The sequence below is a fragment of the Lysobacter zhanggongensis genome (assembly GCF_046638635.1).
Taxonomy (GTDB): Bacteria; Pseudomonadota; Gammaproteobacteria; order Xanthomonadales; family Xanthomonadaceae; genus Novilysobacter; species Novilysobacter luteus.
Genome location: NZ_JBJXHK010000019.1, coordinates 1 through 41,892 on the forward strand (window position 1 = coordinate 1; position 41,892 = coordinate 41,892).

Genomic DNA, 41,892 nt, shown 5'->3' on the forward strand with positions numbered 1-41,892 from the left:
GTCCGCGACCGCCCGGGCGAACGAGGCCAGCGCGGCGAATGCTTCCGCCGGGTCGCCCGGACGCTCACGGCTGTTGCCGAGCGACGGCAGCGCGGCCGCCAGCGTCGTCCACGGCGCCGGTTGGCGCTGCAACGCGGTGCCGAGTGGATGCCGCCGCGCACCGCGGGTCCAACCGACCAACTCTTCCTGCCACCAGCCCAGCTTCGCTTCCCCGGGGATGGGATCGGTCCCGCCCCAGGCCGCGTCGGTGAGCTCCTGCAGCAGCGCCGCCCAGGCCGAAGCGAGCTCGCGCTGCCCGGCGGGGACGAACACTTCCACGACCGCCCACTCCGGCCAGCGTGCGCGCCATTTGTCGATGAAACCCGCCAGCGCGGCGCCGGGTTCCTCGCGCACATCGATCGGCACGGCCCCGGACTCAGACATGGCAGCGAGGCCAGGCCATGGCGTTGCATAGATCGTGCGGGCGGTCGACGAGGACATCGCCCTGCCAGGCGAACGGATCGTCCTCCGACAGGCGGTAGCCCCATAGTGCGACCACCGACGGCATCCCGGCGGCGCGCGCGGCGACGATGTCGCGCTCGTCGTCGCCGACATAGATGCACTGCGCGGGGGCGAATCCGATCCGCTCGGCCGCGACGCGCAGCGGCAGCGGGTCGGGCTTGCGCGCCGGCAGGCTGTCGCCGCCGATCAGCACCCTGCAGCGGTCCTGCCATCCCAGCATGGGCAGCAGGGGCGCGGCCAGGTACTCGGGTTTGTTGGTCACGATGCCCCACACGCAGCCGGCCTGTTCCAGCCGGCCGAGCATGGTTTCGATGCCATCGAACGGGCCGCAGTGCCGCCCCAGCTCACTCTGGTAGACATCGAGGAACTCGGGGATCCAGCCTTCCCGCGCCGCGGGGTCGAGGTCCGGGAACGCGGCCTGCACCATCGCCCGCGACCCCTTGGACACATGGGGGCGCAGTTCGGACAGGAGCATCGGCGCAATTCCGCGCGCCGCGCGCATCGTGTTCACGGCCGCGAGCATGTCGGGGGCGCTGTCGAGCAGGGTGCCGTCGAGGTCGAACAGCACCGCGCCGGGGAATCGGTCGGTCATGGAGGGGGGATCACTCGGGCTTGCGGGCGCAGGCCAGATAGTTCACGTCGGCGCGCGGGATCAGCCGCGCGCTGTTGCGCCAGGGCTCGTACATCAGGCCGCTGACGTCCTCGAGCTGCAGCCCGGCGTCACGCAGCCAGCCGGCCAACTCCGACGGGCGGATGAAATCGCGATAGCGATGCGTGCCCTTCGGCAGCAGGCGGGCGATGTACTCGGCGCCGACGATCGCCAGCGCGAACGCCGCCGGGGTGCGGTTGAGCGTCGACAGGTACAACCGACCGCCCGGCCGGAGCAGTTCGGCGCAGGCGCGGATGATCGCCGCCGGGTCGGGCACGTGCTCGAGCATTTCCATGCAGGTGACCGCGTCGAACGATCCCGGGGCTTCCGTGGCCAGCGCTTCGACCGGCTGCTGGCGGTAATCCACCGATACCCCGGTTTCGAGCCCGTGCAGCCGCGCGACCTTCAGCAGCTCCGGCGACAGGTCGATCGCGGTCACCACGGCGCCCTCGCCTGCAAGCGCCTCGCTCAGCAGCCCGCCGCCGCAGCCGACGTCAAGCACGCGTGCGTCGCGCAGCGTGGTCCGACCGGTAACGTAGGCCAATCGGACCGGATTCATCGCGTGGAGCGCCTTCTGCGGCCCCTCCGGGTCCCACCACCGCTGCGCCAGCGCACCGAACTTGTCGAGCTCGGCCTGGCTGAAGTTCTGGTTGGCGAACGGTGCTGCGGTCATGCTGATTCCCCTGCTTCGGGATGCGGTACGGGAGGAAGCGTGGCGTCAGGCGCGGACCGCGGCGATACGGTCCCGCCACTGCCGCGCGTTGGCGATCAGCTGTTCGATGTCCAGGTCGACCAGCTGGCGGTCACTCAGCTTCGCCCGCCCGCCAATCCAGACGTCGGTCACCTGGTGGCGGCCGGTGGCATACACCAGTTGCGAGACCACGTGGAACAGCGGCTGGCTCTCGAGCTGTCCGAGGTCGACACATGCCAGGTCCGCCTTCTTGCCCGGCTCGATCGAACCGATCGACCGCTCCAGGCCCATCGCCCGGGCACCGCCCAGGGTCGCCGCGCGCAAGGCGCTGGCGGCGCTGAAGGCCGCCGCGTCGCCCGCAACGGCCTTGGCCAGCTGGGCGGCGGTGCGCATCTCGCCGAACATGTCGAGGTCGTTGTTACTGGCGGCGCCGTCGGTCCCGATCGCGATATTGACGCCGGCCTGCTNTGTTACTGGCGGCGCCGTCGGTCCCGATCGCGATATTGACGCCGGCCTGCTCAAGCCGGCCGACCGGGCAGAACCCCGACGCCAGCTTGAGGTTGGACTCTGGACAGTGCACGACGCTGACGCCGCGCCGGGCGCACAGATCGATCTCGGCGTCGGTCAACGCGGTCATGTGCACCGCCATCAGGCGGTCGTTCACGAGTCCGAGCCGGTCCAGGCGCGCAAGCGGACGCTGGCCGTACTTTTCGCGCGATTCCTCGACCTCGTGGGCGGTCTCGTGGGTATGCAGGTGGACCGGCAGGTCCAGCTGGTCGGCGAGCATGCGGATGCGTTCGAAGCTCGCATCCGACACCGTGTACGGCGCATGCGGCACGAAGGCCATCGTCACCAGCGGGTCGTTGCGCCACTGGTCGTGGACTTCGCAGGCACGGTCGAAATACTCGTCGTCGGTGCTGGCCCACGCGGTCGGGAAGTCGATGACCGGAAGTCCGACAACGGCGCGGAAGCCGTGGCGCTTGTAGGTCGCCGCCTGCGCGTCGGGGAAGAAGTAGTTCTCGTTGGCGCAGGTGGTGCCACCGCGCAGCATCTCGGCGATCGCCAGGGTCACGCCGTCGCTGACGAACTCAGGCCCGATCACGGCCGCTTCCACCGGCCAGATGTGCCCCTGCAGCCACTCCATCAGCGGCAGGTCGTCGGCCACGCCGCGCAGCAGCGACATCGGGTTGTGGGTGTGCGCGTTGACCAGACCGGGGATCAGCGCCGACTGCGGGCGCGACACCGTGCGGGCCGGCTGGAACCGCCCCCGCGCCTCTGCGGTCGGCAGGACCGCGACGATGACGCCGTCGGTCACCGCCACGGCGTGGTCGTCGAGGACCACGCCGTGCGGCTCGACCGGCACCACCCAGCCCGCCTCGATCAGCAGGTCGCAGGGCTGGGGGTTGGAGGGCGCCATCACTTGACCCGGCTGACGTACTCGCCGGACCGCGTGTCGACCTTGATCACCTCGTCCTGGCCGACGAACAGCGGCACGCGCACGACCGCGCCGGTCTCCAGCGTCGCCGGCTTGCCGCCGCCACCGGAGGTGTCACCACGCACGCCCGGGTCCGTTTCGGTGATCTTGAGTTCGACGAAGTTCGGCGGATTGACGAAGATCGGCACGCCGTTCCACAGCGTCACCACGCACTCTTCCTCTCCCTTGAGCCACTTGGCCGCGTCGCCCACGCCGTTCCGGTCTGCCTGGACCTGCTCGAAGCTGGTCGGGTCCATGAAGTGCCAGTGCTCGCCGTCGGCGTACAGGAACTGCATGTCGGTATCGATGACGTCGGCGGCCTCGACCGAGTCGGTCGCCTTCATGGTGATTTCCTGCACCCGGCCGCTCTTGATGCTGCGGTACTTCATGCGCGTGAACGCCTGACCCTTGCCCGGCTTGACGTACTCGGTGTCGGTGATGATGCACGGGTCGTTGTTGACCAGGATCTTCATCCCGTTCTTGACGTCGTTCATGCCGTAAGTGGCCATGCTGGAGCTCCTGGGTGTAGATGAATGTGTGGAGACGGTGCCGTGCCGCCCGGTGCCTGTCGCGGGCGGCTAGAATGACGGGCTGCCTCCGCTCCGACCGGAGCGCAAGCAGCACAGGACCCGAATGATACCCGCAGCCCCGGCCCGCCCGCAGCCAGTCCCCCTGCCCTCGCCACGCTGGCAACAGCTCTGGCGTGAGGCGGTGCGCGACCCGGCGGAGCTGCTCGCCATCCTCCGGCTGGACCCGGCTGGTCTGGGGGTTTCCGACGCCGCGCTGGCCCAGTTTCCATTGCGGGTGCCGCGCGGCTTCGTCGGCCGGATGCACGTCGGAGACCCCGACGACCCGTTGCTGCGCCAGGTCCTGCCACTGGACGCGGAGATGCGGCCGATGCCGGGTTTCAGCCTGGACGCGGTCGGCGATGGCGCCGCACGTTCGGGCCACGGGGTGATCCAGAAGTACCGCGGCCGCGCCCTGCTGGTCGCCACCGGCAGTTGTGCGATCAATTGCCGCTACTGCTTCCGGCGCCACTTCCCGTACGCCGAGGAGACCGCCGCGGCCGGCCATTGGCAGCAAGCGATCCGTCTGATCCGCGCCGACACCAGCATTGACGAGGTCATCCTGTCGGGCGGCGACCCGTTGTCGCTGGCGACCACCAAGCTTGCCGAGCTGACCGACGCGCTGGCCGACGCCACCCACCTGCGCCGGTTCCGCATCCACACCCGGCTGCCGGTGGTGCTGCCCGAGCGGGTCGACGATGCGCTGCTGGCGTGGATCGGCGACCTGCCGTGGCCGGTGACGGTGGTGCTGCACGCCAACCACGCCAACGAGTTCGACCCGGCCGTGGACGCCGCGATGGCGCGCCTGCGCGGCACCGGTGCGACCCTGCTGAACCAGGCGGTCCTGCTGCGCGGGGTCAACGATTCGGTCGACGCCCTGTCGGACCTGTCCACGCGTGGCTACGAGGCCGGCGTGCTGCCGTACTACCTGCACCAGTTGGACAGGGTCCAGGGCACCGCCCATTTCGAAGTCGACGACGATCGCGCCCGCGCCCTCCACGCCGGGCTGGCGGCCAGGCTGTCGGGCTACCTGGTGCCGCGCCTGGTCCGTGAAGTGGCCGGTGACAGCGGCAAACGACCGCTCTGGTGACGGGCCTGGCCGTTTCCCGCCCCACTTGACGTAGCAACCCTTGAAGGGCGTCACGGACCGCTGCCCCGGCAATCTGTCATAAGCAGTAGGGTGGGAGCGCATTCCGGCGCAGCCGGTGGTGGGGACACGCCACGGCAATCGAGGCGTGCCACCGCGACCCGGCGGCACGCAAGGGGGAGAACATGCTTACATATGCACGTGGCGACGCTGCCGTCGCGGACACGTTCATGGCGGCTCCGTCGCGGACCGCCATCCGCCCTGTGCCGTCCGCCCCACCCGCGAATCCGGACGGAGACCTTATGCAATCTGCGAAAGACATGGTGTTGCGGCTGCTGATCGTGGACGACAGTGTGGAGGCGGCCGAAGCCATCGTCAGTGGACTGCGCAATGCCGGCATCGCAGTCCGGCCCAACCGGCCCGAAAGCGAACAGGCGCTGGACGACCTGCTGTCCGGTCCGCCGGTCGAGCTGGTCCTTGCCGCCGAAGATTGCCGCACCCTGCCGCTGGCCGCGGTCATGCAGCGCATCGATGCCACCGGCAAGGACCTGCCGGTGATCCTGCTGGCCGACGCGGTCGACGACACCCTGCTGCTCAACGCCACCGCCGCCGGCGTGGCCGGCATCGCCCTGCGTCGCAGGATCGACCAGGTCGAGGCGGTCGTGCGCAAGGAATGGACCGCGCTCGAAGCACGCCGCGCGCTGCGCAAGCTCGAGTCGCAGGTGCGCGAGAACGAGCGCCGCTGCGATGCCCTGATCGACTCCTCGCGCGACCCGATCGCCTATGTCCACGAGGGCATGCACATCCGCGCCAACAGCGCGTACCTGGAGCAGTTCGGGTTCGACTCGTTCGAGGACATCGAAGGCATGTCGCTGCTCGACATGGTCGCGCCGCAGCACGTCGACGATTTCAAGCAGCTGCTCAAGCGGCTGAGCAAGGGCGAGGCCCCACCGCCGCGACTGGAGATGGAGGCGCGCACGCTGGATGGCGAGAGCTTCCCGGCGGTGATGGAGTTCGCGGCGGCCAGTTACGAAGGCGAGGCCTGCCAGCAGGTGATCCTGCGCCGGCAGGAGTTCGACCCCGAGCTCGCCCGCGAGGTGGAGGAGCTGCGCCAGCGTGACCAGGTCACCGGCCTTCTCAACCGCTCGACGTTCCTGCGCCAGCTCGAGGATGCGGTCAGCGACGCCGCCCGCGACGGCGGCCACCACGCGCTGCTGCTGGTCGAGCCCGACCATTACGCCAAGCTGTTGCAGGACTTGGGGCTGCACGCAGCGGACGATCTGATCGCCGCCTGTGCGCGACGCCTGCAGGGTGCGCTGGGGCGGGACGACGTCGCCGCGCGCTTCGCCGAACACCAGTTCGCGGTGCTGCGCCGCGGCAGCGACTACCACGGCACCGTCGCCCTCGCCGAAGCCGTGCGCGCGGCCTTCGCCGCCGCGGTGCTCGAAGTCGACGACCGATCGCTCAATGCCACCGCCAGCGTCGGTGGTGTCCAGATCGGCCAGAAGATCGCCAGCGTCACGGCGGTGCTGGCCAAGGCCCACGATGGCGTGCAGTCGGCCGGAGGCGTCGGCGGCAATCGGATCGAAATCTTCGACCCGGGCGCGGTCGACCGCGCCGAGGAAGAACGCGTCGAGGCGTGGGTCAACCGTATCCGCGATGCCATCGACGGCGACGGCTTCGTCATGCATTACCAGCCGCTGATCGGCCTGCACGGCGCGCCCGACGAGATGTACGACGCCTACCTGCGCATGCAGGGCGAAGGCGGCGAACTGGTCCAGCCGCTGACCTTCCTGCAGATTGCCGAGGAACACGGCCTCCTGTGGGAGATCGATCGCTGGGTGGTGGGCCGCGCCATCGCCGACATCGGCGAGCGGCTGCGCGGCGGCCACCGGACCACCCTGCTGGTGCGCATCAACGAGGTGTCGCTGCAGGACGATAGCCTGCTCCAACACATCCGCGAGCAGCTGGCCAAGCACGGTGCCGAAGGCCACCTGCTGGTGCTGCAACTGCCCGAGTCGAAAGTGTTCACCCACCTCAAGGCGGCGCAGGCGTTCCAGGAACGTGCCGCCGCGCTGGGCGTCCGGGTCGGCCTGGAGCAGTTTGGCAGCGGCCTGAACTCGTTCCAGCTGCTGAGCCACTTCAATGCGGACATGCTCAAGCTCGACCGCGCCTTTACCGAAGAGCTGGCCACCAGCCCCGAGCACCAGGAGCGCATCCGCGAGATCGCCAGCAAGGCCCGCGAGCTCGGCAAGCAGACGATCGCCAACTTCGTCCAGGACGCCAGCAGCATGACGATCCTGTTCGGCGCCGGAATCGACTATGCCCAGGGCCACTTCCTCGCCCAGGCCGGTCCGCAGATGGATTACGACTTCAGCTGAGGCAGTAAGCCTGGCAAGAGAAAAGCCCGCCGGATGGCGGGCTTTCTGTTGACGCCGCGACGGTCAGGCCGCGGTGCGTACCGAGTCCGACATCCGGCCCAGCGCGGAGATGCGCTCCTCCAGCGGCGGGTGGCTCATCATCAGCCGGCGCAGGCCGTGGCCGACCGCACCGCTGATGCCAAACGCGGCGACCTGCTTGGGCAGCGTGCTCTCGCCGTAGGTCTTCGACAGCCGCTGCAACGCCGCGATCATCTTGTCGCGACCGGCCAGGCTGGCCCCGCCCGCGTCGGCGCGGAACTCCCGGTGCCGCGAGAACCACATCGCGATCATGCTGGCGAACAGGCCGAACACCATGTCCAGCACGAACACGATGATGTAGTAGCCGAAGCCCGGCCCGCCCTCGCGGTTGCCACTGATGTAGCTGTCGATCACGCGGCCGACCACCCGCGCCAGCACGATCACGAACGTGTTGAGCACGCCCTGGATCAGCGCCATGGTGACCATGTCGCCATTGGCGACGTGGCTGACCTCGTGGGCGAGTACTGCCTCCGCCTCGTCGCGGTCCATCGCCCGCAACAGCCCGGTCGAGACCGCCACCAGCGAGTTGTTGCGGCTCGGGCCGGTGGCGAACGCGTTGATCTCCGGCGCATCGTAGATGGCGACCTCGGGCATGCGGATCCCCGAGTTCTCGGCCTGGCGGCGGACGGTGTCGACCAGCCACTGCTCGGCCTCGTTGCGCGGCTGCTCGATCACGTGGGCACCGGTGGACCGCTTGGCCATCCACTTGGACAGCATCAGCGAGATCATGGAGCCGCCAAAACCGAACAGGGCAGCCATCACGATCAACGCGCCGTTGTTGCCCAGGCTCACGCCGAACACGCCCTGCAGCACGCTCAGGACGATGCCCAGCAGCACCATCACGGCCAGGTTGGTTGCGAGGAAAAGCGCGACGCGCTTGAACATGTCGTTACCCTTGCGCGCACCATGCGCGATTGGAGTGAAAGTGTGGCAGGCTCGGCGGGAATTCAAGATGACCGGCGGCTGCCGGAATCGGCAAACCGCACCCGCGTCGCCACCGCCACACCGCCCACGTGCCCTTGTCCGACCCCAACGACCACCCCGCCGGCATCGTTCATCGCGGCCGGTTCGCCCCGTCGCCCACTGGCGACCTCCATGCGGGCTCCCTACTGGCCGCGCTCGGCAGCTGGCTGTTCGCGCGCCGTGCCGGAGGCGAGTGGCTGGTCCGGATCGAAGACCTGGACCCGCCGCGCGAGGTCGCCGGCGCGGCCGACCGGCAACTCGCCGCGCTGCAGGCGTTCGGGCTCGAACCGGACGGACCGGTGGTCCGCCAGAGCGCCCGCGGAGCGCTGTACCAGGACGCGCTGGAGCGGCTGATGTCATCCGGCCACGCGTTCGAATGCCACTGCAGCCGCGCGGACCTGGCCGCGATCGGCGGCATCCACCACCAGTGCGTCGCGGCCCGTCGTCGCGCGCGCCCGGCTGTGCGATTCCGTGTGCCGGCCGGCTCCCGCGTGGCCTTCGACGACCTGGTCCGCGGGAGGCAGGTGCAGGAGGTGTGGGCCACGGTAGGCGACTTCGTACTCCGCCGCGCTGACGGCTACTGGGCCTACCAGCTCGCCGTGGTGGTGGACGATGCCGACCAGGGCATCACCGACGTGGTCCGCGGCGCGGACCTGCTCGATTCCACCGGCCGGCAGATCCTCCTCCAGCGCGCGCTCGGGGTAACCGTGCCCCGCCATGCGCACCTGCCGCTGGTGACCGGTGCGGACGGACAGAAGCTGTCCAAGTCCGAGGCGGCGTGGCCCGTCGACCCGGCCGACCCGCTGCCGGCGCTGCGACATGCCTGGGCGGGCCTGGGCCAGGACCCGGCCGTGCTGGCGGAGGCGACCTCGGTCGGGGGGTTGCTGGCCTGCGCACGGGCCGGGTTCCGCCCCGAATCGATCGGCACAAGGCCAGTGGGCCCTGTCGTCGACATTGGCCGGGGTGCTCTCCCGTCCTGACCTCCGCAGCGCGCAACGGACAATTCACAAAGCGGGGCTAGACTGCCTTCGGGCACGGGGAGGGAGAACGACATGCAGTCTCGCGTTGCACTGGTCACCGGTGGCACCGGTGGCATTGGCACCTCGATCGTGAAGCGGCTGGCCGCGATGGGCCACCGCGTCGCGACCAATTACCGCGACGAATCCCGTGGGCGCGAGTGGCAGGCGCGGATGAAGGACGCCGGCGTCGACGTCGCGATGGCGCACGGTGACGTGTCGTCGCCGGAGGACGCCGAGCGGCTCGTCCGCGACATCGAACAGCAACTCGGCCCGGTCGAGATCCTCGTCAACAACGCCGGCATCACCCGCGACTCGACCTTCCACAAGATGACGCCCCAGCAGTGGAACGACGTCATCTGCACCAACCTCAATTCCTGCTTCAACGTCACCCGTCCGGTGATCGAAGGGATGCGCGCGCGCAAATGGGGCCGGATCGTCCAGATCAGCTCGATCAACGGCCAGAAGGGCCAGTACGGGCAGGCGAACTACGCCGCGGCGAAAGCCGGCATGCACGGGTTCACGATCTCGCTGGCGCAGGAAAACGCGAAGTTCGGCGTGACCGTCAACACGGTATCGCCGGGCTACATCGGCACCGACATGGTGATGGCGGTACCCGAGGAGGTGCGCAACAAGATCGTCGCGCAGATCCCCACCGGCCGCCTCGGCACGCCCGACGAAATCGCCTACGCCGTGGCGTTCTTCGTGCCCGACGAGGCTGGATGGATCACCGGCGCCAACCTGTCGGCCAATGGCGGCCAGTACATGGGCTGGTAGTGCCGCCACAAGTTGCAAAGCGGCGGCGGCGTGGGCCATGCTGCAGAGCATCATGAGACAGGGCACCCGCTCCATGGGCCAGACGCGCGTCATCAAGAAATACCCCAACCGCCGTCTCTACGACACGGAGATCTCCAGCTACATCACCATCGAGGACGTACGCCAGCTGATCGTCGATGGCGAGGAGTTCGAGGTGCGTGATGCGCGATCAGGCGAGGACCTGACCCGCCAGGTGTTGCTGCAGATCATCGCCGAGCACGAACAGGACGGCGAGCCGATGCTCTCTACCCAGTTGCTCAGCCAGATCATCCGCTTCTACGGCGACTCGCTGCAGGGCTTCATGGGGACCTACCTGGAGCGCTCGATGCAGGTGTTCCTCGACCAGCAGCAGCAGTTCCGTCAGCAGATGGGCGGCATGATCGGCCAGACGCCCTGGACGATGATGAACCAGCTGACCGAGCGCAACCTGTCGATGTGGAAGGAGTTCCAGCAGAACCTGACCGGCGGCGTCGGCCAGAACGCCGCCACCGGCAAGAAGCCCGAAGGCAAGCGCTAGGCCCTACTGCAGCGTCTGTCCCGCGCAATTGCGCTGATGGAACTCGAGCGCCTGCGGCATCAGTGACTGAAGGGTCTGGATGCGGTTGGCCGGATCGGGGTGGGTCGACGCGAACTCGGGCGGCTGCTGGCCGCCACTGGAAGCCGACATCCGCTCCCACAACGGGATCGCCTGCCGCGGGTCGTAGCACGCCGCCGCCGCCAGCATCAGCCCGACCTGGTCGGCCTGGGTCTCGTGGCTGCGCCCATACGGCAGGATGAAACCGTACTGCGCGCCAGCGCCCAGCGCGGCCATCACCGCCTGTTGCTGCTGGGGATCCATCCCGCCGATCGCCATGCCGGCGGCCATCTGCCCCATCTGCACGAGCTCCTGCTGGGCGATTCGCTGCGAACCATGGCGCAGCAGTGCGTGGGCGATCTCGTGCCCCATCACCACCGCCATCGCATCCTCGGTCTGCGCCACCGGCAGCAGGCCGGTATAGACCGCTATCTTTCCGCCGGGCAGGACGAACGCATTGGCCTGGTCGGACTGGATCACCGCCACGTCCCATCGAAAGTCCTGATGGATGGTCGGCGCTTCCTGCTGGTGCATCGCGGCCAAGTCTGCAGTGACCTGTGGCACTTTGGTGATCAGGCGTTGAGCGATGGCCCTGATCTGCTGGCTCACCTGCGCCTCGGGCGACATCAGCGCACCCTGCGCCTGGGCATCGCCCAGCACCTGCTGGAACGCCTGCGCACCCAGTTGCACCTCCTCCTCCGGGGTGGCGCCGTAGTGCGCGGTCTCGCCCGTGTACGGGTCGACCTTGGCGCTGCCGAACCACTGCCAGGCGGCGTAGCCGGCAAACAGCAGCAGGATCCACCAGCGGATGCCGCCACCGCGCCGACGGCCGGTGGCAGGTTGACGGCGGCGCAGGCCGCCCAGGGAACCGATCGCCATCTACCGCTCCTCCCATGCCAGCCCGGTGAGGGCGCATGACTGTCCTTCAGATTTCGCGTACGACGCGGAAGCCGACGCGCGCATTCGTGGTGTTGGCATCGCTGCCCAGCCGCCATGCCGAGCGGGTCTGCGCCGGCGAACTGGCCCACGAACCACCCCGCACCACCCGCGTCCTGCAGCCCGGATTGAACCAGGCCCTGCCGTCGGCGGGTGCGCGCCGGTAGCTGTCATGCCAGCAGTCGGCCACCCACTCGCTGACATTGCCCGGCACATCGTGAAGGCCGAATGCATTGGCCCGGTACGAGCGCACCGGCGCAGGACCCCACGCGCCATCGTCGAGTCCCTTGAACGCGTTGCGCCACTGCCGGCCACTGGGCGAGGTGTCGCCGCCACCAGTGAAGTTGCCAGTCCCCTCCGGCGGCGCGCCATCACCCCAGGGAAAGCGGCCCTGGCTGCCGGCGCGGAGCATGTACTCGAACTCGGCCTCGGTCGGCAGCCGGTAGGTGTGGCCGGTCTGTTCCGAAAGCCATCGCGCGTAGGCGTCGGCGTCGTGAGCACTGACGTGCACCACCGGCAGGTGGTCGGCGGCCGGCTTGCCGGCGTAGTCCGAGCGCCAGTCCACGCCGCTGCGCCGGACCAGGTTGCCGCTGCGCTCGTCGTAAGCGGTCGAATAGCCGCGCCGGGTCGCGCGCGGCTCGTAGCCGGTGGCGGTGATGAACTGGCGGAACTCGCCCACCGTGACCTCGTTGCGCGACACCGCAAGGCCCCGCTCGAACCGGATCGTGCGGGTCGGCTGTTCGGCGTCGCTGGCATCGCGTTCGCCGTCGGCGGCGCCCATGCGGAATGCGCCGTGGGGAATCACCACCATCTCCGGTCCGCGACCCGCCCGGTCGAGCGCTTCGGTGAATGCCTGGCCGGGCCGGAACAGACCGTAGTGCGTGGCCATCTCGATCCGCTCACGCAGGTCGACCGCCGCCGAATCGCCCGGTGGCGCGATGCGCAACAGTTCGGCCAAGTGTTCGCGCGCGGTGTCGATGTCGGCGCCGTTGGCTAGTGCCGCCACGCCGAGGTCACGCAGCTCACGCACGCGGGCGCCGCGATGCCTGGCCAAACGCAGGCGCGCCTGGTCGACGGTCTCCAGGCCGGGCCGGACCTGTGCGGCGCGATCCAGCCATCGGGTCGCCGCGTCGTAGTCATCCCGCTCGGCCGCCAATTCGGCCTGCCGGATGATCGCGCTTTCGGTCGCTGCCAGCCCTTGCTGCGCACGGGCGTCGCCTGGCCTGAGCTCGAGTGCGGCCCGGAACTGCGCGACCGCACCATCGCTGTCACTGCCACCGTCAACGTCGATGCCGAACCGGCGCTGGTTGAGCGCCTGCTCGCCCCGCAGGTTGGCCTGTTCAGCCTGCACCGCCTGCTCGACCGTGGCGAGGTAGGTTTCCACCGCGGGATCGGAAGGCGCGAGTTCGCGCGCCACCGCGCCGACCTGACGGGCATGCCCCAGCGCCTCGCGGTCTTCGTCGATCGCCGCGAGTGCGGCGTTGCCCTGCTCGATCAGGGCACCGCGGGCGCGTTCGAGCCCGGTCGCCACGTCCGGGTCGTCCGGCAGGTGGCGAGACAATGCCAGGTACAACGGGATCGCGTCGTCGGCATCGCCGAACAGGTCGCCGGCCTCCAGCGCCTCGGCGGCCCGGGCCTTCGTTGCTTCGACGTCGCTATCGTCAACCTCGACCGCCGGCGATTCCCACTCGGGCACCGGCGCGACCTCCTGCCGGGGGCCCACCGCAACGATCGGGGCACGCTCGCCACCGGCCTCCGCGGCGACGTCCGGCTCTGCCGCGTCATCGCCGCGATCCCCCGAGCATGCGACCAGCAGGACCAGCCACGCAGCCACCAGCGCGCACCGCAGGCCTGCGCCCGGGCTCGTTCGTCCGGCGAAACGCCTTGCTGGTGCTGGTGCGCGCAATCGTCCTCCTGCTGGCGGTCGGCCCCCTGAAGGGCCCGCCGAAAGTAGGCTATTGTCGCCCGCCGGGGCAACTTCGTCCGTTTCCGACCCGTACCCACGTGCCAAACCCAGATTCGACCGCCCACCCCACGCCCGAGTGGGTCACCGACCCTGCCGTTCTCGCCGCCCGCTTCTCCCGACGCCCGCGCCGCATCGCGATGGACACCGAGTTCATCCGGGAGCGGACGTACTGGCCGCAACTGGCACTGGTGCAGATCGCCCTGGAAGGCGACGCGGGGCTGGAAATCCTGCTGGTCGATACCCTCGCTCCCGGTATTACCGATGCGTTGGCATCGATCCTGGCCGACACGTCGATCCTCAAGGTGATGCACAGCCCGAGCGAGGACCTGGTCGCCTTCAAGCGCGCGTGCAATGTCGTCCCGAAGCCGCTTTTCGACACCCAGCTCGCGGCCGCGCTCGCGGGCGTCGGCGGCGGTCTGGGCTACCAGAAGCTGGTCGAGCAACTCACCGGCGTTGCCCTCGCCAAGGGCGAAACCCGCTCCGACTGGCTGCGTCGACCGCTCTCCCCCGCCCAGCTGGAATATGCCGCCGACGACGTGCGGCACCTGTTCGAAATGCACGACGTGCTCGACGGCATGCTGGGCCAGCTGGACCGGCGCGACTGGCTGGAAGACGACGCGACCCGCACCGTGGCGAACGCGGAGAACGAGAGCGCCGAGCGTTGGCCGCACCTGTCGATGCGTACCGCCCAGTTCCTCGACCTCGACGGCCAGCGCCGGTTGATCCGGTTGCTGCGCTGGCGCGATGCCCACGCCCGCGACAGCGACCGGCCGCGCAGCTGGATCCTCGACAACGAACTGGCGATCGCCTTGGCACGCAATGCCCCGGCCGACCGGGCCACGCTGCAGTCGCAACTCGATGCCTACCCCAAGGCCCCGCGGAAGCTTGGGGATGCCATCTGGCGCGCGCTGACCACGCCCCTTGACGACGAAGCACACGCTCCCGACAGCCGCATTGCCGAGAAGCGGGACAAGGAGCGCGTACGCCAGTTGCAGAGCGCCGTCGCCGCACGCAGCGCCGAGCTGGGCCTGCCCGATGGCCTGCTGGCCTCGCGCCGCTACCTGGAAGCCCTGCTCGATCACGGTGAGTGGCCCGATGCGTTGTCGGGATGGCGCCGCGAGTTGCTGGAGCCGACGCTGGCACCCTTGCTCGACCATTGACCGCCGGCCCGGGGGCTGGCGCGGCTGCGCCCGGGCCGCTAGAATTGCCGCCTCGTGGGGCGGTAGCTCAGCTGGGAGAGCGTCGCGTTCGCATCGCGAAGGTCAGGGGTTCGATCCCCCTCCGCTCCACCACGACATCCTGAAAAAGCCCCGCCTCGTGCGGGGCTTTTTTGTGGGTGCCCGCCAGCATGTCCTGTGTCGCAACAGGTGTCCGACTTAGCTCACGGCTGCCGGCAGCCAAGTGCGCTCTCGTGGTCGCACGGCAGTTGTCCTTCCAGCAGATGCAACTCCGAACGCGCTGCGTCGGTACAGGTTTCCGTTGGACGCGCGCTCCCTCGGCGGGAATCGAGCGCCGAAATGCCAGCGCGAGCGGGTCCGAAATCGGCATCGTCATAGTTGAAGATTGTGTACTGGCGATCCCCGGCCGCAAAGCTGACCTCCTCGTGGGTCGCCCGTGCTCTGGTGAAACGGTTGTAGTGGAACTCGGCATCGATCCCGTCCTCGAATACGACGTCGCGGCGCATCGAGTGCGTCAGGCGGAAAAGCACGGGGCCGCCAGGCGCACGGCACAGAGCAGCAACCTGTCCCGCGTCGATCCGGCAGGAGAAGTAAGCACGCTCAGCTCCGCCGCATCCGCCGACGTAGCCCAAAGCAGCTCGGTCCGTTGCGCAACTGCTCAAGAGCAGGAGTGTCAACGGCACGATCGACCGCCTCGATTTCACGACTTCGCCGGCTCGTACGATCGCACCTGTGGAGCGTATGCCAAGCCTGCATACATTCAATTCCTCGACGTTCGCTGGCACCACGGGTCAATCCCCGGCTCGGCTCACCGGAAGGAGCTTTGCCTGCATGGGACCGGGATAGAGACCACCGTCAGGTGTGACGGTAACCGTCCAGAGCAGAACGCTATCCCTGAGGTTCAAAGTCGCTTGGCCGGGTCCCCCGCCGAAGAAGGACTGAAACGATACGTGTGCGCTACGGCCGTTCCCGGAAAGCCGACCCTGGAAATTTTCTCCAGACTCCGGGTCGCAATCGATCCGGTTTCCGTAGTCCAGGATGAAACAGTATCTGCCCGAAACTTCATCCCCCCGCACGCGCGATTCGATGGTCAGGACGGAGTACGGGGTGTCTCGACCGGAATGAATGGTCACGACCTCCCACACACCCGCGAGGTCACTGGGCGGAGCACCGTTGAGACCGCCGCCGGCCAGGCCGCATCCCGCCAGCGCGGCGGCGACCGCCACAGCCACCTTGACAGGGTTGTTCATCGCGTTGTCTCCAGGCAGCGATCCACCCGGTTGGTCCAGCCCTTGAGAAATCGTAGGTTGTGATTCCGCGTACCGTCACGATTGAAGGTCAGCGACTCGTAATACGACTTGCGAGCACTGGCGAGTTCTTGCACAAGCGCATTCTGATCACTGACGCTGTTGATGGCTTCAATCGTGCGACTGCCCATCACATTGTCGGTCGTTATCTCGGCGCCGAAGTTCTCAACCAGTACCTTCTGGACCTCCCGCACCGCCTTGCCCGATGTGATGCTCCAGTCGTAGATCATCAGGGCAACAGATGGGTCATCGATATCGCAGAACCCCTTGGGCTCCCAATAGCGCTTTCGGTAGATCACTTCCTAGGTAGCACCGGCAACTGGACACTGATCCGTGCTCCCTCCTTCATCGGCACCTGCCCCGCCTTCACGGTGAAGGTGCCTGGGCATTTGAAGGTGATGTCGCCGCCGTCGAGCACGATTTCCGCCTGGCCCGCCTGGAGGACGATGCGGCTCTTGGCGAGGACATCGATCCGGTCGTCGTTGGCGGTCACCGTGACGCTGCTGTCGGCGAGCACCTCCAAGGGGCCATCGTGGGCCTGGAGGCTCAACGGACCGTTGCCCGCGATGGCCTTGATCGGGCCGCGCTGTGCAAAGAGGGCGACGTTGCCGCCGCTGACGCCGGCGATCGTGTGGCCGGCGGCGAGGTGGGCGTCCTGCTGGGCGGTCAGGTGGGTATGGCCGCCGGCGTAGGCAACCGCACTGGCCGGAGTTGCAAGCGCGACGGCGTCGGGCGATTCGGCGATCAGGACGGGCGCGGCGAACCGCTCGACGGGGTCGCCGCCGTCACGCTGGCCGTTCGCCGGCTTGGTGGCAGGCTGGCCGTTGACGGTGGCGGCGTGTCGACCGTCCTGCTGCGGGTCGATGAGGCGGATCAGGTCGGCCTGACACGCGTTTGTGTCCGACGTCTCGATGCCCGCTGCTTCCGCGGCGTCGCCCAGTCGCTGCGCCGTGCGAACGGCACCCTTCAGCTGGCTGACGGCCTCGGCGATGTCGAGCTGGGTCGAGGTCGCGGCCGGTCGCGCCGTCGTCGACAGCAGCATGCCCTCGCCCGCCCGCAAGTTGGCCCAACCCAGGGTGGCCAGTTCGAAACCTTCGCCGCGGTAGCGGCCCCGCGAATCGTTGCGGTGCTCGACCAGATAGCCGAGCTCCAGACGGCTGTCGGCCAGGCTGGTATGCAGGCGCTGGCGCAGCTGGCCGGTGGCGTCGTCGATCACCCATTGCTGGGTGCCGCTGCCATCGTGCGACTGGCTGTGCAGTCCCGACAGGCTGCCGCGGTGGTTGCTGCCCTCGGCGAGCGCGAACGGTGGGGCGACCTCGCCGTTGTAGAGCTGGCCGGTGATGACGGGCTGATCGATGTCGCCGTGCATGAATTCGACGAGGACTTCGCTGCCGACCCGCGGCAACAGGTGGGAGCCCCAATTGGGGCCGGCCTGCCACTCGGCCACCCGCACCCACGTGCCGGAGGTGTCGTCGCCGGGCGCGTGACCGCCCGGATTCGCGGTGGAACCGGTATCCGTCAGCCCCCCGCGGCTGGGTGCTATGCCGCGCTGCCAGGGGAACTGGATACGGACCTGGTGGTCGCGGGTGCTGGTGACGCTGCTGCCCGGCAGCCCGACGACGCGTGCGGTCTGGGCGCCCGGGGCAGTCGGCCGGGGACGCGACACCGGCACGATGGCCGTCCCCAGCGGCACGGCGACGAAACGATTGCGATAACTGCCGCGCTCCAGTTCGGCGTGGCCCAGCAATGGGGCGATACCACTGCCCAGGTTGTTGGCCGCGACGTGCTCGACCGCCAGTGGCACGAACCGCTCGCCGGACAGGCCCGGATGCCCGGCCAGGGTGAATGCCATGCCGGGGGCGAGGCCTCGTCCGCTGCCGGAGCCGTGGTGCAGGACCTGCGGCAGGCGCAGCGCGTCCAGCCGCAGGGCGGCTTGGCGCTCGGCGTCGTCGCGGGTGGCGAATCGCCCACTGCGCGGCACCGTGTAGACCTCCAGCGTCGGGACGTGTGGCCCTGCGGCGTCACCGGATACTGCGGCCGACACCGCCTCGACCTGGGCGGGGTCCCAACTCGCCGTGGTGAACCCGTTGGCGGTGATCTGCCGCTGCGCGGTGAAATGGCTGATCGCGTCCTCCGACTCGGCGATGTCGGTGCGGTGGAAACGCAACACGGCAGGCGTCGCCTCCGGTGCCTCGGCATCGCGATCGAACACCACCAGCGCGTGGCTGGCTTCGCTCGCACCGGCCTCGCCCTGCACGTGGTCGAAGCGCCACGCCAGTCCGGCGTCGGCCAGCAGACGGAACACGAAGGCGTGGTCACTCTCGCGGTACTGCGTGGTGATCGGGCGGACCGGCAGCGACCGGGTCACGTCGACCTTCAGCGCCGCATGCGGGTAGTCATCGAGGATGCGTTCCACCACGCCGAGCGCATCGAGGTCCTGGAAAACCAGCGCATTGCGCCGCAGCCGCAGCAGCGCGGTCCAAGGCTCCATCGTGAGCCGGTGCCTCGACAGCCCGCCATCGCTGCCCAGCGAGGCCACCCGCGTGCAGTAGCCGTGCCAGTATCGGCGCCGGCCGTCGGCCACCTGCAACCACAGCGACAGCGGTTGGCCGATCAGCGTGGTCGGTTCGAACGCGGCCGACCCGGACAGGCAATCGATCTCGAACCGGAAATCGGCGCAGACCGCCTCATGACCGGTGAATCGTTCGGCCATCAATCGAACGCCCGGCCCGGCGGCGGGCAGGTCGAGTTCGATGAGGCGGGTGTCGTGCACGGGCAGTGCGCGGGCGAGCGCCGGCGGCACGTCGGGGAAAGTCCAGTCCATGGCGGTTCAACCAAATCCGTTTGGTGGTCCTGCATCCATGCCGGCGCGTACAGGCCAGCGGCGCGAGGATACCACCGGCCCGCCGGGGCGCGGGCCGCCTGCGTCAGTCGCGCAACCAGGGTTCGGCGATGTCCAGCGCCATCCGGTAGGGCTCGGGGTCGTTGCGGTTGGTCAGCACGATCACCGTGAGCCGCTGCTCGGGCCAGCGCACCAGCACGTTGCGGAAGCCCATGGTCTCGCCCGAATGCCACAGACGCTGGCCGGTAATGCGCCACCCGTAGCCGTATTCAACCGTCGGGTCGTCGGTCGCCGTGGCAGGGGTGAACGCCAGCGCGCGCGAGGTGCGCGAAAGCAGGCGGTCGTCGTACAAGGCCGCGTCCCAGCGGGCGAGGTCCTCGATCGAGGAGTAGATGCCGCCGTCGCCCAGCACCGCGCTGGTCTGGCTCTGGTCGGTGCGTTGCCAGGCGCCGTCGACCAGGCTGTAGCCCCAGGCGCGGTTGGGCACCGGGGGTCCCTCGCGCACGTACGCCAGGGTGTTGGCCATGCCCAGCGGCAGGAAGATCCGCTCGCGCAGGAAGGTCGGGAAATCCTGCCCGGACGCCCGCTCCACGATCAGTGCTAGCAGCGCATAGCCGCTGTTGCTGTACCGGTAGTCGCTGCCGGGCGCGAAATAGGTGCGGTCCTGCGACTCGAGCAGCCTTAGCACGTCGGCGTCGCGCAACTGCCAGGTCATCGATTCCGGGATGACGTCCTCGTAGTCCACCAGCCCGGAGGTGTGGCTCAACACGTGGTGGATCGTGACCGGTGCGGTGGCTTCGGGTAGCGACGGCAGCCACGTGCGGACCGGATCCTCGATCTCCAGCCGTCCGTCCTCGGCGAGCAGCAGGATCGCCGCGGCCGTGAACTGCTTGCTGACCGATGCAAGCCGGTAGTTGGTCGACGGCGCCGCCTGCATGCCGGACTCGAGGTCGGACATGCCCCAGGCTCGGCGGATCGCGGGCTGGCCGTCATGCAGCACCAGCACCGATGCGCCGGGGACGGTACCGGCGTAACGCTCCATGACCGCGTCGACATGGGCGATACGCTCGGCGGAGGTAGTGCAACCGGCCACCAGGGCGGCGGACGCAAGCAGAGTGACGGATGCACGCATCGCCCTAGCCTCCACTCGCCGATGGCCCGGCACAGTCACCGGTACGGACGAACGCGAGGTCTTCGTAGTCGTAACTGAAGTCCGCATCGGGATCGACCTTGGCCATCCCCAGCCGGCGGGTGCCGGCCTCCTGGCTGAAATGGGCCCAGGCTTCGGCATGATCGGCGTGCCAGTCGACCAGGTAGCGGTCGCCCACGCGCATCAGGTCGCCGCTCAGGCGCGGCGACTTGGCCGAACGGAACGCCACGCGGTCGTCGACCGCGCAGATCGTGACGTCGCCAAACCACGGGTCGCGCCAGGTGCCGAGCCACGGTGCCATCCCGGCGGCCGAAGCCGGCTGGCGGGACGAGGTGTCAGGCACGACGACGGCGGCATCGGCGCCTGATTGCCGGGCCTGCAGCGCGGCAACGACCGCGCCGAGGTCCCGCCCTTCCCCATCCGGCGTCAGGTGTTCGACCAGCACCTGGTTCAGCACCGTGCGCGCCTCGTCGGCATCGCCGTTGATCATGAACACGAAGCCGCTGTCGAGGTCAGGCAGCAGGTGCAACTGCGAATACATGCCACCCAGCGTGCCGGTGTGCGACACGCTCCACTCCCCGTCGACATCGGCCAGGCGCCAGCCATAGCCGTAGGCGTAAAAGTGGGTGTCGTCCCAATCGCGGCGTCGCTGGGAGACCGGCATCGGCGTATGCGCCGTCCACAGTGGCAGGCGTTGCTCCGCCGGCAGCCACGCCAGATGCGCAGGCGTCGGCGCCAGCCAGTTGCCGGCCCACGCCAGCATGTCGTCGAGGCTGCAGCGGATGCCCCCGGCGGCCGCCGACGTGATGGCCGGGACCTGGGGCGGGTCGAGCCGCATGGCCACGTTGCCCGCATCGACACGGGTATGCGGCTGGGCCACGTTGCCCGTCGCTTCCCGGTCGAACGCACCCACGCGACAGCGCGTCAGGCCCAGCGGCGCGAACACCTCGCGTCGCACCAGCTCCTCGTACGAAGCGCCGCCAGCCGCGGCGGCCACTTCGCCGGCGACCACGTACAGCAGGTTGTCGTACGCGTAGCCCGAGCGGAAACTCTGCTGCGGCTGGAGGTGCGCCAGGCCGGCGAGGATGTCGTCGCGGGTGAAGTGGTTCGGCTCGGGCCACAGCATCAGGTCGCCGGCGCCTTCGCGCAGGCCGGCGTTGTGGATCAGCAGGTCCCGCACCTGGATCTCGCGGGTGACCCATGCGTCGTGCATGCGGAACTGCGGCAGGTGCTTGACCACCGGGTCGTCCCACCGCAGCTTGCCGGCGTTGACCAGCCGCGCGAGCACCGCGGCGGTCATCGCCTTGGTGTTGGATGCGATCTTGAACAGCGTGTCCGTATCCACCGCCTCGCCTGATCCGGCAACGGTCTCGCCGCGGGTGCCGCGGTAGACCACTTCGCCGTTCTCGATCACGCCCAGCGCCAGCCCGGGCAGGTCGTAGTGCGCCATCACGTCGTCGACCACGCGGTCATAGAACCCCATCGCGCCGCGGGCCTGGCCGAGGTCGGCGGCCTGCTGCCAGACGCGCAGCAGGTTGCCGCCCCACAGCTGTGCGATCTGCGTGTCGTCGAAACCACGTCGACGCAGGCCGTCGGTGACGTTGGCGGTCTCGGTAGCATCCATCCACCCGGTGATGCCACCTCCGCCGTCGAAGTCCGACGCAATCCCGACGTGGTCGATCCCCGCAACATCCACCACGTGCTCGATGTGGTCCAGATAGTCTTCCAGCGTGGCGATCGGGTGCTCCTGTTCGATCCGCGCCACGCCGGCAACGTATGCCGGCAGGTGCTCGTGCAGCTCGCTGTCGAACCCGTCAGCCCCCGCTTCGCGCGCGACCTGCGCCTGCAGTGCCGCCTCGGCCGCTTCGCGGGCCGGGTCGAGCTTCAGGAAGTAGGTGTAGGCGACCACCTGCACCACCCCGCCCTGCGCGCCGATCGCGCGCAGCAGGGAGTCATCGAGGTTGCGCGGATGGTCGGCCAGTGCCCGCGCCGAGGAATGCGATGCAATCACGGGGGCCGCGGACAACGCCAGGACATCGCGCACGCACGCATCCGACGCATGCGAGACGTCGACCATCATCCCCAACGCGTTCGCGCGCCGCACCACCTCGCGCCCGAATGGGCTCAGGCCAACGTCGCCCGCTGGAACATCGCCGAACTCCGGTCGGGCACCCGAACTCGTGCACAGGTCGTTGTGCCCGGTGTGGGTGAGTCCGATATAACGCGCGCCCCGACGGTAGGCGGCGTCGAGATTGCCGATGTCGAGGCCGAGCGAGTAGCCGTTCTCGATCCCGATCATGGCCGACAGCACGCCGGCCTCGTGGTTGGCGCGCACCTGCGCCGGCGTCGTGGCCAGCCGGATCCGGTCGGGGTAGCGCTCGAGCATCGTCTCAATGGCCGAGTACTTGCGCTCCGCCTGTGCGATCGCCTCGGTGTAACCCTCCGGCGTGCGCGGGCCCTGCTCGACATAGATCACGAAGAAGGCCGCATCGAGGCCGCCGCGCTCCATCTTGCCCAGGTCCACCTTCAGCGCGGTGTCGGTGCCGACGTCAAAGCGCGCGTCGCGCATGTAGTCGGCCGGGATGTCGACGTGGGTGTCGATGGTCAACGGGTCGGCAGCCCGGGCATCGCATGACAACGCCAGCGCGAGTGCGCACAGCGGAAGGAACGGTCTCATCGCAGGCTCGGCCTCCTGGGCGGACCGGCCACGTGGCCGTTGCCCGCGAAAAAAGATGGCGGCCCGCCGCTGCAGGCCGCCAAGGGGGTGAGGCTCAGTACGACAGGGACAGCGTCAGCTGTGCATAGCGCGGGGACTGCAGGAAGCGCTCCTGGCCGAAGTACGGGTCGCGGCTGCCGACGCCGGGCTCGAGCTCCTGGTAGACCCAGATCGGCTTCTGGTCGTTGAGCAGGTTGTAGACCGCCAGCTTGGCCTGGAAGTCGGCCAGGCCGAACGAGCGCTGGTAGGTCACGCTCGCGCCGATATCAACGGTCCACGGCATCCGGCCGGCGTCGCCACGGGGCGAATGCTCGAACACGCGGTCTGCGGTGCTCCAGGTATCGCCTTCCTCGGCATCGGTCGGACGGGTGCAGTTCTCAACGCACAGGTAGTAGCTGTGGTAGCTCTTCCAGTTGTACGGGTTGCCGACACCGAACGCGGTGATCGGGCCGCCGGACTTGGCATCGACCGTGGCGCCCACGCGCCAGTTGTCGGTCACCGCGTAGGTGCCGCGGAGCTTGATCTGGTGGCGGTGGTCGTTGGCCAGCGGGCCGTAGCCGTCGAGGTTGACGAACGGGTCGTCGAAGTTCTCGGTGCGACCGGTATCGCCGAAGTTGGTATCGGTGTTGACCGGCCCCTCGGCGTTGCCCTCGTTCCACGACAGCGTGTACGAGCCATTGAACATCCACTTCTCGTCCCACGCGCGGTCGACCTGGAACTCCAGCGCCTTGTAGGTGCGCCGCGGCTTGACCCAGCCGCGCTGGCCGGTCGGCGTGGAGTCGACGTACTCCCATTCGCCGTCGGTGTAGACGTAGTTGTCGGCCTCGGTCCAGTACCCCGCCTGCGCGGTGTCGATGGTGAGGTAACCGTCATCGACGCCGTCGCAGTCGGTGTCGCCCCAGATCGTCAGCTCCTCGCCCGGGTTGGCCATCACCCAGCTGCTGCCGACCCGCCCGCAATGCGTGGCGGTGATGTTGATGTCGTCGATGGCGTTGTTGAGCTTGCGGTAGATGCCGCGCACGCCCCACGACCACGCCTGGCTGAGCTGCTGCTGGAAGCCGAGGATCAGCTCGTCCTGGTAGACCTGGTCCATGTCGGCGTCGACCTCGGCGCGCAGGTCACCGACGGTGCCGTCACCCTGGCTGTTGTCGAAGCCGAACTGCTCGCCAAGGATCGGGAACGCGTACTCAACCCCGTTGTGCTCGCGGATCTCCCAGCCCTCGAAGCCGTAGAACGTCCGCGCGTCGAGCAGCGCGCCACCCTGCTTGATGTTGATGACGTTGGCGACCGGCAGGAAGTAGCGGCCGACGTTGCCGAACAGCTTGGTGGTGCCGTCGCCACGGACGTCCCACGAGAAGCCAAGCCGCGGCGACCACATGTCGTCCATCTCGATGTAGGTCGCGCCCAGGCCGTCCTTGTTGTCGAAGGCCTCGTTGCGGATGCCCATGTTGAGCACCAGGTCGTCGGTGACCGACCAGTTGTCCTCGATGTACCACGCGTTGTTGGTCGACTCGAAGTTGCCGAAGATCTCGTACTGGCGCGCACGGACGTAGGCGAAGTAACCGTCCGGGACGATGCCCGCGTCGGGGATCTGCGCGCCGGGCGTGGTCGCGGTGACGCCGTACTGGATGCCGCCCGGGCCCGAATAGGCCTGGCTGAGGTCGGAGGTGTTGCTCTCTCGGTCCAGGCCGAAGCGCAGGCGGTGGTCGCCCAGCGACCATTCGAAGTCCACGCGCGTCTGCTCGCGCTCGTCGAGCCGGTCGTAGATGCTGAGGTTGCTGGTGCAGCCCAGCGGCACGCCGGGATCCGGCACGCCGGTGCCGGCGGAGACGAAGTTGCAGGTGGCGTCGTTGGGCGACGCGCCGATGTCCTTGCGCTCGGTCTGGCCGTGCAGGACCTTCATCGACAGGTTGTCGGTGAGGTACGAGGTCCAGGTCAGCGCCCAGTTGGTGCCGCCCGCCTCGGTGTAGCGGTCGCTGATCTTGTCGCCGATCTCATCGGTGTCGAAGTCGTAGGCGTAGGTGCTGCTGTCGAGGCGGTTCTCGTTGGAGAACGCCATCAGGCTGAGCAGGTTGTTGTCGGTGACCTGCCAGTCCATGGTCGCGCCCCAGAACCCGTCGTCGGAGGTCCCGCGGGTGAAGCTGGTGCCGACGTTGTTGGTGCTCTCGGGCTCGACCTGGCGGCCCTCGTACATCGCGAAGAAGAACAGGCGGTCCTGCACCAGCGGTCCCGAGGCCCAGATGTTCATCCGGGTCGAGTCGGTGGTGTCGTGGCTGCGGGTGAGGTAGCGCTCGCCCTCGAAGTAGCTGTCGCGCCGGGAAGACTCCCACTCGCGCGGGCCGAGTACGACCTTGCCGCCGGAATGGAACTCGTTGGTGCCCGACTTGGCGACCGCGTTGACGACACCGCCGGTGGTCCGGCCGAATTCGACCGAGTAGCCACCGGTCTTGACCTGGAACTCCTCGTAGAAGTCGAACGGCGCCTCGGAAAAGCCGATGCGGTTATAGAAGTCGGTAACGTTGAGGCCGTTGACGTAGAACGCGTTCTCCGCCACGGACGAGCCGCCGAACGAGATGCCGCCGAAGCCGGCGCTGCCACCGGCCACGCCCGGCGCCAGCAGTGCCACCGAGCTGACGTTCCGCTCGACCGGCAGCCGCTCGATCTGTTCGGCGGTGACGTTGGTGGCCGATTCGGTGGAACTGACGTCGACCGCATTGATGACCCGCGACCCGATCACCTGCACCGCGCCGAGGCTGGTGACGTCGTCGCTGGCGCCGACGTAGGTCGCACTGCCGAGGCCGACGCGCACCTGCACCGGTTCGCCGACGGGCTCGCCATTGGCGCTGGCCTGCAACTCGTACGTACCCACCGGCAGGTACGAGAACCGGTAGTTGCCGCTGGCATCGGCGGTGACCGTGCGGCTGAAGCCGGTCTGGGGATTGCGCACGGTGACCTGGGCGCCCGCCTCGGACACGCCCACCACCGCGCCGTCCTGGGCCATCGCCACCGGCGTCAGTGCCGCGAGGCAGAGCCCCATGGCGATCGAAAGCGCGCTTCTGTGCAGGTTCCTGTTCTTCATGCCCCCTCCGGCGTTCTGGTCGGTGATCGGCCTGCGCTTGGCAGGGCCGTCGCGTGGATTGATCGAAGTGATTCAGTCGTTGCTGCGCGCCGTCCTGGCGGTGTCGGGCAGGATCCGTGCTTCGAAGTCGTAGTCCCACTGGTCGAAGTACAGGTTGCCGCCGTCCCACTCGACCTCGCCCCGCTGGGAGTCGACGGTCTCGGAACGGAAATGCTGCTTGGCCGGGACAAACCCGGTGCCGTAGTCATCGTTGAAGGCGATCCGGTAGGCATCCAGGCCACCCAGGTAGAACCATTCCAGGTCGGCACCACTGTCGGCGGTCGCGCCTTCGAACCGGCCGGTGGTCACGTCCATCGGCACCCAGCCGTACGGTGCCAGGTACATCCAGCCCCAGTCGTGCAGGTTCCAGTAGTCGCCGTCGGAATAGACCATGCCCGACTGCCAGCGCGCCGGGATGCCGTTGAAGCGCAGCAATGCCATCAGCAGCAGCGTCTGCTGGCCGCAGTCGGCGTGGCCGGCGTGCAGCGCGTAGTCGCTGATATTGGTAATTGTCGAGTACTCGCGCGCACCGGCCCACGGAATGTCGTCGACCGCGGCGAACAGCTTCTGCGCGATCCGGTACGGGTTGGTCTCGCCGTTAACGACCTTCTCGGAGAACGCACGCAGCGCCGGGGTGAACACGATGTGCGGCGGGCGCTCGCCCAGGTGCGCGGCCAGCTCGGCGGTCGCCGGGGCCGGGACCACCTTGTCCGGGTCGATGGCGTGGCGCTGGGCCAACAGCGTCAGTTCGTAGTCGATGGAGAACTCGGTCGGCTCGCCCGCGCGAGCCACCTGTTCCATGTAAACGGTACGTTGCGCGGTCGGCTCAGGTGCGACAGTGGCTTCTGCCGGGATGCTTCCAAGCAGGCGGATGTCCTGCTGCTGGCCGGGGATGTCGCGCGGAAACGGGATCCACGCCCGGACCGTCTCGCCGGCGGGCACCGCGTCCGCGTCGACCGTGATCGACTGGGTGACCTGCACCCGCCGCGGCAGCACGCTGGCCTGCCCCGTCTCGCGGGCGGCCTCGACGACAGCCGCGTGGTGGGCATTGGGAGACTCCATCGGCCCTTCGCTGAAGGGTGCTGGATCGGCGCGGCGCGCGGCCGCTTCAGGGCTGAGGCGGAACAGGTTGGGCACCGCGCGCGCGAAATACAGCGTGCGCCCGTCGATCACCCGGTGTTCAATCAGGTTGGCCGCCTTCCAGCGGGCGAACTCCGCGTCGCCCAGGTCGGGGATCGCCTTGCGCAGCCGGGAGAGCACTTCGGCCTCGTCGAGCCGGAAGTCGATCAGGATGCGACGCATGCGCTCGCGCTGGAACAGCAGCGCATCGCGGTCAGCGACAGTGAGTGCCGGGTCGGCAAGTGCGGCGTCGATCGCGGTTTCGGCCGCCTTGAACCTGTCGCTATCCACCATCGACACGACGGAATCCAGCCGCTGGTTCCCAGCGGGAGTGCCCGGGTCGGCCGCGACCGCTCCGAACGCCAGCACCGCGGCCACGAACGCGGCGCAGGCGATCAGTCCGCGTCCCGCGCGGGGTCTGATTCGTTTTGCGGCGGTGACATCCCGAACCCAGTTCACCCGTTGCTTCCCCTACGGATAACCATTCGTGAACGGTGTGTAGCACGCGACTTGCACCGGGTCAATAAATTATTCCTGTTTCCTGTGATATAAGAATCGCGTATTCCGCAGCGCACAAATGACCGACATGGGGGAAGACGTCTTGGGGACCGGACCCACCCACTCGCGCGACCGCGCCCTCGCCTTCACCGGCGAGGCAGCCCCGTATCCTGTTGGCAGCCCTTCGCACCTGGGCGGCGCGCGCCGCCGACACTCCATGAAGAATCGCCTGCACCCGTTCGTCGCAGCCCTCGCGCTTGCGTTGCTGGTTGCCCAGCCGCTCGCCGCCAGGCAGCCGGTCCCTGCCGTCCCGGCACACGGCGTCGTCGGCATCCAGCCGGCGCACCTGACCCCGGCGTTCTGGCTGGAGCGGCTGGAAACGCCCGATGCCGTGCTGATGGACCGCAACGCGATCCAGGCCCAGAACACCCGCCTATGGGCGTTGGACGGCTCGATGCACGACCTGCGTGCACTGCCCGGGACGTTGGATGCCGGCACCGTGCGCGCCTTGATCGAGGACCTGTCCGAGCGTCCCAGCAGCGGACGGTGGGACGTCGAAGGCCGGCCGGTGCCGGACACGGTGCTGGATGCGATGGTCGACAACCTCGCGCTAGACGCCATCCCCGCGAGCCAGCGCACGCGCCACGGCCTCGTGGTGCACCGCGCCGCACTGCGCACTTTCCCGACCGCGCAGCGCATGTTCAGTCGCGCGGGCGAGACCGATATCGACCGGCTGCAGGAAAGCGCGCTGTTCCCCGGCACCCCGGTGGTGATCGCGCACGAAAGCGCCGACGGCGACTGGCTGTTCGTCGTCAGCCCGCGCTACGCCGCATGGATCGAGAAACGCCACGTGGCCGAAGGCAGCGCCGAGGCGGTGTTCGGCCACGTCGACGCGTCGCCCTACCGCGTCATCACCGGCGCCACCGAACACACTGTGTTTACCCGCCAGGAACCACGCGTCTCGCAGCTGCAACTCGACATGGGCGTGCGCGTGCCGGTGGCTGACACCCCGCCCGACCAGCCGGTCAACGGCCAGCACCCCTACACCGCGCACGTCCTCCGCTTGCCGGTTCGCGAGGCGGACGGCAGCCTCGGCTTCGCGCCGGCGCTGTTGCCGCGCATCGCCGACAGCAGCGCCGACTACCTGCCACTGACCCGTGCCAACCTGGTCGCGCAGTCGTTCAAGTTCCTCGGCGAACGCTACGGCTGGGGCCACGCGTACAACGCGCGCGACTGCAGCGGGTTCGTCTCCGAGATCTACCGCAGCATGGGCGTCCAGCTGCCGCGCAACACCAGTGCGCAGGCGGTCAGCCCCGCGCTCGAACACGTGACTTTCGACGCCGACGACGACCGTGCCACCCGGATGGCGGCGGTCGACCAGCTGCAGGTCGGCGACCTGGTCTACATCCCCGGCCACGTGATGATGGTCATCGGCCGCGTCGACGGTGCCCCGTACGTCATCCACGACACCAACGGTGGCAGCGTGCTCGACGCCGACGGCGGCCTGCGCAGCATGGCGCTCAACGGGGTCTCGGTCACGCCGCTGCTGCCGATGATGTTCAACCGGACCGAAAGCTACGTGGATCGCATGACCAGCATCGTGCGCCCGCACGTGCCGACCGCGCCTTCCCGCTGATCGCGTCGCCAACAGGACACGACACACGACCCATGAAGATCACCGACATCCAATTCGGCATGCTGCGGGTACCGCTCAAGACGCCGTTCAAGACCGCGCTGCGTACCGTCGAGCGGGTCGAGGACATCGTGGTCATGGTGCACACCGACTCAGGCCAGGTCGGCTATGGCGAGGCACCGGCCACCGCCGTGATCACCGGCGACACCCACGGCTCCATCGTCGACGCGATCCGGCACTACATCTCGCCGCGGCTCATCGGCGAGGACATCGCCGACCTCAACCGCATCACCCGGCTGATCCAGACCTCGATGGAGAAGAACTCCAGCGCCAAGGCGGCGGTGGAGATCGCGGTGTACGACCTGTGGGGCCAGCTCTACAACGCGCCGCTGTACAAGATGCTCGGCGGCGGCGACCCGGTCATCACCACCGATATCACCATCAGCGTGGACACCATCGACAAGATGGTGGCCGATTCCATCAGCGCGGTGGAGCGCGGCTTCGACTCGCTGAAGATCAAGGTGGGCAAGGACATCGGCGTCGACGTCGAGCGCATCAAGGCGATCTACGCCGCGGTGGAGAGCCGCGCCCTGCTCCGCCTCGACGCCAACCAGGGCTGGACCGCCAAGCAGGCGGTCTACGCGATCACCACCCTGGAGGACGCCGGCGTGCGGCTGGAGCTGGTGGAGCAACCGGTCAAGGCCCGCGACCTCGAGGGCATGCGCTACGTCACCGAGCGGGTGCACACCCCGATCATGGCCGACGAGAGCGTGTTCGGCCCGATGGAGGTGATCGAGCTGATCAACCTGCGCGCGGCCGACATCATCAACATCAAGCTGATGAAGACCGGCGGTATTTCGAACGCGATCCGGATCGCCGACATCGCCGCGCTGCACCAGGTCGAGTGCATGATCGGCTGCATGCTCGAATCGAGCATCAGCGTCGCCGCAGCGGTACACGTAGCGGTGGCCAAGGCCGACGTGATCACCAAGATCGACCTGGACGGCCCGTCGCTGTGCCAGTTCGATCCGGTCGAGGGCGGGGTCACGTTCAACGAGTCGGAGATCTCGGTCAGCGAGGCGCCTGGGCTAGGCATCCGTGAGATCCGCGGGCTCGAGCCGATACCGGGCAGCGCGGCCGCCTGACGTGTCCGCACTGCTGAAGATCCGCGCCGAGCGCGACCGCATGTCGGCGATCGAGCGCCGCATCGCCGACTTCGTGCTCGACAACGCGCAGCTGCTGCGCGACTACTCGTCGCAGCAATTGGCCAACGCGCTGGGCATCAGCCAGTCCAGCGTCGTCAAGTTCTGCCAGAAGTTGGGCTTCAAGGGCTATCCCGACCTCAAATATTCGGTCGGCGAGGCGATTGCACGCGCCGACAATGGCGAAGACACCCGCGACACAGGCGCTCCGCCCGCGCCGCCGCCGGACGCCGGCATGGAGCTGTGGCTGCGCAAAAGCCAGGCCGAGGAGGAAACCCGCTCGATCAATCCGCCCGAGCTGCTCGAGGCGGTGGTCGCCGCCCTGCTGGGCGCGTCGGCCGGGGGCAAGGTCTTCATCATCGGCCTCGGCGAGGACGACATCCCCGCCCGTGCGATCGCACTGCGGCTGTCACTGCTGGGCATCCTCACCGTGCACAACTTCGACACCGCACACATGACCGCCAGCGTATCGGCCGCCGGCCCGGGCGACGTCCTGCTGGTGTTTTCCGAGCACGGCAAACAGCCGGCGCTGTGCCAGATCGGACGGCTGTTCCGCGAGCGTGGCGGGACGGTGGTGACCATCACCCGCCATAACTCAAACCCCCTGCGCGCCCACGCCGACCTCTCGCTGCTGGTCTCGGCCCATGACGACCGCGCCCACATCGAACCGCTGCTGTACCGCTCGGCCCTGCAGCACCTGCTGGACCGGATGTTCGTGCGGCTGTGCGAATCGGGCCACATGGCGCGGCTGCAGGCCACCATGGAGCGCATCCAGCCGATGCTCGAAGGCTGACGGGGTCCCGCCGGCAGCGCCGTCCGGGCGCCGACGGGGCCATTGCGGGGAGGTCTTCAGGGCCTGTCTCTGCGATAATCGTGCGGATGGCCCCGTAGCTCAGCTGGATAGAGCGTCCCCCTCCTAAGGGGAAGGTCACACGTTCGAATCGTGTCGGGGTCGCCATTCATTCGTTTCGCAAGGAGTTTTTTGATGACCCACCCCGTCCTCACCGCACTCGGCCTGAGCGGCACCGAATCCGGCACCTACCTCGGCAATGGCGAATGGGCCACGACCGCCGACGCCGGCATCCTCGAGCCGATCAACCCGACCGATGGCGAGGTGCTGGCGCGGGTCCAGGCGTCCTCGCAGGCCGACTACGAGAAGATCGTCGAGCGCGCCCAGGCCGCCTTCAAGGTCTGGCGCAATACCCCGGCCCCGCGCCGCGGCGAGGCCGTGCGCCTGTGCGCCGACGCGCTGCGCGAACACAAGGACGCGCTGGGTTCGCTGGTCGCGCTGGAAATGGGCAAGTCCAAGCCCGAGGGCGACGGTGAAGTCCAGGAGATGATCGACATCGGCGAGTTCGCCGTCGGCCTGTCGCGCCAGCTCTACGGCCTCACCATGCATTCCGAGCGCCCCGGCCACCGGATGTACGAGCAGTGGCACCCGTTGGGCATCGTCGGGATCATCTCGGCCTTCAACTTCCCGGTCGCGGTGTGGGCGTGGAACGCGCTGGTCGCGGCCGCCTGCGGCGACATCTGCATCTGGAAGCCCTCGCCCAAGACCCCGCTGTCGGCCATCGCGTCGGTCCGGATCTGCAACGAGGCGCTGAAGAAGGGCGGCTTCCCGGACATCTTCTTCCTGTTCAACGACGCCGGCACTGACCTGGCCCAGACCTTCGTCGACGACAAGCGCATCGCCCTTGTCAGCTTCACCGGCTCGACCAAGGTCGGCCGCCACGTCGGCGAGCGCGTCGCCAAGCGCATGGGCCGCTCGCTGCTGGAGCTGGGCGGCAACAACGCGATGATCGTCGACGCCACCGCCGACCTGAAGCTTGCGATCCCGGCGATCGTGTTCGGCGCGGTCGGCACCGCCGGCCAGCGCTGCACCACCACCCGCCGCGCCTTCATCCACGAGTCGATCTACGACGACGTGCTGGCCAAGCTGGTTACGGCGTACAAGCAGGTCGAAGGCAAGACCGGCGACCCGATGGACCCGGCCAACCTGATGGGCCCCCTCAACAGCAAGGATGGCGTGCAGGCGTACCTGACCGCGATCGAGAAGGCCAAGGCGGCCGGTGGCAAGGTCGAGACCGGCGGCGCAGCGGTGGATCGCAAGGGCAACTTCGTGCTGCCGACGATCATCACCGGCTTGGCCAACGATTCCGAAGTCGTCCAGACCGAGACCTTCGCGCCGATCCTGTACGTGATGAAGTTCAGCGACCTGGACGAAGCCATCGACATGCAGAACGACGTGCCGCAGGGCCTGTCGTCGGCGATCTTCACCCAGAACCTGAAGGCTGCCGAGCAGTTCCTGTCGGTGCGCGGTTCGGACTGCGGCATCGCCAACGTCAACATCGGCACCTCCGGCGCAGAGATCGGCGGCGCGTTCGGCGGCGAGAAGGAGACCGGCGGCGGCCGCGAGTCGGGCTCGGATGCATGGCGTGCGTACATGCGCCGCCAGACCAACACCATCAACTACTCCGACGAACTGCCGCTGGCCCAGGGCATCAAGTTCGACCTGTAAGGAGAACCGGGCGATGAGCGATCCCACCCCTCCGCCATTGCCCCCACCGCCACCGGCCGCGCCGGCGGTTGGCCGGCAGACCAGCGTGCTGGCCATCGTCAGCCTGGTCTTCGGCCTGCTGGGGTGGACCCTGCTGCCGCTGGTCGGAAGCCTGGTGGCGGTGATCACCGGACACCTCGCGCGCGCCGAGGTCAGGCGCGCACCCGGTGCCGTCGACGGTGATGGCCTGGCCATCGCCGGGCTGGTGCTCGGCTACTCGATGATGGCGCTGGCGATCATCGGCGTGCTGGCCGCGGTGCTGTTCTTCGGCGGGCTGGTGGCACTGTTGGCCGTCGCCTCGGCCGTGGGCTGAGCATGTACGCACTCGCCCGGCCCTGGCTGTTCCGGCTCGACGCCGAACAGGCGCACGACCTCAGCCTGAAGATGCTCGACAAGGCCCATGCAAGCGGCCTTGGCGCGCTGCTGGCGCGACGCCCCGAGCCGCTCCCGACGCGCGTGTTCGGGCTGGATTTTCCGAACCCGGTCGGCCTGGCTGCCGGGCTCGACAAGGACGGCGCGCACATCGATTCGCTGATGGCGCTCGGCTTCGGCTTCGTCGAGATCGGCACGGTCACCCCGCGCCCGCAGGCGGGCAACCCGAAGCCGCGGATGTTCCGGCTTCCCGCCCAGGAAGGCGTCATCAATCGGCTGGGCTTCAACAATGCCGGGGTCGACGCGCTGGTGCGCAACGTCGAGAAGGCCGAGCGACGCGGTGCCCTGCTGGGCATCAACATCGGCAAGAACAGGGAAACGCCCAACGAGATCGCCGAGGGCGACTACATGTACTGCCTGTCGCGGGTGTATCCGCTGGCGGACTACGTGACGGTCAACATCTCCTCGCCCAATACCGCCGGCCTGCGCGAGCTGCAGGAAGAGCAGCTGCTCCGGCGCCTGGTCGGCACTCTGCGCGAGGAGCAGGAGCGGCTGGGCGCCAAGCACGGTCGACGCATCCCGATGCTGGTGAAGATCGCGCCCGACCTGTCGGAAGCCGACATCGAGGCGTGCGCGCGGGTGCTGACCGAGCTGGAGGTCGACGGCGTCATCGCGACCAACACCACCGTGTCGCGCGTGGCCATCGAGGGCGCGCCGCACGCGGATGAAACCGGCGGCTTGTCCGGCCGACCGCTGATGGGCCAGTCAACCACGGTGCTGCGGATGATGCGCACGCGCCTGCCGGAGTCGATCCCGCTGATCGGGGTCGGCGGGATCCTGTCGGGCGCCGACGCGGTCACCAAGATGGCCGCCGGCGCGAGCCTGGTGCAGTGCTACTCGGGCCTGGTCTACCGCGGCCCGGGGCTCGTGCGCGAGTGCGTGGAGGCGATCCGCCGCCGCAAGTTCGCGCCCAGCCGCGGCCCGGTTCCGCCGGTCGCATGAGCGAACCGCTCCGCCTCTTCCACAACGCTCCCCTGCAGGCGCGCAACACGTTCGGCGTTGCCGCGAGCGCGCCGCTGCTGGCCGAGGTCCAGGACGCCAGTGCCCTGCCCGGCCTGTTGTCCGGCCCCGAGTTCGCGGGCCGGTCGCCGCTGGTCCTGGGCGGTGGCAGCAACCTGCTGTTCGTCGCCGACCCGGTCCAGCCGCTGCTGGCGCTGACCGGACGCAACATCCGCGTGGTCGACGACGGCGACCGCGCCATCGTGCGTGCCGATGCCGGCGTCCAGTGGCACGCCTTCGTGCTGGACACACTCGACCGCGGCCTGTGTGGGCTCGAGAACCTCGCCCTGATCCCGGGCACGGTGGGTGCCGCGCCGATCCAGAACATTGGCGCCTACGGCGTGGAAGTGCGCGAGTTCGTCCACGCGGTCGAAGCGTTCGAGCCGGCGACAAGCCGCTGGCTGCGGCTGGACGCCGACGCCTGCGCGTTCGGCTACCGCGACAGCCTGTTCAAGCAGGACCCGGACCGCTTCGTTGTCACCGCCGTCGAGTTCGCCCTGCCGCGCCAGCGCGCGCCGCGGCTCGACTACGCCGGCCTGGGCGACGAGATCGCCGCGAGCGGGATCACCGCCCCCACGTCACGGCAGGTTGCCGACGCGGTCATCGCGATCCGTCGCCGCAAGCTGCCCGACCCGGCCGTGCTCGGCAACGCCGGCAGCTTCTTCAAGAATCCGATCGTGCCGGCCGGGCAGGCCCTGGCACTGGCCGACGCACATCCCCGCCTGCCGGTCTTCGGCGGCGGCGACGATGCCACCCGCAAGCTCTCGGCCGCATGGTTGATCGATGCCTGCGGCTGGAAAGGCCACCGCGACGGTGACGCCGGCGTGGCGGCGTCGCATGCCCTGGTGCTGGTCAACCACGGGGCGGCCAGCGGGCGCCAGCTGTTCGACCTCGCCCGGCGCATCGCCGGCTCGGTACACGATCGCTTCGGCATCGCGCTGGAACCGGAGCCACGCGTGGTGGGCGCACGCTGGTGAGCGGATCCACGCACGCCCGTGCCGCCGCCCTGATGCTGGGGAGCACGGTGTTCTTCGCGTTCATGGTCATCACGATCCGGCTGGCGTCGGAAACGCTGCACACCTTCCAGGTCGCGTTCTTCCGCTGCTTCTTCGGGATGCTCGCCACCGCGCCGCTGGTTTACCGGCACGGCCCGGGCCTGCTGCGCACGCGGCAGCTGCCGCGCTACGTGGTGCGCTGCCTGATCGGCACCCTGTCGATGCTGTGCGGCTTCTGGGCCATCGGCAACCTGCCGCTGGCGCAGGCGGTGTCGCTGTCGTACTCGACCCCGCTGTTCGTCACCATCGCCGCCGTGCTGTGGCTGGGCGAGCAGGTGCGCGCGCGCCGCTGGACCGCCGTCGTGCTGGGTTTCATCGGCGTGCTGGTGATCGTCCGCCCGGGCACGGACGGATTTAGTGCGGGCACCCTGGTCGCGCTGTCGGCGGCCGTGCTCAGCGGCATCGTCTCGATCCAGATCAAGCAGCTGTCAGCGCTGGAACCGGCCGACCGGATCGTGGTGTGGACCACCATCCTGTGGGTGCCGATGTCGCTGGTGCCGGCACTGACGGTCTGGGAATGGCCCGAAGGCATCGCCTGGTTGTGGGTGATCGCGGCGGGCGCGCTGGGTACGGCCGGCCACATGCTCTGGACCCGCGCACTGAAGCTCGGCGAGGTGTCCGCACTGACCCCGATCAGCTTCATGCAGTTGCCGATCGTCGCGCTGCTCGCATTCGTGCTCTTCGGCGAAGGCGTGGACCGCTGGACGGTGCTGGGCGCCTCGATCATCTTCGGCGCCAACGCCTACATCGCGCACCGCGAGGCGACCCTGGCGCGGCGTGCGGCCACCTCGGCACCCTCGACCGGCGCCAAGCCCGGCGAGTAGCCCGCCAAAAAAGACCCCGGCGTATGGCCGGGGTCCATGTCGCACTCTACCGGCGATGTGCCGGCTCAACTCAGAACTGCAGGCTCCACAGGTCGATCTTGCCGGTGTCCTGGGAGTAAGCGTCATTCACCCGCAGCTTCCAGGTGCCATTGGCGCTTTCCGACGAGGCGTTGACGGTGTAGACCGCGTCGATGTCGTTGGCGCTGCCACCGGAACGGTTGCGCAGCGTGTAGACGCTGCCGTCCGGGGCCACCAGGCTGACGGTGAGGTCGCCCACGTAGGTGTGGTCGATGCTCACCGCGACCTTCAGGTCGCTCGGCGCATTGCCGCTGACGCCGGTCACCGTGATCGGGCTCTCCACCGTGGCGCGGTCGCGGATCTGCACGTCGGTACCGTTCTCGAAGTAGCCACCGCCACCGCCGCCGTCACCGGAGAAGCTGCCGGTCAGGCTGACGCCCGAGAACGCGCTGTAGCCCCGCAGCATCACATGGTAGGTGCCCGCCTGCGGGTTGCTGAAGCTGCACGACTCGGTGTTGCCGCTGCGGTACGGACGGCAGTCGTAGGAGGACGTGGTCGGCGCGGCACCGAATCGCACATACATGTCCGCGTCGCCGCTGCCACCGGCCATGTTGAACACGAGATTGCTCGCGCCCGCCGGCACTTCCAGCGTCCAGAACTGCTGGCTGCCCTGCGCGCCCGCGATCCCGGTCTCCGGCACGCCGTTCTCGAGTTCGCCACCGCCCGGCGGCGGATCCTCGCCTCCGTCGCAGCTCACGCCCACCGCGTTGAACGCGGCCACGACATCGGCCTGGGGGTAGCCCAGCTCGACCGCTCCGGCCTGCACGCCGCACGCACCCTCGTCATAGCCGGTGCTGGGCTGCCAGTGGAACTGGTTGGCGTAGGCGAAGACCTGGAACGCCTCGCGCGGGTCCCAGCCGCTGGTCTTGGCCAGCAGGCAGTAGGCCTTGTTGTAGACGCCGCTCGAGTAATGCACGTCCAGGCCGTTGTAGTAGTCGTCGGCATGGTCGATCGAGCGGCCGTCCTGGGTGGGGTTGCACATGTAGCGCAGCGAACCGCTGCCCTTGAAGATGTCCGCGCCCACCAGGTAGTCGGCACTGCCGCGGTCGAAGAACTCCGCCGCTTCGCCGGCCATGTCGGAGAAGGCCTCGTTGATGCCACCCGACTGGTTGCTGTAGATCAGGCCCGAGTTCTGCTCGGTGAATCCGTGGCTGACCTCATGCGCGCTCACGTCCAGCGACACCAGCGGATGGAAGGTGCTGCCGCCGTCGCCGAACGTCATCGACGAGCCGTCCCAGAACGCGTTCTCGTAGCTGTTGCCGTAATGGACGTTCATCTTCAGCCGGAAGGTCAACGGCGGAACGCCGACGTAGGCGTTGTACATGTCGTACACCACGCCACCGAAGTGGTGGGCGTCGTTGAGCGGCGAGTACGCGCCATTGATCTGCTTGACGGTGTTGGTCGGGCAGTTGAACGAGTGGATCGGGCCGCTGGAGCCGTGGTTGAAGTTGTGGGTCTCCACGTTGGTGTTGACCATCGAACAGGTGCTGCCCGACTGCTGCACGTCCAGCGCGGGGTAGTCGGTGCCGTACTGGTACTGGCCGATCTTCTGGTTGCCACCGGGGCCGTAGCCGTCGGCGAAGGTCAGGCCTTCCCACTGGCGGATCACTTCCCCGGAGTTGGCGTCGATGATCGCGGTGGGACGCGAGGGGCTGTCACCGTCGACGAAGAACGACGTCAGGTACACCAGCCGCGCGGGACCCTGCTCGGCATACACGAACAGCTCGGTCTTGCGGTTGCTGACGTTGCCGCCGGCCGCCAAGGCGGCACCGGCGCGGGCGGCCAGCACTGCCTGGGCGCGCTGGGCGCTCAGCCGCGGGGTCACCGATGGAAGCTCGACCTGCACGTCCTGCAGGACCTGGCCCTGCATGCGCAACGCGTTGCCCATGCTGTCCTGCACGACCGCGACGCTGTGTCCCCAGACCGGGACCCCGCGATAGGTCTGCTGCATGCGCACGGTGCGGTTGCCGTTGCGGGTCGGCGCCGAGGTGCGCGCCTTCAGCGCCATGTCGCTGCCGAGCCCGAGCTGGGCCGCCACTCGGTTCATCGGGGTGGCGCCGAGGCTTTGGCGCTGGACCTGGCGGGTGTCGGCCGCGGTTGCGGTCGACATGGCGGCCATGCCGATGGCGGCCACCAGCAGGTTGAGGCGATACGAACGGAAATAACGTGACATCCCACATCCTCCTTTCCATGAGAACTCCCATCGCGGGGGCGATGGAGCGGATTCAACGATTCCCCCTGTTCCCCGCGCCGCGCATCCGACGGTGTCGGTGGCAACTTTCCGGTTGCATGCGATGCGGGAACCGACGCGGGCCGTGATGGCCGCGACCGGGCGATCCTGGGAATGGCCGGTTCGCGCGTCAAACGCCGTGGGTGCCCTCACGCAGCGATCACGCAGCCGTCACGTGGCCCCTTTATTCCCTGAACTGCAACAAAACGAGACAGCACGGGGGCCGCGGCGTATGCAGCCGGACACGGAGGTGGGCTGCCGCACGAAACAATGTTCCAGCCTGCGTGCTGCACTGCACCAGAGATCCCCGCGAGCGAGGTGCTGTCAGCGGCCGGTGCGCCAGGGGTGCATGCGCCAGCGGAAAACGGCCAGGTAGACGATCGCCGCCCAGATGCTGGCCGCCGCCCAGCCGGCGAGGATGTCGGAGGGAAAGTGCACCCCGAGGTAGACCCGCGAACCACCGACCAACAGCACGAACGGCACCGCCAGCAGCAGCACCGGCCAGCGCCAGCGGGTGCGCCAGGCGAGCAGGACCACCACCCACGCCAGCGTCGCCGACCCCATCGCGTGGCCGCTGGGAAAGCTGTAACTCGACTCGGGGGTGATCGATTCCCACAAGGTCGGCCGGTCACGTGCAAAGAGCAACTTGGTACCGACGTTGAGCAGGCCCGACCCGGCCAGCGCGATGCCGGCAAAGGTTGCCTCCCGCGGCCGCCGCAGGCCCATCAGGGTCAGCACCAGCAACACGTCGAACGGGACCACCCCGTGCAGGTAGCCCAGGTCGGTGACGATCACGAAGAACCGGTCCAGCGCCGGCGAGGCAGCGTCGCGGGCGAGAGCCAACATCGGCTCGTCGAACGCGATCGGCTCGCGCTCGCGCACTTCGTCCACCAGCTCGGCAAAACCCCACATCGGCAGCAGCAGTCCGACGAACACGAGCAGCAGTCGCCAACCGTGGCGGTGCAGCAGGCTGCGGAGCAGCGTCCTTTCCAGCCGCAGCGCCGAGGCGAGCGGCAGGCGACGCCGGGCGGGATCAGGCGGCGCCGGCGGGGCCATAGTGGCGGTCGACGTAGGCGTCGATCAGGCCGACGAACTCATCGGCGATGTGCTCGCCGCGCAGGGTGACGGTCTTCTCCCCGTCCTCGAACACCGGGGCCGACGGGGCCTCGCCGGTGCCCGGCAGCGAGATGCCGATGTTGGCGTGGCGGGACTCGCCCGGGCCATTGACCACGCAGCCCATCACCGCCAGGGTCAGGTTCTCCGCGCCGGGATGGGTCACTTTCCACTCCGGCATCCTGGCGCGTACGTGCTCCTGCACCTTCTGCGCGAGCTCCTGGAAGAACGTGCTGGTCGTGCGTCCACAGCCCGGACACGCGGTGACCATCGGGGTGAACGCGCGCAAACCCATCGTCTGCAACAGCTCCTGGGCGACGATCACTTCGTTGTTGCGCGACTGGCCCGGCTCGGGCGTCAGCGAGATCCGGATCGTGTCGCCAATGCCTTCCTGCAGCAGGATGCCCAGCGCGGCGCTCGAAGCCACGATGCCCTTGCTGCCGATGCCGGCCTCGGTCAAGCCCAGGTGCAGCGCGTAGCCGCCGCGCGTGGCCAGCTCGCGGTACACCGCCACCAGCTCCTGCACGCCCGATACCTTGGCGCTGAGCACGATGCGGTCAGCCGGAAGACCGATCTCGACCGCGCGGTCGGCCGAGTCCAGCGCCGAGCGGATCAGCGCCTCGCGCAGCACCCGGCCGGCGTCCCATGGTTCGTCGCGCAGCGCGTTCTCGTCCATCAACTGCCGTGCCAGCGCCTGGTCGAGCGAACCCCAGTTGGCGCCGATCCGGACCGGCTTGCCGTGTTTGATCGCCAGCTCGATCAAGGTCCCGAACTGGCTGTCCTTTTTCTTGCCAAAGCCGACGTTGCCGGGGTTGATGCGGTACTTGGCCAGCGCCTCGGCAGCGGCCGGTTCGGCGGTCAGCAACTGGTGGCCGTTGTAGTGGAAATCGCCGATCAGCGGCACCTCCGCCCCCATCATCGCCAGCCGGTCGCGGATGCGCGGCACGGCCGCGGCGGCCTCGGGCGTGTTGACGGTGATGCGCACCAGCTCCGAGCCGGCGCGCCACAGCTCGGCGACCTGCTTGGCGGTGGACGCGACGTCGGCGGTGTCGGTGTTGGTCATCGACTGCACCACCACCGGCGCCTGTCCGCCCACCTGGACGCCGCCAATGGTCACGGCGCGGGTATGGCGGCGGGGTTGCGGCCCGAAAAGCGGAGCAGCGCAGGGGCAATGGGCATCGGAATTCATCCGCGCATTGTACCGCCGCGCGGTCGTCGTCCCGGCGTGACCCGCACCCGCCACTGCGCTACGGTAGCCCGCCACCCGGCCCCTTCCACGATGTCCCTCGACGACCCCAACCACGTCCTGACCCCGAGCCAGCTGAACACGCTGGCGCGGGACATGCTGGAGGGCGCGTTCCCACTGGTATGGATCGAGGCCGAGTTGGGCAATGTCGCCCGACCGGCGTCCGGGCACCTGTACCTGACCCTGAAGGACGCCCGCGCCCAGGTCCGGGCGGCGATGTTCAAGCCCAAGAGCAGCTGGCTCAAGTTTGTGCCGCGCGAAGGGATGCGCGTGCTGGCGCGTGGCCGCCTGACGCTGTACGAAGCCCGCGGCGAGTACCAGATGGTGCTCGACCACATGGAAGAGGCTGGCGAAGGCGCACTGCGGCGCGCGTTCGAGGAGCTCAAGGCCAAACTGGCCGCCGAAGGCCTGTTCGACGCGGACCGAAAGCGGCCGCTGCCGGCGTTCGCCACGCGCATCGGCGTGATCACCTCGCCCACAGGCGCTGCCGTGCGCGACGTGCTCAGCGTGCTGGGACGGCGCTTCGCGCTGGTCCAGGCCGACGTGTTGCCGGTGCAGGTGCAGGGCGCTTCTGCCGCGGCGCAGATCACCCGGATGCTGGAGCGCGCCGCAACCTCCGGGCGATACGACGTGCTGGTGCTCGCGCGTGGCGGTGGCTCGCTTGAAGACCTGTGGGCGTTCAACGACGAGGCGCTTGCCCGCGCGATCGCCGCCTGCCCGGTACCAGTCGTGTCGGCCGTCGGGCACGAGACCGATTTCAGCCTGGCCGATTTCGCCGCCGACCTGCGGGCGCCGACGCCGTCGGTCGCCGCGGAACTGCTGGTGCCCGCCCGTGACGACATCGAGCGCCGCCTGCGTGCGCTCGACGGCCGGATGCGGCAATTGCAGGCGCAGCAC

At 68.7% G+C, this 41,892-nt stretch carries 32 protein-coding genes, 2 tRNA genes and 2 pseudogenes; 17 read left to right on the forward strand and 19 right to left on the reverse strand.

The features are described 5' to 3' along the window. The 5 genes and pseudogenes from ACKVMH_RS05160 to efp all read right to left on the reverse strand — a co-directional run. Window positions 1-423, reverse strand: a pseudogene (locus ACKVMH_RS05160) (hypothetical protein); the annotation flags it as partial. Then, on the reverse strand, window positions 416-1,093 hold the full coding sequence (locus ACKVMH_RS05165; RefSeq protein WP_412699500.1) for a phosphoglycolate phosphatase: 678 nt from the start codon (window positions 1,091-1,093) through the stop codon (window positions 416-418). The pseudogene ACKVMH_RS05160 and the gene ACKVMH_RS05165, both read right to left, overlap by 8 nt. 10 nt (window positions 1,094-1,103) lie before the next feature. After that, the gene (ubiG, locus tag ACKVMH_RS05170) at window positions 1,104-1,823 is read right to left on the reverse strand and encodes a bifunctional 2-polyprenyl-6-hydroxyphenol methylase/3-demethylubiquinol 3-O-methyltransferase UbiG (protein WP_215219972.1); all 720 of its coding nucleotides are present in this window, start codon (window positions 1,821-1,823) and stop codon (window positions 1,104-1,106) included. A 45-nt stretch (window positions 1,824-1,868) separates the two neighbouring features. Next, window positions 1,869-3,258: pseudogene (locus tag ACKVMH_RS05175) on the reverse strand (TRZ/ATZ family hydrolase). Continuing rightward, complete coding sequence (gene efp, locus ACKVMH_RS05180; RefSeq protein ID WP_215219970.1) at window positions 3,258-3,824, reverse strand: elongation factor P; 567 nt, start codon at window positions 3,822-3,824, stop codon at window positions 3,258-3,260. The pseudogene ACKVMH_RS05175 and the gene efp overlap by 1 nt, the downstream one beginning before the upstream one ends. Window positions 3,825-3,948: 124 nt before the next feature. Here efp and epmB point away from each other — a divergent pair, with 124 nt between their 5' ends. After that, window positions 3,949-4,971 (forward strand): EF-P beta-lysylation protein EpmB, encoded by a 1,023-nt coding sequence (epmB, locus tag ACKVMH_RS05185; protein ID WP_412699501.1) that lies wholly within the window; start codon window positions 3,949-3,951, stop codon window positions 4,969-4,971. 299 nt (window positions 4,972-5,270) lie between these two features. Then, window positions 5,271-7,349: an EAL domain-containing response regulator gene (locus ACKVMH_RS05190; protein WP_412699502.1), complete on the forward strand. Its 2,079-nt coding sequence runs from the start codon at window positions 5,271-5,273 to the stop codon at window positions 7,347-7,349. 63 nt (window positions 7,350-7,412) lie between these two features. Here the strand turns inward: ACKVMH_RS05190 and htpX are convergent, their stop codons facing one another. Then, a complete protein-coding gene (gene htpX / locus ACKVMH_RS05195; protein ID WP_215219967.1) occupies window positions 7,413-8,312 on the reverse strand; it encodes a protease HtpX in 900 nt (299 codons plus the stop codon). A 128-nt stretch (window positions 8,313-8,440) separates the two neighbouring features. Here htpX and gluQRS point away from each other — a divergent pair, with 128 nt between their 5' ends. The 3 genes from gluQRS (at window position 8,441) to phaR (ending at window position 10,739) form a co-directional block, all read left to right on the forward strand. After that, on the forward strand, window positions 8,441-9,370 hold the full coding sequence (gene gluQRS, locus ACKVMH_RS05200; protein ID WP_412699503.1) for a tRNA glutamyl-Q(34) synthetase GluQRS: 930 nt from the start codon (window positions 8,441-8,443) through the stop codon (window positions 9,368-9,370). 72 nt (window positions 9,371-9,442) lie between these two features. Further along, window positions 9,443-10,183 carry an acetoacetyl-CoA reductase gene (gene phbB, locus ACKVMH_RS05205; RefSeq protein WP_412699504.1) on the forward strand — a complete coding sequence of 247 codons (741 nt, stop codon included), beginning with the start codon at window positions 9,443-9,445 and terminating at the stop codon, window positions 10,181-10,183. 73 nt (window positions 10,184-10,256) lie between these two features. Beyond that, window positions 10,257-10,739: a polyhydroxyalkanoate synthesis repressor PhaR gene (gene phaR / locus ACKVMH_RS05210; protein WP_215220301.1), complete on the forward strand. Its 483-nt coding sequence runs from the start codon at window positions 10,257-10,259 to the stop codon at window positions 10,737-10,739. A 3-nt stretch (window positions 10,740-10,742) separates the two neighbouring features. Here phaR and ACKVMH_RS05215 read toward each other — a convergent pair whose 3' ends face one another. After that, the gene (locus ACKVMH_RS05215) at window positions 10,743-11,675 is read right to left on the reverse strand and encodes a M48 family metallopeptidase (RefSeq protein ID WP_215219964.1); all 933 of its coding nucleotides are present in this window, start codon (window positions 11,673-11,675) and stop codon (window positions 10,743-10,745) included. Between the two features lie 46 nt (window positions 11,676-11,721). Next, window positions 11,722-13,566 (reverse strand): SUMF1/EgtB/PvdO family nonheme iron enzyme, encoded by a 1,845-nt coding sequence (locus ACKVMH_RS05220; RefSeq protein WP_412699505.1) that lies wholly within the window; start codon window positions 13,564-13,566, stop codon window positions 11,722-11,724. Between the two features lie 170 nt (window positions 13,567-13,736). On the opposite strand from ACKVMH_RS05220, the gene rnd reads away from it, so the two are divergent. Continuing rightward, window positions 13,737-14,858 carry a ribonuclease D gene (rnd, locus tag ACKVMH_RS05225; protein ID WP_412699506.1) on the forward strand — a complete coding sequence of 374 codons (1,122 nt, stop codon included), beginning with the start codon at window positions 13,737-13,739 and terminating at the stop codon, window positions 14,856-14,858. Between the two features lie 56 nt (window positions 14,859-14,914). Continuing rightward, window positions 14,915-14,990, forward strand: a tRNA-Ala gene (locus ACKVMH_RS05230). A gap of 89 nt (window positions 14,991-15,079) precedes the next feature. On the opposite strand, the gene ACKVMH_RS05235 is transcribed toward ACKVMH_RS05230, so the two are convergent. The 8 genes from ACKVMH_RS05235 to ACKVMH_RS05270 all read right to left on the reverse strand — a co-directional run bounded on the left by ACKVMH_RS05235 (window position 15,080) and on the right by ACKVMH_RS05270 (window position 27,422). Then, on the reverse strand, window positions 15,080-15,406 hold the full coding sequence (locus ACKVMH_RS05235) for a hypothetical protein (RefSeq protein ID WP_412699507.1): 327 nt from the start codon (window positions 15,404-15,406) through the stop codon (window positions 15,080-15,082). Between the two features lie 261 nt (window positions 15,407-15,667). Continuing rightward, a complete protein-coding gene (locus tag ACKVMH_RS05240; protein WP_412699508.1) occupies window positions 15,668-16,126 on the reverse strand; it encodes a hypothetical protein in 459 nt (152 codons plus the stop codon). After that, entirely contained in the window at window positions 16,123-16,482 is a 360-nt protein-coding gene (locus ACKVMH_RS05245; RefSeq protein WP_412699509.1) for a putative peptidoglycan-binding domain-containing protein, read from the reverse strand. Before ACKVMH_RS05245 ends, ACKVMH_RS05240 begins: the two co-directional genes overlap by 4 nt. Then, window positions 16,479-19,007, reverse strand: coding sequence for a type VI secretion system Vgr family protein (locus ACKVMH_RS05250; protein ID WP_412699510.1), 2,529 nt, complete (start codon window positions 19,005-19,007; stop codon window positions 16,479-16,481). The genes ACKVMH_RS05245 and ACKVMH_RS05250 overlap by 4 nt, the downstream gene beginning before the upstream one ends. Window positions 19,008-19,110: 103 nt before the next feature. Beyond that, the gene (locus ACKVMH_RS05255) at window positions 19,111-20,157 is read right to left on the reverse strand and encodes a serine hydrolase domain-containing protein (protein WP_412699511.1); all 1,047 of its coding nucleotides are present in this window, start codon (window positions 20,155-20,157) and stop codon (window positions 19,111-19,113) included. Between the two features lie 4 nt (window positions 20,158-20,161). Next, window positions 20,162-22,852 (reverse strand): membrane dipeptidase, encoded by a 2,691-nt coding sequence (locus ACKVMH_RS05260; RefSeq protein ID WP_412699512.1) that lies wholly within the window; start codon window positions 22,850-22,852, stop codon window positions 20,162-20,164. Between the two features lie 94 nt (window positions 22,853-22,946). Continuing rightward, window positions 22,947-25,970, reverse strand: a complete 3,024-nt coding sequence (locus tag ACKVMH_RS05265) for a TonB-dependent receptor (RefSeq protein WP_215219960.1) — start codon at window positions 25,968-25,970, stop codon at window positions 22,947-22,949. 72 nt (window positions 25,971-26,042) lie between these two features. After that, a complete protein-coding gene (locus ACKVMH_RS05270; RefSeq protein WP_412699519.1) occupies window positions 26,043-27,422 on the reverse strand; it encodes a transglutaminase-like domain-containing protein in 1,380 nt (459 codons plus the stop codon). 421 nt (window positions 27,423-27,843) lie between these two features. Here ACKVMH_RS05270 and ACKVMH_RS05275 point away from each other — a divergent pair, with 421 nt between their 5' ends. From ACKVMH_RS05275 to ACKVMH_RS05315, 9 genes are all read left to right on the forward strand, one after another. Beyond that, on the forward strand, window positions 27,844-29,262 hold the full coding sequence (locus ACKVMH_RS05275) for a C40 family peptidase (protein WP_412699513.1): 1,419 nt from the start codon (window positions 27,844-27,846) through the stop codon (window positions 29,260-29,262). A 32-nt stretch (window positions 29,263-29,294) separates the two neighbouring features. Beyond that, window positions 29,295-30,404, forward strand: a complete 1,110-nt coding sequence (locus ACKVMH_RS05280; protein ID WP_215219958.1) for a dipeptide epimerase — start codon at window positions 29,295-29,297, stop codon at window positions 30,402-30,404. Window position 30,405: 1 nt separating this feature from the next. Further along, the gene (locus tag ACKVMH_RS05285) at window positions 30,406-31,254 is read left to right on the forward strand and encodes a MurR/RpiR family transcriptional regulator (protein WP_215219957.1); all 849 of its coding nucleotides are present in this window, start codon (window positions 30,406-30,408) and stop codon (window positions 31,252-31,254) included. Between the two features lie 88 nt (window positions 31,255-31,342). Next, window positions 31,343-31,419 (forward strand) — tRNA-Arg (locus ACKVMH_RS05290). 27 nt (window positions 31,420-31,446) lie between these two features. Continuing rightward, window positions 31,447-32,979 (forward strand): L-piperidine-6-carboxylate dehydrogenase, encoded by a 1,533-nt coding sequence (gene amaB, locus ACKVMH_RS05295; protein WP_215219956.1) that lies wholly within the window; start codon window positions 31,447-31,449, stop codon window positions 32,977-32,979. Between the two features lie 13 nt (window positions 32,980-32,992). Beyond that, entirely contained in the window at window positions 32,993-33,331 is a 339-nt protein-coding gene (locus tag ACKVMH_RS05300) for a DUF4190 domain-containing protein (RefSeq protein WP_412699514.1), read from the forward strand. A 2-nt stretch (window positions 33,332-33,333) separates the two neighbouring features. Beyond that, window positions 33,334-34,392: a quinone-dependent dihydroorotate dehydrogenase gene (locus tag ACKVMH_RS05305; protein ID WP_215219954.1), complete on the forward strand. Its 1,059-nt coding sequence runs from the start codon at window positions 33,334-33,336 to the stop codon at window positions 34,390-34,392. Next, the gene (gene murB / locus ACKVMH_RS05310) at window positions 34,389-35,426 is read left to right on the forward strand and encodes a UDP-N-acetylmuramate dehydrogenase (RefSeq protein WP_412699515.1); all 1,038 of its coding nucleotides are present in this window, start codon (window positions 34,389-34,391) and stop codon (window positions 35,424-35,426) included. Before ACKVMH_RS05305 ends, murB begins: the two co-directional genes overlap by 4 nt. 32 nt (window positions 35,427-35,458) lie before the next feature. After that, entirely contained in the window at window positions 35,459-36,328 is an 870-nt protein-coding gene (locus tag ACKVMH_RS05315) for a DMT family transporter (RefSeq protein WP_215220297.1), read from the forward strand. Window positions 36,329-36,398: 70 nt separating this feature from the next. On the opposite strand, the gene ACKVMH_RS05320 is transcribed toward ACKVMH_RS05315, so the two are convergent. From ACKVMH_RS05320 to ispG, 3 genes are all read right to left on the reverse strand, one after another. Beyond that, window positions 36,399-38,579, reverse strand: coding sequence for a M4 family metallopeptidase (locus ACKVMH_RS05320; RefSeq protein WP_412699516.1), 2,181 nt, complete (start codon window positions 38,577-38,579; stop codon window positions 36,399-36,401). A 381-nt stretch (window positions 38,580-38,960) separates the two neighbouring features. Next, window positions 38,961-39,692, reverse strand: coding sequence for a phosphatase PAP2 family protein (locus ACKVMH_RS05325; protein WP_215219951.1), 732 nt, complete (start codon window positions 39,690-39,692; stop codon window positions 38,961-38,963). Continuing rightward, window positions 39,670-40,938, reverse strand: coding sequence for a flavodoxin-dependent (E)-4-hydroxy-3-methylbut-2-enyl-diphosphate synthase (gene ispG / locus ACKVMH_RS05330; protein WP_412699517.1), 1,269 nt, complete (start codon window positions 40,936-40,938; stop codon window positions 39,670-39,672). The genes ACKVMH_RS05325 and ispG overlap by 23 nt, the downstream gene beginning before the upstream one ends. Window positions 40,939-41,028: 90 nt before the next feature. Here ispG and xseA point away from each other — a divergent pair. Beyond that, window positions 41,029-41,892: exodeoxyribonuclease VII large subunit (gene xseA, locus ACKVMH_RS05335; RefSeq protein WP_412699518.1), on the forward strand; the 864-nt coding region annotated here is incomplete at its 3' end.

Coding starts and splice junctions, on each gene's coding strand:
- ACKVMH_RS05165 (WP_412699500.1), bottom strand. CDS start 1,093: ATGACCGACCGATTCCCCGGCGCGGTGCTGTTCGACCTCGACGGCACC.
- ubiG (WP_215219972.1), bottom strand. CDS start 1,823: ATGACCGCAGCACCGTTCGCCAACCAGAACTTCAGCCAGGCCGAGCTC.
- efp (WP_215219970.1), bottom strand. CDS start 3,824: ATGGCCACTTACGGCATGAACGACGTCAAGAACGGGATGAAGATCCTG.
- epmB (WP_412699501.1), top strand. CDS start 3,949: ATGATACCCGCAGCCCCGGCCCGCCCGCAGCCAGTCCCCCTGCCCTCG.
- ACKVMH_RS05190 (WP_412699502.1), top strand. CDS start 5,271: ATGCAATCTGCGAAAGACATGGTGTTGCGGCTGCTGATCGTGGACGAC.
- htpX (WP_215219967.1), bottom strand. CDS start 8,312: ATGTTCAAGCGCGTCGCGCTTTTCCTCGCAACCAACCTGGCCGTGATG.
- phbB (WP_412699504.1), top strand. CDS start 9,443: ATGCAGTCTCGCGTTGCACTGGTCACCGGTGGCACCGGTGGCATTGGC.
- phaR (WP_215220301.1), top strand. CDS start 10,257: ATGGGCCAGACGCGCGTCATCAAGAAATACCCCAACCGCCGTCTCTAC.
- ACKVMH_RS05215 (WP_215219964.1), bottom strand. CDS start 11,675: ATGGCGATCGGTTCCCTGGGCGGCCTGCGCCGCCGTCAACCTGCCACC.
- ACKVMH_RS05240 (WP_412699508.1), bottom strand. CDS start 16,126: ATGAACAACCCTGTCAAGGTGGCTGTGGCGGTCGCCGCCGCGCTGGCG.
- ACKVMH_RS05250 (WP_412699510.1), bottom strand. CDS start 19,007: ATGGACTGGACTTTCCCCGACGTGCCGCCGGCGCTCGCCCGCGCACTG.
- ACKVMH_RS05255 (WP_412699511.1), bottom strand. CDS start 20,157: ATGCGTGCATCCGTCACTCTGCTTGCGTCCGCCGCCCTGGTGGCCGGT.
- ACKVMH_RS05260 (WP_412699512.1), bottom strand. CDS start 22,852: ATGAGACCGTTCCTTCCGCTGTGCGCACTCGCGCTGGCGTTGTCATGC.
- ACKVMH_RS05265 (WP_215219960.1), bottom strand. CDS start 25,970: ATGAAGAACAGGAACCTGCACAGAAGCGCGCTTTCGATCGCCATGGGG.
- ACKVMH_RS05270 (WP_412699519.1), bottom strand. CDS start 27,422: ATGGTGGATAGCGACAGGTTCAAGGCGGCCGAAACCGCGATCGACGCC.
- ACKVMH_RS05275 (WP_412699513.1), top strand. CDS start 27,844: ATGAAGAATCGCCTGCACCCGTTCGTCGCAGCCCTCGCGCTTGCGTTG.
- ACKVMH_RS05280 (WP_215219958.1), top strand. CDS start 29,295: ATGAAGATCACCGACATCCAATTCGGCATGCTGCGGGTACCGCTCAAG.
- amaB (WP_215219956.1), top strand. CDS start 31,447: ATGACCCACCCCGTCCTCACCGCACTCGGCCTGAGCGGCACCGAATCC.
- ACKVMH_RS05300 (WP_412699514.1), top strand. CDS start 32,993: ATGAGCGATCCCACCCCTCCGCCATTGCCCCCACCGCCACCGGCCGCG.
- ACKVMH_RS05305 (WP_215219954.1), top strand. CDS start 33,334: ATGTACGCACTCGCCCGGCCCTGGCTGTTCCGGCTCGACGCCGAACAG.
- murB (WP_412699515.1), top strand. CDS start 34,389: ATGAGCGAACCGCTCCGCCTCTTCCACAACGCTCCCCTGCAGGCGCGC.
- ACKVMH_RS05315 (WP_215220297.1), top strand. CDS start 35,459: ATGCTGGGGAGCACGGTGTTCTTCGCGTTCATGGTCATCACGATCCGG.
- ACKVMH_RS05320 (WP_412699516.1), bottom strand. CDS start 38,579: ATGTCACGTTATTTCCGTTCGTATCGCCTCAACCTGCTGGTGGCCGCC.
- ACKVMH_RS05325 (WP_215219951.1), bottom strand. CDS start 39,692: ATGGCCCCGCCGGCGCCGCCTGATCCCGCCCGGCGTCGCCTGCCGCTC.
- ispG (WP_412699517.1), bottom strand. CDS start 40,938: ATGAATTCCGATGCCCATTGCCCCTGCGCTGCTCCGCTTTTCGGGCCG.